Here is a 46,530-nt window from a genome sequence, read left to right as displayed (position 1 = left end):
GTCGAAAGCCCGGGAAACCGCCGCCAGAAGCCGATCCCATACCCCCGCCTTGCGCCAGCGCACGAACCGGTTGTAACAGGTCGTGTAAGGCCCATAGCGTTCGGGAATGTCCGCCCAGGGGCTGCCGGTGCGAAACCGCCACAATATCCCGTTGATCACCCGGCGATCATCCACCCGAGGCACGCCACGGCTCTTGTTCGGCAGCAACGGCTCAATCACCGACCACTCGAAATCTGTCAGGTCAAAACGACGGCGCATATCCAAGGCTCCTTTCCCGAACCTTGAATCAATCACTTGCCGTCCACGCAAGCCAGTTTATGAGTTTACGGCCTAGAAACTTTTGCTTAGTTGCGCAGGCGTGACCGGTTTGCAACAAGCCACGATCGCCCTCATGCGGCTGTGCTTGGCTCCTGTCCGCCCGGTGTAGAGCGGCGTTTCACCGCATCGCCAGCCAGGCGGTGTAGCCGGCATAGAGCGCGAGCAGCAGCGCCCCTTCGATCCGCGAGAGCCGCCAGCCGCTGCGCAATTGCACGATCAGCAGCGCCGTCACCCCCAGCATCACCCAGACATCGATGCGCGCAATCTCGGCCGGCACCGTGATCGGGTGGATCAGCGCCGTAAGACCAAGGATGCCGCACAGGTTGTAGATGTTCGAGCCCACCACATTGCCCAGCGCCACGTCCTCGTGCTTGCGCAGCACCGCGACCACGCAGGCGATCAGCTCGGGCAGGCTGGTGCCCACCGCCACCACGGTGAGCCCGATCACGGCTTCCGACACCCCGGCCGCGCTCGCCAGCACCACCGCGCCCTCGACCAGCAGCCGCGCGCCATAGATCGCCCCTGCCAGCCCGGCGATGATCATGCCGCCAAGCACCAGCGGGCCGGTATCGGGCGGCACCGGGCGATCCTCGACCTCGTGGGCATGGCGCTCGGCCTCGGCATCGTGCGCGGCACTTTCCGAGCGGTAGGCCCACCAGATATAGCCGACGAGGCAGGCCGTGAGCACCAGCCCCGCAGGCCATGCGATGGTGCCCAGCAGCACCGCCCCGGTGCACAGCAGCGCGCTGCCGCCCATCGCCAGCGAATCGCGCTGGAACGAGGCAGGGTTGACCGCCAGCGGCAGAATCAGCGCCGAAATCCCGAGGATCAACAGGATATTGGCGATGTTCGATCCCACGACATTGCCGAGCGCAATCCCCGGCGCGCCGGCGAGCGCGGCCTGCACGCTGGTGGCAAGTTCGGGGGTCGAGGTGCCGAAGCCGACAATGGTGAGCCCGGCGAGCAGCGGCGATATGCCAAGCCGCGCCGCCATCCCCACCGCGCCGCGCACCAGCAATTCGCCGCCCAGCGCCAGCAGGACCAGGCCGCCGAGGACGAGCAGGATCGAATGGGTCACGCGCAACAAACCTTTTTTGCGGCAGCTTGCGCCTCTCTATCGAAGGTCGCCCGGCAAAAGAAGGGCGCTTGGCTGGGGCGCCCCGGCCAAGCCCCAAGCGCAAGGGGCGGGAGGATCGCTCCTCCCGCCCCCCGTGCGTCTCGGCTGAAGACCCTGGGATCAGGCCGAATAATACATGTCGAACTCGACCGGGCAGGGGGTGGTCTCGGTGCGGATCACCTCCTCCCACTTCAGTTCCATGTAGGCCTCGATCTGGTCCTTGGTGAAGACATCGCCCTTCAAGAGGAACTCGTGATCGGCCGCGAGGCTGTCGAGCGCTTCGCGCAAGGAGCCGCACACGGTCGGCACTTCGGCCAGCTCGGCCGGGGGCAGATCGTAGAGGTTCTTGTCCATCGCCTCGCCGGGGTGGATCTTGTTCTCGATCCCATCAAGCCCCGCCATCAGCAGCGCCGCATAGGCAAGGTAGGGGTTGGCAAGCGCATCGGGGAAGCGGAACTCGACCCGCTTGGCCTTCTCGCCCGCGCCATAGGGGATGCGGCACGAGGCCGAACGGTTGCGCGCCGAATAGGCCAGCAGCACCGGCGCCTCGAAGCCCGGCACCAGCCGCTTGTAGCTGTTGGTGGTGGGGTTGGTGAAGGCATTCAATGCCTTGGCGTGCTTGATCACCCCGCCGATGTAGTAGAGGCACATTTCCGACAGGCCGGCATATTCATTGCCGGCAAACATCGGCTTGCCATCCTTCCAGATCGACATGTGGGTGTGCATGCCCGAGCCGTTGTCGTTCTTGATCGGCTTGGGCATGAAGGTCGCGGTCTTGCCATAGGCATGGGCGACCTGGTGCACCACATACTTGTAGATCTGCATCCGGTCGGCGGTCTGCACCAGGGTGCCGAAGGTCAGGCCCAGCTCGTGCTGTGCGGCGGCAACTTCGTGGTGGTGCTTGTCGCAGGGCAGGCCCATCTCGAGCATGGTCGCCACCATCTCGGCGCGGATATCGACCGCGCTATCGACCGGCGCCACCGGGAAATAGCCGCCCTTGGCGCGCGGACGGTGGCCGAGGTTGCCGCCCTCATATTCCTTGCCGGTGTTGGTCGGCAGCTCGACATCGTCGATGGCAAAGCCCGAGCCGGCATAGCCATCGTGGAAGCGCACATCGTCGAACATGAAGAATTCGGCCTCAGGGCCGACATAGACAGTATCGCCGATCCCGGTGGATTTGAGATAGGCCTCGGCGCGTTTGGCGGTCGAGCGCGGATCGCGCCCATACCAGTCCCCGGTCGAAGGCTCGACGATGTCGCAGTTGATGATCAGCATCGGGGTGGCGCTGAAAGGATCGACCCAGGTTTCGTAAAGGTCGGGCTTGAGGATCATGTCGCTCTCGTTGATCGCCTTCCACCCGGCGATCGAGGAGCCATCGAACATCAACCCGTCCTCAAGCGCATCCTCGTCCATCACCCCGGCGCACATGGTCAGGTGCTGCCACTTGCCCTTGGGATCGGTGAAGCGCAGATCGACCCATTCGATTTCCTCGTCCTTGATCTTCTTAAGGACGTCCTTTGCTTTCGACATTTTGCTTTTGCCTCCAAGGTTGTCATGGCCGGCCCGCTCCAGCAGCGGGCAGGAGAGGGTGGGTGATCAGATGGCGTCGTCGTTGGTCTCGCCGGTGCGGATGCGCAGCGCGCTTTCGATCGCGGTGACGAAGATCTTGCCATCGCCGATCCGTCCGGTCTTCGCGGCGGCGGCGATCGCCTCGACCACGCGCTCGGCCTGGTCATCGGAAACCACCACCTCAAGCTTCACCTTGGGCAGGAAATCGACGACATATTCGGCCCCGCGGTAAAGCTCGGTATGGCCCTTCTGGCGGCCGAACCCCTTGGCCTCGGTGACGGTGATGCCCGAGACGCCGATCTCGTGCAGCGCCTCCTTCACCTCGTCGAGCTTGAAGGGTTTGATGATCGCCTCGATCTTTTTCACTGTGTCCCCATCTGCGCCTGGCGGGAATGCTGGCCCGACACCCTACAAGAACCGTGCCAAGCCCTTGGCCGGAGCGGTGAACGATCCTTGCCGCAGAGCAAGTGCCGACAGGGATTGTCTTTCGCCCGCGCAGCCCGGTTAGCAAGATTATGGTGCGCCGCGCAATGGTGCACAGCATCTGAGCGGGCTCTGCCCAAATTTTGGGCAGACGCGCGCCTCACAGCACAAGGCCCGCGGTCTCGGGCAGGCCGCACATCAGGTTGAGGTTCTGGATCGCCGCGCCGCTGGCGCCCTTGCCGAGATTGTCGAGCACGGCGACCAGCCGCGCCTGGGCGCCATCGGGGGCGGCAAAGACGTGAAGGTGAAGCCCGTCCCAGGGGGCAGACGATTTGCTCAGCAGCAGTTCGGCGGGCGCCGGGCCGAGCGGGGCGAGGCGCACCACCGGGCTTTGCGCATAGGCTGCAGCCAAGGCGGCGTGTAGCGCGGCCGGATCGGGCCGGCCCGGTATCGCCGCCAGCGCCAGCGGCACCTCCACCACCATGCCGCGATGGGCCGGGATCACCGCGGGAGAAAAGACCGGGGGGCGGGCAAGGCCGGCATGGGCCTGCATCTCGGGCAGGTGCTTGTGCGCAAGGCCAAGGCCATAGGCGCGAAAGGCAATGTCAGACTCGGCCTCGAAGCGCGCGATCAGCGCCGTGCCCCCGCCTGAATAGCCGCTCACCGCATGAACCGTGAATGGCCAGTCGGCCGGGATGAGGCCGGCGCGCACCAGCGGCGCGACGAGCGCGAGAAAGCCGGTGGGATAGCACCCGGGATTGCTCACAAATCGGGCATTGGCGATCGCATCGCGTCCCACCAGCTCGGCAAAGCCATAGACCCACCCCGGCGCCACCCGGTGCGCGGATGAGGCATCGATGATCCGGGTGGCCGCGCCCTCCGCCAGCCGCACCGCCTCCTTGGCCGCCTCGTCGGGCAGGCACAGGATGGCGATGTCGGCGGCGTGGAGCGCCGCGCGCCGGGCCGCCCCGTCCTTGCGCCGGGCCTCATCGAGGAGGATGAGCTCGAATTCGCCGCGCCCTTCGAGCCGCGCGCGGATCTCGAGGCCCGTGGTGCCCGCCGCCCCGTCGATGAACACCCGGTGCATCGCGCTCAGCCCTCGGGGGGCGCGTCGGGGGCGGGAGCGCCCTCGGCTGGGGCGAGATCGGCCGCGGGGCACCAGCCCGCCGGTCCCTGCGGCCCGGGGCAGCCCCACACCCATTCGCCCGCGATATCGAGAAGCTCGAAGCGGCTGCCCGGGGCGAGCGTCGCAAAAACCTCGGCATCGGCGCGCGGAGCAAGGCGCAGGCCCGTGCCCGCCGGGCCGAGGGTGCGGATATGGGGGATGACGTAATGGGCCGCGAGGTGCGTTCCGGCGAGCGCGATATGGGCAAGATCGCCGCGCAGCGGCAGCGCGCCGGGGGCCGGGCGCTCGACCGGCCCGGCAAGGCCGATCACGCCTTCGGGCACGGCATATTCGGCTGGATTGCGCCCTGCGCGGCTCATTGCTTTTCCGTCGACCTGTCCTTGCGCCGGCGCCCACTCCCCCGCGGCGGCGTGGCAGGCCCGTTAGCGGCAAGCGCGGCGCGGGGCAAGCGCGCCGCAGCGCCGCGCTCGGCCGCCCCCCGCTCAGCCACCATAGCGCGCGCGGATGGCGTGCCAGGCCGCGCGCAGCCCCAGCCCGCGCCCGCCGCGCGGTCGGCCGGGACGGGGGAAGGGGTTCCAGGCGAAGGTGTCGAAATGCACCCAGTCGATCCCCTCGCCGACAAAGCGGTCGAGGAACAGTCCGGCCACGCTCGCCCCGGCATAGGGGTGGCTCGAGGAATTGGACATGTCGGCCACGTCCGAGGAGAGATATTCGCGATAGGCCTCGGGCAGGGGCAGGCGCCAGGCGGGATCATCGGCGGCCTTGCCCGCGGCAAGAAAGGCCTCGGCGGTCTCGTCCCGCCGGGCGAACAGCGCCGGCAGATCGGGCCCCAGCGCCACCCGCGCCGCGCCGGTGAGGGTGGCAAAATCGACGATGAGATCGGGCCCCTCTTCCGAGGCGCGGGTCAGCGCGTCGCCGAGGATCAGCCGCCCCTCGGCATCGGTGTTGTCGATCTCGACCGTCAGCCCCTTGCGGCTCTTGAGGATATCGCCGGGCCTGAAGGCGCCCCCGGAAATGGCATTTTCGACCGCCGGAACAAGGAGGTGCAGGCGCACCTTCAGCCCCGCGCCCATCACCAGCCCGGCGAGCGCCAGGGCATGGGCCGCGCCGCCCATGTCCTTCTTCATCAGCCGCATGCCCGAGGCCGGCTTGATGTCGAGCCCGCCCGAATCAAAGCACACCCCCTTGCCCACGATTGCCAGCACCGGATCGGCAGGATTGCCCCAGCAAAGGTGCATCAGCCGCGGGGCATGGTGGCGCGCTGCGGCGCGGCCCACGGCGTGAACCATCGGATATTCCTGCTCGAGCCGCTCGCCGCGCACCACCGCAAGCTCGGCCTTGTGCGCGCGGGCGAGCTTGTCGCACTCGGCCTCGAGCGCGGCCGGGCCCAGTTCCTCGGCCGGGGTGTTGACGAGATCGCGCAAGCGACATTCGGCCTCGGCCTCGGCGAGGATCGCGCCGATCTGCCCGACCTGCCCGGTCAAAAGCACGCGCTCCCCGGCTGCCTTGTCTTCGCTCTTGTAGCGGGAAAAGCGGTATTGCCCCGTCACCCAGCCGAACATCGCTGCGCCCGGTTCGGCATTGGCGAGGCGATAGCTGCCCTCGGGAAGTTCCTCGGCCAGCCGGGCGAGGCACCAGCTGGTGAGGCTCGCGCGGTTGGCAACGCCGCCCACCGCAAACCAGCCGTCGCCATCGGGCAGGATCGCCACCTCGGTGGGCCTGCCCTCGAACTTCTGCGCGGCAAGGCTGGCGCGCTGGGCGGGAGCAAGGCCCTTGGCAAAGGCCTCGCATTCTTCCTTGGTCACAAGGTGGATGGCGATCGCATCCTCGCCGCGATCGGGCCGGATCAGGCTGTTGGCTTCGTTCATGCCTGCTCCATAAGCCTTAGGCCAGGCTTGTCACCAGCCGATTCGCGGCGCTGCTTAGTGGGGGAGGGGCATGGGCGTTCAACAAATGTTCCACGTGAAACATTGGCAGCAGCGGCTTGGCGGCCTGCGGGCAGCGGGGCTGGCAGCAACCGCCCTCATCGCAGCGGGCGTGCTTTCTGCCTGTTCCGCGCCCGAGGAGATCGCCCGCAAGGCCGGGGTGGCCGCCACCCCTGCCGCGGCGGCGCAGGGCCAAAAGGCGCCCGCCATCGCCCCGGCCCCGGCCAAGGCAGAGGTGTTTGCCGACAACGCCGAGGACGCCGAAAACAAGGGCCGCATGCGCGAATTTTCCTACCAATGGCCCGCCGCGGTCTCGGCCATCCCGGCGCTCGCCGCGCGGCTTGCGCAGGAGCGTGACAGCGCGCTGGCAGAGCAGCAGCAGAACTGGGCCGATCTCCTGTCAGAAGCCGACAACGAGGAGTGCGCCGCCTGCTATAGCCTTTCCTTTTCAAAGGAATGGAAGGTGGTGGCCGATCTGCCGCGGTTCCTTTCGCTGTCGGCGGAAATCTATCTTTTCACTGGCGGGGCGCATGGCAATTCGGGCTTTGATGCGCTGGTGTGGGATCGCGAGGCGCAGGCAGCGCTGGAGCCTGAAGCCCTGTTCCTCTCCCCGGCCGCGTTGCAGGAGGCGCTGGGGCCGCGCTGGTGCCGCGCGCTTGCGGCCGAACGCAAGAGGCGGCTCGGCGCCGATTATGGCGATGATGGCTTCTTCCCCTGCCCGCCGATCGCCGATCTTTCCGTGCTGCTCGGCTCCTCCGATGGCAAGGCCTTCAACCGCATCGGCCTTATCGCTGCGCCCTATGTCGCCGGCTCCTACGCCGAAGGTCCCTATGAGGTGACGCTGCCGGTGACCGATGCGGTGGTTAAGGCGGTCAAGCCCCAATATCGCAGCGCCTTTGCCCGCGGCGCATAGCTTTTTGGCCGCGGCATCGCTATGTAACGGCGATGCACGAATATCAGATCGTTGAAGGCAATGAGACCGTCTATCGTGACGGGACCATCAAGCTCCACGGGCCGGAAGGCTTTGCCGGGATGCGCAAGGCCGGGCGGCTGGCGGCCGAGATCCTCGATGCCTGCGCCGAGCTGGTCAAGCCCGGGGTGACCACCGGGGCGATCGACGCTGCGATCCGATCGATGATCCTCGATGCCGGGGCAGTGCCCGCGACGATGGGCTACCGCGGCTATGCCCATTCGAGCTGCATCTCGATCAACCATGTGATCTGTCACGGGATCCCGGGCGACAAGGTGCTCAAGGATGGGGATATCCTCAATATCGACGTGACCCCGCTGGTCGATGGCTGGCACGGCGATTCCTCGCGCATGTTCTATGCCGGCGAACCCCCGCTCAAGGCCCGGCGGCTGGTCGAGGTGACCTATGAGTGCCTGATGCTGGGGATCGCTGCGGCCAGGCCCGGGGCGCGGCTCGGCGATATCGGCGCGGCGATCGAGGCCCATGCGGCCAAGCACCGCTACAGCGTGGTGCACGAGTTCTGCGGGCACGGGCTGGGGCGGCTGTTCCACGATGCGCCCGAGGTGATCCACGCCGCCAAGGCGGGGACGGGCCCGGAACTGAAGCCAGGCATGTTCTTCACCATCGAGCCGATGATCAACCTCGGCAAGCCCTGGGCCAAGGTGCTGTCCGACGGCTGGACCGCGGTGACGCGCGACAAGAGCCTTTCGGCCCAGTTCGAGCATTCGATCGGGATCACCGAGGATGGCTGCGAGATCTTCACCAAGAGCCCGATGGGCCGGGATTGCCCGCCCTACCTCTAGCCCCGCGCCGCGCCGCGCGGCCTAGAGGAACCACAGGGCGAGCACCCCCACCATCACCGCCACTACGCCGAGCGAAAAGCCGAGCATGATGAGCGTCGGGCGCGTCACGCGCCCGTGCAGCGCCCAGTCATATCCTGCCGCAGCCATCACGGTGATCGGCACCTGCATTGCGATCGCCACCGGATCGGGCAGGCCTGCCACCTGCACCAGCCGGGCATAGGCCGGGGTCATCAGCGCGAGCGTGGCGATCAGCATGGCCTGGCGGTGGGCGGCAAGCTCGCGCCGGCGGGCATGGCGCAGGCCGGCAAGATAGAGCGGCACGAAGGTGACAAAGGCGGCAAGGTTGACCACCGTCACTTCCGGGCGGCCAAGCCCGGCGCCGATGCGCCAGGAAATCGCCGTGCCGCTCACCAGCATCGCGCCCACCAGCGCGAGGCTGGCGCGCCCGGAGGCGCGGTGGGCGGAAAGGCGAAAGCGCGCGGCAAGAAAGCTCTGGCTGGCGAGCAGGGTGAGCCAGGCGATCATGCTGGCGGCGTGGATCACCACGATCGGCGTGTAGCGCAGGCGCACTTCGGGATGGACGATGGCCTTGAGCGCAAAGGCAAGGAGCGCGAAGGCAAGGAGCGCCAGCGCGATCCGGCCCATGAGGAGGTGGCCGCGGGTGTGGCTTTCGGGCGCGCGCATCAGCCCTCCCGTACCGCGCGGATCGCCGCGCCCGCGGCAAAGGGGGCAAGCGCGACGAGCAGGAGGCTGATCGCCCCGACAAAGCCGAGGCTTGCCGCATCCTGCCGGGCGAGCGCGCCGGCGCCGAAAATCAGGATGGGGAGCGCGAGCGGGATGAGCAGCAGGCCCGAAAGCGCGGCGCCGGCGCGCAAGCTTGCGGTGAGCGCGGCGATGATGAGCCCGATCGCCGCCAGCCCCGGGGTGCCCGCGGCAAGGCCGAGGATGAGGAGATCGAAGGCCGGCCCTTCAAGCTTCAGCAGCGCCGCGGCGGGAAAGGTGGCGAGCATCAGCGGCGGGCCGAAGCTCAGCCAATGGGCAAGAAGGCGCACCGCCATCATCGCCTCCTCGCTCACGCCGCGCAGGCGCAGCTGATCGAACACCCCGAGCGCGATGTCGCGCGCCACCAGCTTGTCGAGCGGCAGCACCGCGGCGAGCAGCGCGGCGATCCACAAGACCCCGCCGCCGGTGCGGGCGAGCAGACCCGCATCCGGCCCGACCGCGAAGGGATAGAGCATGGCCACCGCGATGAAGAAGATCACCGGAAGCGCCGCGCCGCTTGCCGTGAAGGGGAAGAACTGGGCAAGGTCACGGCGCAGGAGGGCGGCGATCATGCCTGCTCCTCTTGCGGAGCAGGGGCGAAGTCCTCGATGGCAAAGCTCGTCATCCCCGGCACATCGAGCGGCTGGTGCGAGGCGATGAGCGCGATCCCGCCGCCTTGGCAATGGGCCTGCACCAGCTCGCTGACCAGCGCCCGGCTCGCGGCATCGAGGCCCGAAAGCGGCTCGTCGAGCAGCCAGATCGGCGCCCTCTGGCCGAGCAGGCGGGCGAGCGCGGCGCGCTTGTGCTGGCCGGTCGAAAGATAGCGCACCGGCACCTCGGCCAGCGCCGCGAGCCGCAGGCGCGCCATGATTGCGCCTGCATCCTCCACCCGGTCGAGCGCGAACCAGAAGGCGAGCGCGCGTGCCAACGGCAGTTCGGGATCAAGCCCGCTGCGCTCGGCCAGCAAACCCGCAGCGCCGGCGCGCGTGACGCTCCCGGCAAAGGGGCTGGCAAGCCCGGCCAAGGTGCGCAGCAGCGTGGTCTTGCCCGCCCCGTTGGCGCCGGTGACGTGGCAGGCCGCGCCGCCTTCGAGCCGGAAGGACAGGCCCCGGAACAACAGCCGCGCGCCGCGGCGGCAGGCGAGGCCTTCGGCGGCGAGCAGCGGGGCATGGTCTCGGGACGCTTGCATTGCGGCGGAGCGTTAGGGAAAAGGCAAGGGCCAAACAAGCCGTGCCGCTTGCCGGCGGCCCTGCGGCGCTGGCCGGTGCGGCGTTTGCCCTTGCGGAGTTGAATCATGCCCGTTCCCGAACTTGCCCCTGATGAGGTGGCCCAGCTGCTTGCCGAGCACCCTCAATGGACGCTCACGCGCGAAGGCAAGGCGATCACGCGCAGCTTCCAGTTTGCCGATTTTTCCGAGGCCTGGGGCTTCATGAGCCGGGTGGCCCTGCTTGCAGAGGCGCAGGATCACCACCCCGAATGGTTCAATGTCTATGCCAAGGTCGAGGTGACGCTCACCACCCATGATGCCGGCCCCAGCGGCGGGCTGTCGCAGCGCGATGTGCGGCTTGCCCGCGCGATCGACGCGCTGGTGTGATGCGCGCGCTCGCGGCCCTTGCCGCGCTGGTGCTGGCCGCGCTCGCCCCGGCGGCGGGGGAGGAGGCCGCGCCCCCGCAAGGGCGCATCTGGAAGGGCACGCTGGGCACGCAGGCGATCACCGCCTGCTTTGGCGAGGAATATACCCGCGACGGGCTCTATTACAGCGATGAGGCGCGCGTGCCGCTGCGCCTGGTGGCGCGCGAGGAGAGCGATAGGCCGACCTTCACGGAAACGGCCGGGCGCGAGGATGAGACCGGCGCAGCATGGGAGCTGGAGCCGGGCGCGGGCGACACCCTCACCGGCACCTGGCGCAAGGGCGATAGGGCGGTGCCGATCCGCCTCACGGCGGTGCCGGTGAGGCTGCCCCCCTATGGTTCTGCGTGCGAGACGAGCGCCTTTCTCGATCCGCTGCTCGGCGGCGGCGTGGTGAGGTCAGAGCGGGCCGCGCTGGAAGGCACGGCCTATACCGCGCTCGCCTATCAGGGGCCGGAGCGCGCCGGGCTTGATGGCTATATCATCGCATCCTTCGAACTCGATCCCTTGCGGCCCGGCGATGCGGCGATCAACCGCGCGCTTGCCGCGGCCCTGCCTGATGGCACGGCGGCGGACGCGATGGGCCAATGCCTCGGCCAGTCGCTGCCCACCGGGATCAGCGGCTCCATCGAGGAGGCGCGGGTGCCGGTGCTGCTCACCGCGCGCTGGCTGACCGTGCGCCACGCGGGATCGGCCTACTGCGGCGGTGCCCACCCCAGCCACTTCAGCACGCTCACGGTGTTTGATCGTGGCAGCGGGCAGGAGGTCGATCCGGCCAGCTGGTTTTCGCCGGGCGTGCTGCTGTTCTATGAATGGGATCCCGAACCGGGCCAGCCGCTCCCGATTGCCGGCCTGTCGCAGGCACTGCTGCGCGCCGTGCTGGCCCGCTTTCCCGATCGGGAGGATAGGGCGGAGTGCCTTGCCATGGCGGGCGAGGGCATGGGCTGGCAGATCGGCCTTGCCCGCGAAGGCCCTCTGTTCGTCCCGCAGTTCCCGCATGTCGCCTTTGCCTGCACCGAGGAGATCATGCTCCCTTGGGTCGCAGCGCGCCCCTTCCTTTCGCCCGAGGGGCTGGCGGTGATGGCAAGCCTGCGCTGATCCGCACGCGCGAACGCGCGGCCGCAGGGTGGGCGCAAAAACCTACTGCCCGAGCGGCCTTACGCTGCTTCTGAGCTGCTTGCGCAGCCGCGCGGGCATCCAGCGCTTGGCAAAGGCCATACGCCTCGCGGTGGCGCCGACGAAATAATCGAGCTTGTCGCCGTGGACCGCCTCCCACACCGCCTCGGCGACGCGCTCGACCGGCGTGATCTCCAGCCCCGCCGCTTTCACCCGTTCGCGGATCGGCTCGTTCGATTTGCGGTTGCCGGTGCCGTTGAGAAGCGGGGTATCGATGAAGCCGGGGCAGACCGAGGCAACCTTGATCTTGTCCTCTGCCCATTCGGCATCGAGACTTTCGGAGACCGCGCGCACCCCGAACTTGGTGGCGCAATAGACGCTCATCCCCGCGCTCCCGGCAATCCCCGCGGCGCTGGCAAGGTTGATAAGGGCCGAGCCGGGCGCGCTCGCCTTGAGGTAGGGATAGGCCGCCTGCGCGCCATAGAGCACGCCCTTGAGATTGATGTCGAGGCAGCGGTCGATCTCGTCAGGATCAAGCTCGGCGAGCGAGCCGCCGGTGCCCACCCCGGCATTGTTGAGCAGCACATCGATCCGTCCGCCGGCGGCTGCGGCGAATTCAGCCAGCACCTTGTCCCAGGCGGCCCGGTCGCGCACGTCGAGCCGGCCGGCCCACTTGGCCTCGCCGGAAATCAGCGCGAGCGTTTCGGCCATCCCGGCCTCGTTGATATCGCCCACCCCGACAAACCAGCCGCGCGCGGCAAAATGGCGTGCGGTGGCCCGGCCGATGCCCGATCCCCCGCCGGTGATGAAGATGCTGCGCTGCGTCATTGCCGATGCCTCTCCCGATTGCACTTTGCCCGCCCGTCTAAAGCGGACTGACACGCTTGTCAGCAGCTAGAGCGCAGGGTTTGCGTAAAAGTGCCAGGTGAAGATCGCCATGCTCCCGCGCCGGGGCGACCAGGGTTCGGCCAGGGCGCGGGTGGCCTTTTCTGCCGGGCGTTCGGGCAGGTCGAGCAGGCGCCTCAGCCCTTCCTGCACCGCCAGGTCGCCCGCGGGCCAGATGTCGCGCCGGCCCTCGGCAAAGAGGAGGTAGATCTCGGCCGACCAGCGCCCGATGCCCTTGATCCGGGTGAGCAGCGCGATCGCTTCCTCGTCATCGGCGGGCAGGGCGTCGAAATCGATCGCACCTGCCGCCACCAATTCGCACAGTGAGCGGGCATAGGCCTGTTTCTGGCGCGAAAGGCCGCAAGCGCGCAAGGTTTCGAAATCGCGGGCGAGCAGGCAATGCGGGGTGAAATTGTCGCCCAGTTCCGCCTCGAGCTTCCGCCACATCGAGGCGGCGGCCGCGACCGAGACCTGCTGGCCGACAATGGTGCGCAGCAAGGTCTGGTATCCGCGTGGGCGGATGCGCGGTGCGGGATAGCCGATGCGGGCGATCGCTGCGGCAAGGCGCGGCTCGCGCGCGGCCAGCGCATCAAGGTCGGCCCGCAGGCATTCGGCGCTCAATCCCACTGCCAATTTCCTCATCTTGCCATAGGGCGGAGAGTAGCATAGCAGCCGGGCCGCATCCGCATAGCGCAAGTTCTTGCGCGCCAGCAGCTGAAGAGGAACCTGCATCAATGCCCAGACTGGTCGTCACCAACCGCGCCGGCACCACCAGCGAGATCGAGGTCGGCGATGGCCTTACCGTGATGGAGGCGATCCGCGACAATGGTTTTGACGAGCTCTTGGCACTGTGCGGCGGGTGCTGTTCGTGTGCCACCTGCCATGTCCATGTCGATCCGGCCTTCTTCGACAAGCTGCCCAAGATGAGCGAGGATGAGGACGATCTGCTCGAATCCTCCGATCACCGCACCGCCACCAGCCGCCTGTCGTGCCAGATCCCCTTCACCGCCGATCTCGATGGGCTGCACGTGACGATCGCGCCGGAAGATTGATCCGGTTTGCGCTCGGGGCCGGGCGGGCCTAGACTGGCGCGCATGAACATCACCCGACCTTTTGCCGACACCTTGGCGCTGATCGGCAACACGCCACTGGTGCGCCTTGCCGGGCCGAGCCAGGCCGCCGGCTGCGACATCTGGGGCAAGTGCGAATTTGCCAATCCCGGCGGTTCGGTAAAGGACCGCGCGGCCCTGTGGATCATCCGCGATGCCGAGGCGCGCGGGGAATTGAAGCCCGGCGGGATCGTGGTTGAAGGCACCGCCGGCAACACCGGGATCGGCCTTGCGCTGGTGGCCAATGCGCGCGGCTACAAGACAATCATCGTCATGCCCGACAACCAGTCCAAGGAGAAGATGGACACGCTCCGGGCGCTGGGGGCCGAGCTGGTGCTGGTGCCACCCACCAAGTTTGCCGATGCCGGGCACTTCGTTCACACCTCGCGCCGGATTGCGCAGGAAACCCCGGGCGCGGTGTGGGCCAACCAGTTCGACAACATCGCCAACCGCCGCGCCCATATCGAGGGCACCGCGCCTGAGATCTGGGAGCAGCTTCAAGGCCGGGTGGATGGCTTCACCTGCGCGGCGGGCACGGGCGGGACGATTGCGGGCGTGGGGCTTGGCCTTAAAGCCTTCGACGAGAATGTCCGCATCGCGCTCACCGATCCGCACGGCGCGGCGCTCTACAACTACTATGCCCACGGCGAACTCAAGGCCGAAGGCTCCTCGGTCGCCGAAGGGATCGGGCAGGGGCGCATCACCGCCAATCTCGAAGGCGCGCTGATCGACACCCAATATCGCATCAGCGACGAGGAGGGCCTCCATTGGGTGGGGCGGCTGCTGCGCGAGGAGGGGCTGTGCCTCGGCCTGTCCTCGGGCATCAATGTCGCCGGGGCGGTGATGCTGGGCCGCGAACTGGTGGCCGCGGGGCGGGCCAATCCGCAGGTCGTCACCATCCTGTGCGACAGCGGCTTTCGCTATCTTTCGACGCTCTACAACCCCGAATGGTTGGCAGCCAAGGGCCTGCCGGTGTTCGACTGGCTGGCGCCGGCGGGCGCGGGCGGCGCGGACGGGGCCGGGGCCGCGGCGGAGGCGGTGTGAGCGGCGGCTGGCTGTCCGATCGCCTGCGCGGCGTCAACCAGCGCAGCCTGTTCCATGCCCCACGCATGGCAGGGGCGGAGGAGAGCGCGGCGGAGAGCGCCGATGAGGCGGCAGGGCCAGCCGGCGCCCGCGCGGCCCGCCACGAAGCGATCCAGCGCCTGCAGGTGGGGCTCATCGGCATAGCCATCGTGGTGCTGGTGGTGGGGCTGGCCAGCATCATCGGCGGGCAGGCCGACAAGGTTGAACGGCTGGCCGTGCCCGAGGCGGCGCCGACCACCGAGCCGACCAGCGCCCCGGCGCAGGCCAACCCGCTGGCCGATGCGGGCGTGGTGCCCGACATCGCCGCCGAGCCCAAGGCCGCGCCAAGCGCCGCGCCGAGCGCGGCGCCGCGCGATCTGGCGGCGCCGGGCCAGCCGCGCGCGGCGGGCAATGGCGCTGCGCAGAACTAGGGCGCTGGCCGCCGCCCTGATCGCGCTCCTTGTCATCGGGTGCGCGCGCGCACCTGCCACCCCGCATGAGGGCGCAGAGCGCACGCGGCTGGGCCTGATGACCAGCCTGCCGCTCTATTGGCCGCTCGGCGCGGGGGTGGGCGAGATCGCCTCGGGCCGCGCCGCTCTGCCCTGGCAGCGCGCCGCGCTCGAGCAGGCCTATGAGCTCGCGCCGCTCGATACCCTTGCGCCCATCCCCGCCCTTGCCCCCGATGCGCCCGAAACCGATCCGCTGGCAGGGCTCACCCGGCTGGCGGTGATCCAGCCGCGCGGGCTGTCGCCAGCGGACAATGTCGCGCTCGATGGCTGGGTGCGGAAGGGCGGGCGGCTGCTGCTGGTGCTCGATCCGGCGCTCACCGGCGAATATGATCTGCCGCTGGGCGATCCGCGCCGTCCGGTTGATACCGCGCTGATCCCCCCGGTGGTGGCGCGCTGGGGCCTTGCCATCGCCTTTGACGAGAGCGAGCGGCCCGAGGTCCGCCGCGCCCGGCTGGGCGAGGCAGGCCTGCCGCTGGCGCTGGCCGGGCGCATCACCCTGGGCAAGGGGGCAAAGGGCTGCACCCTCACCGCCGCGGGCGCGGCGGCGCGCTGTCGGATCGGCAAGGGCCAGGTGACCCTCATCGCCGATGCCGCGCTGTTCGAGCACGCCGAACTCGCCGGAGAGGGCGGTGCGGCCCTGCGCGCGCTCGTCGCCGAGGCGCTCGCATGAGCGGCATGGGGAAATCGCGGGAACGCCGGGACTCGCCCGGGCGAAGCGCCGGGGAAATCGCGGGAAAGGCTGCGCAAGTGCCGGCCAAACCGGGTTTTTGGGCCATCATCGGGTGCCAAAGGTGCTCGGGAAGTGAGGGATGAAGTATAGATATATCAGTATGATAACGAAATATCCCCTATAATCCCGCGAAAATCCCTTCCATCCCCATCCCTTCCCGGATATTACCGGGGTCCATCAGACATGCCTGTATGTCGCGCGTCCGGCTGGTGGGGCCGGCGCACCGGTCGTGCTCGCGCGCGCGCCGGGCGAGGGAGGGCTGTGTCGGGCATCGCGCAGCGCCCAGCGAGGGGCGCTTCGCTACGGGGCGTGAGGGGATTGCAGGCCGGTGTCTGCTTTTGGAGGATACAACGGACAGGCCTATTCGCCCGCGGGCGAGAAGAACCGCTTTGTCCTGCCCTCCACCTTCCGCAAGGCGGTCAAGGAAAGCTCGGGCGGCAGCCGCATCCTGTGCCTTGCGGCCCATGGCCGCTATGATTGTCTGATCGGCTACGGCCTGTCGCACCTGCCCCAGCTCCAGGCCCAGCTCGACCGCGAGGAGGAGCGCGCCATCCGCCTCGGCGATGCGAGCTTCGACCGCGATGCCCGCGCCGGCCAGTTGTTCAGCTACGAGACCCTTGGCTTCGACGAGAGCGGCCGCTTTGTCATGCCCGAGCATCTGCGCGAGCTCGGCAAGGTGGAGGATGGGCTGTTCTTCCAGGCCGCGGGCGATTTCTTCCTCGTCTGGGCGCCCGAGGAGCTGTTCCGCATGGGGCCTGAGTTCAAGAGCGCGCAGATCGCCTGCCGGCGGCTGATGGAGGCCGCGGCGCGCAAGGGGGGCGCGGCATGATCGGCCCCGATGCGCCCCATATCCCGGTGCTGCGCGATGAGGTGCTTGCCGCCATTGCCCCGCGCGAGGGGATGCTGATCGTCGATGCCACCTTCGGCGCCGGGGGCTACAGCGCCGCGCTGCTCGAGGCCGGGGCGCGCGTCCACGCCTTCGACCGCGATCCCGATGCGATCGCCGCCGGGCAGGCGCTCGCGGCGCGCCATGCCGGGCGCCTCACGCTCCATCAGGCGCGCTTTTCCGCGATGCATCAGGAGCTTGCCGCGATCGGGGTGCGCAGGGTCGATGCGGTGGTGATGGATATCGGGGTCTCCTCGATGCAGCTCGATCAGCCGGGCCGCGGCTTTGCCTTCATGCATGATGGCCCGCTCGACATGCGCATGAGCCAGGAGGGCCCGAGCGCGGCCGATTTCCTCAACACGGCCGAGGAAGAAGCGATCGCCGAGGTGCTCTATCGCTATGGCGAGGAGCGCCAGGCGCGCCGGGTGGCCCGCGCGATCGTGGCAGCGCGCCCGCTCGCCACCACCGGAGATCTGGCCCGGGTGGTGCGCCGCGCGCTCGGCCACCGCCCGCATGATCGCAAGGACCCGGCCACCCGCACCTTCCAGGCGGTGCGCATCCATGTGAACGACGAGCTTGGCGAGCTCGAGGCCGGCCTCGCCGCGGCCGAGGCGCTGCTCGCCCCCGGCGGGGTGCTGGCGGTGGTCAGCTTCCACAGCCTTGAAGACCGCATCGTCAAGCAGTTCCTGCGCGCGGCCAGCGGCGCCGGCCAGGTGCGCTCGCGCCACCTGCCCGGGGAAATCCCAGGGCCGCCGCCCACCTTCACGCAGGTTTCCCGCGCTATTCGCGCGAGCGAGGCCGAAATCGCCCGCAATCCGCGCGCCCGTTCGTCCACCTTGCGCCACGCGATCCGCACCGGCGCCCCGGCAAGGAGCTTCGCCGCATGTTGAGCCGCACGCAGGCCCGTTCGTGGGGATGGATGGCGGTGCTGGCGCTGTGCGCCGCGCTGGTGGTGGCCTTGAGCCTCAAGGTCCACGCGGTGCGCAGCGAGGTGCTGCTGGCCGAGCGCCAGCTCATTGCCCTGAAGCGCGAGACCATGCTGCTCGAGACCGAGTTTCAGACCCGCGCCAGCCAGGCCCAGCTGGCCGAGTGGAACAGTGTCGAGTTCGGCTATGTCGCGCCGCGCGCGCGCCAGTTCCTCGAGGCCGAGCGCCAGCTTGCGAGCTTCGGTCAGGGCCCGCTGCCCGGCGCGCCGCCGCCGCTGCGTCTGGCAAGTGCCGAAGGCGCAGGCGAGGGCACCGCTGCGCCCGGCGGGCCAGCGCCGATGCGCTCGCCGGTCTCGGGCGCGCCGGTCACGCTGGCCGCGGCCGAGACTGAGGCCGGCGCGGGCGCGGTCTTTGCCGAGGCCTTCGGGGCCTTCCTCATCGAGGCCTCGCCGATCCGCCCGGCCCGGGCCGAGCCGCCGCGCGCGGTCAGCCCGGCAGGAGCGGGCGAATGAGCCCCGTCGCGGCGTCTGCCCTCGCCGCTGCGCCCCTTGGTCTTGCCCCGCCGCTGCCCGCCCCGGCGCCGCGCGCGGCGCTGCCTGCCGGGCGTTCGCGCGCCGCGAGCCTGCGCGGCCAGCTGGTCGCCACCGCGCAGCTACGCCTGCTGTGGATCGGCGCGGGCTTCGTGCTCTTCGCGCTGATCGCGCTGCTGCGCATCGCGGTGCTGGGGGTGAACGGCCAGACCCCGCAGCACACCAGCCTTGCCGAGGCGCTGCTGCCGCCGCGCGGCGAGATCACCGATCGCAACGGCGTGCCGCTGGCGCGCGCCTTTCCGGCCTATGCCCTGTGGTTCGATCCCAAGGCCATGGGCGATGGCGGCGCGCCGCTGGTGCGTTCGCCCGCCGAGGTCGCCCGCGCGCTCAAGGCGATCTTCCCCGATATCGACGAGGCGCGCATGGCCCGGCGCCTCGCCTCGGGCAAGGCCGGCTATCTGCGCCGCCGCCTGCTGCCCGAGGAGGCCAACCGCGTCTTTGCCCTGGGCGAGGTGGCGCTGCAGATCCCGCGCGAGACCGATCGCTATTATCCGCAAGGTTCGCTTGCCGCCCATGTGCTGGGCTATGTCGCCGACAGCGCCGAGCGCCAGGGCGGGCAGCTGGGCATGGAGCAGGTGCTCGACAAGGAGCTGACCGATCCCCTGCGCCGCGCCGAGCCGGCGGTGCTCTCGCTCGATGTCCGGGTGCAGGGCGCGCTCGAGGACGAGCTCAAGCGCGGGATGCTCGCCACCAATGCCATTGGCGCGGCGGGCATCGTGCTCGATGTCGATACCGGGGAGGTGCTGGCGATGGCGAGCCTGCCCGATTTCGATCCCAACACCGCCGGGGCAGGGGGCGCGCGCAATGTCTTCAACCGCGCCACCAACGGGGTTTACGAACTGGGTTCGACGTTCAAGCCGCTCAGCATTGCTGCGGCGATCGATGCCGGGGTGGTGCGCGATCTCGGCCGCCAGTGGAACGCCGCGCCGGTGCCGGTGGGCAGCCGCACGATCACCGATTCGCACCCCTTGGGGCCAAGCCTCAATGTGCCCCAGGCACTGGTTCATTCCTCCAACACCGTCACCGCACGGATTGCCGATGCGCTGGGGCCGGAACGCTTGCGCCGCACCTATATTGATCTTGGCATGGATCGCCCGCCCTTCATCGAGCTTCAGGCCCGCGGCCAGCCGCTCTGGCCGCGCGGCGCGTGGAGCCGGGTGACCAACATGACGGTGGCCTATGGCCATGGGCTCAACGTCACCCCGCTGCACCTTGCCTGCGCCTATGCCGCGCTCGTCAATGGCGGGCTGTGGCGCCCGGCGACGCTGCTCAAGCGCGATCCGGCCAAGGTGCCGCGCGGGCGGAGGGTGTTCAAGGAATCGACCTCGCACCGGATGCGCCAGATGCTGCGGATGATCGCGCTCTATGGCACCGGGCGCAGCGCCAATGCGCCGGGCTACCGCGTCGGCGGCAAGACCGGCTCGGCCGACAAGAACGAGAACGGGGTCTATCACACCAACCGCATCGTCTCCTCCTTTGCCGCCGCCTTCCCGATGGATGCGCCGCGCTATGTGGTGGTGGTGATGATGGACGAGCCCAAGGGCACCATCGCCAGCAGCTTCCAGCGCACCGCCGCCTACACCGCTGCGCCGGTGGTGGGCCGGCTGGTGCCGCGCATCGGCCCGATGCTGGGGGTGCAGCCCGACGAGCGCCGCGATGTCGATATCTCCGATCTGCGCTACCTGGTGGAGGGGCATTGATGCGGCTGGCCGAGCTTGTGCGCCGCGCGGGGGCGGAAGCGGCGCTGGCCGCTGCCGGGCCGGCGCTCGAGAAGGAGGTGACTGGCTTTGCCATCGATCACCGCAAGGTCGCCCCGGGCACGGTGTTCGGCGCCTTTGCCGGCGCGAAGGTCAATGGCGAGGACTTCATCCCCGCCGCCATCGCCGCCGGGGCGATCGCGGTGGTGGCGCGCCCCGAGGCGCGTGTGGAAGGCGCACTCCATATCGCCGATGCGCTGCCGCGCCGCGCCTTTGCGCGGCTCGCCACCCCCTTCTTCGCGCCCTATCCGGCCACGCTCGTCGCGGTCACCGGCACCAATGGCAAGACCTCCTGTGTCGAGATGACGCGGCAGATCTGGCGCATGGCGGGCGAGCGTGCGGCGAGCATCGGCACGCTCGGCGTGACCACGCCCGATGGCAGCGTGGCGACGGGGCTGACCACCCCCGATATCGTCACCTTCCTGGCCAATCTCGCCGGGCTGGCGCGCGAGGGGGTGACGCACGTTGCCTATGAGGCCTCTAGCCACGGACTTGACCAGTATCGCAGCGAGGGCCCGGCGCTTGCTGCGGCGGCCTTCACCAATTTCAGCCGCGACCACCTTGATTACCACAGCACGATGGAGGCCTATTTCGCCGCCAAGATGCGCCTCTTTGCCGAGGTGCTGGCGCCGGGGTGCCCGGCGGTGATCCACGATGCGGCGGATGGCTCGCAGTGGACCGCGCGCGCCTGCGCTCTGGCCGAGGCGCGCGGGCTCGAGGTGCTGCGCGTGGGCGCGGGCGGGGAGTTCCTGCGCCTCATCGGGCGCGAGCCGGGCCAGCTTGGGCAAGAGCTGGTGATCGATCATGCCGGACAGCAGCGCCGCGTCACCCTGCCGCTGATCGGTGCCTATCAGGCCGCCAATGCGCTGGTGGCGGCGGGCCTTGCGCTGGCGACGGGCGTTGCCGCGCCAACGGTGTTCGATGCCCTCTCCCGGCTCCAGCCGGTGCGCGGGCGGCTCGAGCGCGCGGCGCTCAACCCCGCCGGGGCGCCGGCCTATGTCGATTATGCCCACACCCCCGATGCGCTCGCCGCCGCGATCAGCGCGCTGCGCCCCCATGTGGCGCCGGGCGGGCGGCTGATCGTGGTGTTCGGCGCGGGCGGGGACCGCGATGCGGGAAAGCGCGGCGAGATGGGCGCTATTGCCGCGCGCATGGCCGATGCGGCGATCGTCACCGACGACAATCCCCGGGGCGAGGATCCGGCCGCCATCCGCGCCGCGATTCTCGCCGGGGCGGGAGGCAAGGCGCGCGAGATCGGCGATCGGCGCGCCGCGATTGCCGCCGCGATTGGGGAAGCCGGGCCGCGCGATATTGTGCTGATCGCCGGCAAGGGCCACGAGCAGGGACAAATCTTCGGGTCGGGAGAAAACATGCGGATCGAACCCTTCGATGATGTCGAGGTGGCGCGCCAATGCGCCGGGGGGCAGCAGGCATGACGAGCGCTGCCCTGCACCCCATGCTGCACCAATGGCCGGTGCTGCCGCGCGACCGGCTGGGCCTGGCGCTGTGGCGCTCGGACGAGATCGCCGCGGCCACCGGCGGCAGCGCCAGCCACGCCTTCGAGGCCGCCGGCGTCGAAATGGATTCGCGCGATGTGAAGCCGGGCGATGTCTTCATTGCCTTGAAGGGCGAGGCGATGGACGGGCACCGCTTCCTCGCCGATGCCTTTGCCCGCGGCGCTATTGCCGCGATCGTCGATCGGCCGATCGATCGCCCCCACGTGCTGGTGGCAGACACCCGCGCCGCGCTGATCGCGCTTGCCCATGCCGCGCGCGAGCGTGCCCACGAGGCGGTGCGCATCGGCATCACCGGCTCGGTCGGCAAGACCGGGGTGAAGGAGGCGATCTTCGCCTGTCTCGACCGCGCCAGCCGCGGCGCCGCGCACCGCTCGGTGAGGAGCTACAACAACCATGTCGGCGTGCCCTTGAGCCTCGCGCGCATGCCCGCGCGCAGCCGTTTCGGCGTGTTCGAGATGGGCATGAACCACGCCGGCGAGATCGCCCCGCTGGCCGCCCATGTGCGCCCGCACGTGGCGCTGATCACCACCATTGCCCCTGCCCATATCGAGAACCTCGGCAGCCTCGAGGCGATTGCCGATGAAAAGGCGCAGATCTTCACCGGGCTGGTGCCGGGCGGGGTGGCGATCATCCCGGAAGACAGCGAATGGGCCGAACGCCTCAAGGCCCATGCCCGCTCTTGCGGCGCGCAGATCGTCACCTTCGGGCGCGCGGCGAGCGCCGATGTCCGCCTGCTCGATGCGATTCCCGCCAGCAGCGGCGGCGCGCTCGTCACCGCCGATCTCGGCGATCGGCGGGTGTGCTACACCATCGCCGAGCCGGGCGAGCACTGGATCGTCAATTCGCTGGGCGTGCTCGCGGCGGTGCGCGCGGCCGGGGGCGATCTGGGCGCGGCGGGCCTCGCGCTTGCCGAAATGGGCGGGCTCAAGGGCCGCGGCGCGCGCCACCGCATCCCGGCGCGCAGCGGCAGCGCGCTCCTCATCGATGAAAGCTACAACGCCAACCCCGCCTCGATGCGCGCAACCTTGAAGGCTTTGAGCCAGACCCCGGCACGGCGCCGCATCGCCGTGCTTGGCAGCATGAAGGAGCTGGGCGACTTTGCCGATGCCTTCCACCGCCAGCTGGCCGCCCCGCTCGCCGAGGCGGGGGTGGATCACGCGATCCTGGTGGGGGCCGAGATGGCCGCGCTCGCCGAGGAACTGGGGAAAGCCTCGCCAGCCGAGCTTGGCAAGCCGCTGTCCTTCGCGCATTGCCATGGGCCTGCCGAAGCCATCGCCGCGCTCACGGCCTATGGCCTCGCGGAGGGGGATGCGGTGCTGGTCAAGGGATCGAATTGGGTGGGCCTCGGCAGGCTGGTGTCACATTTTACCGATAACGCGCCCGAAGCGCCCTCGGCCGGCGGCTGAGGCGCCCCACGCGGCGCGTCAAGGGACGATTGCATGCTTTATCTGCTTGCCGAATGGCTGGGCTTCGAGGGCATCCTCAACCTGGTGCGCTACCAGACCTTCCGCGCCGGGGCGAGCCTGATGACCGCGCTCCTCATCGGCCTTGTCATCGGCCCGCGCTTCATCAACCTGTTGCGGGTGCGGCAGGGCAAAGGCCAGCCGATCCGGCTCGATGGGCCGCAATCGCACCTTGCCAAGCGCGGCACGCCGACCATGGGCGGCTTGATGATCCTCACCGCGCTCAGCCTCTCGCTGCTGTTGTGGATGGATCTCGAAAGCCCCTTCGTCTGGGCCTGCCTGGCGGTGACCATCGGCTTTGGCGTGATCGGTTTTCTCGATGATTATGACAAGGTCGCCAAGAACAGCCATGTCGGGGTGCCGGCCAAGCTGCGCCTGGCGGCCGAATTCGCGGTGGCCGGCCTCGCCAGCTGGCTGATCGTCAGTCAGATCAACACCAATCTCTACCTTCCCTTCACCATGGGCTGGAGCATTCCGCTCGGTCCGGCCTATTATGTCTTTGCCGCCTTCGTGATCGTGGGGGCGGGCAATGCCGTCAACCTCACCGACGGGCTGGATGGCCTGGCGATCATGCCGGTGATCATCGCCGCGGGCACCTTTGCGATCATCGCCTACCTTGTCGGGCGGGCCGATTTTTCCGCCTATCTCGGCATCCCCCACGTGCCGAGGGCGGGGGAGCTGGCGATCTTCTGCGCCGCGATCATGGGGGCGGGGCTGGCCTTCCTGTGGTTCAACGCCCCGCCCGCAGCGGTGTTCATGGGCGATACCGGCAGCCTCGCGCTTGGTGGGGCGCTGGGGGCGATCGCTGTCGCCTCGCACCATGAACTGGTGCTGGGGATAGTCGGCGGGCTGTTCGTGCTCGAGGCGGTGAGCGTGATGGTGCAGGTGTTCTGGTTCAAGCGCACCGGCAGGAGGGTGTTCCGCATGGCCCCGATCCACCATCATTTCGAACAGCTTGGCTGGAGCGAGAGCAAGGTGGTGATCCGCTTCTGGATCATCGCCATCGTGCTCGCGCTCATTGGCCTTTCCACCTTGAAGCTGCGCTAGGGGAGGGGCGGGCCGCGTGATCACCTCCCCCGCCTTTGCCGGTCAGCGGTTTGCGGTGCTCGGCCTTGCCCGCTCGGGCGCGGCCGCGGCCGAGGCGCTGCTTGCCAGCGGGGCCGAGGTGATCGCCTGGGATCGCCAGCCCCATGCCCGTGCCCCCTTCGAGGGGCGTTGCCGCCTGATCGACCCGCTGGAGCTTGATCTGACCGGCTTTGCCGGGGTGGTGGTCTCGCCCGGCGTGCCGCTCAACACCCATCCGATCGGCCCGCACACCTGGCAATATGGCCTGCCCGTGATCGGCGATATCGAGCTTTTCGCCCGCGCCCGCTCGCACCTGCCGCCGCACCGCGTGGTGGGGATCACCGGCACCAATGGCAAATCCACCACCACCGCGCTGGTGCACCACATTCTTGTGAGCGCCGGGGTGCCCGCGGTGCTCGGCGGCAATATCGGTGAGCCGATCATGGCCCAGGCCCCGCTTGCGCAAGGCGGGGTCTATGTGCTCGAATTGTCGAGCTTCCAGATCGATCTCACCTTCAGCCTCGATTGCGATATCGCCGCGCTCACCAACATCACCCCCGATCACCTCGATCGCTACGCCGGCTTTGCCGCCTATGCCGCGGCCAAGGAGCGCCTGTTCACCATGCAGCAGCAGGGCACGGCGGTGATCTGCGATGAGGACGCGCCCACCCGCGCCATCGCCGATCGGCTGGCGGCGGCGGGACGGCCGCTGATCCGGGTCAAGACCGGCGATCTTGCCGCTGCCGGGCTGGCCGAAGGGCGCACGGCTGCGCTCGCCGGGCCGCACAATGCCCAGAATGCCGCCGTTGCCAGCGCCATCTGCCGCCAGCTTGGCCTCAGCGAAGCGGCGATCGCCGCGGGGCTTGCCAGCTATCGCGGGCTGCCGCACCGGATGGAGCGGGTGTGCGAGGCGCGCGGGGTCATCTATATCAATGACAGCAAGGCCACCAACACCGCCTCGGCCGCCCCGGCGCTGGCTGCCTTCCCACCCGATCCGGCGATCAACGGCGGGGCCCCCCGCATCCACTGGATCGTCGGCGGCCTGCCCAAGGAGGAAGGGCTTGGCGCCTGCGGCGATCATCTGGCCAATATCGCCGCCGCCTACACCGTGGGCGAGGCCGGGCCGATGTTTGCCGATCATCTCGAAGCCGCGGGTGTCCGGGTCGAGCGCTGCGAGCTTATCAGCGAGGCGGTGCGCCGGGCCGAGGCGGCGGCGCGCCCGGGCGAGGTGGTGCTGCTCAGCCCCGCCTGCGCCTCTTACGACCAGTTCCGCGACTATGAGAAGCGCGGGCAGCATTTCCGCCAGATGGTCGGCGCGCTCACCGGCTGCGCCACCGACGAGGGCGGGCGGAGCATCCTGCCATGAGCGGGCAGGCCTATCGAGTGGCGCGGCGCGGTCCCGGCGCCTATCTGCCCCCGGTGGCGGTGCAGCGCGGCTGGCGCGAGGGCCTGCGTATCTGGTGGCGCGAGATCGACAAGGTGCTGCTCGCGCTGGTGCTGGTGCTGATGGCGATCGGCTTTGTCGCCGTGGCCGCGGCCTCGCCCGCCGGGGCCGAGCAGAACTCGAGCGCCGCGGTGCCGCTCGCGCCCTTTTACTATCTCCAGCGCCATCTCGTCTTCCAGCTCTTGGGCCTTGTCGTGATGATCGGGGTGAGCCTTTCGGGCGCCGATGCCGCGCGGCGCCTTGCCATCCTGGTGGGCGCGGGGATGCTGGGGCTGATGGTGCTGGTGCCCTTCATCGGCGAGGAGAAGAACGGTGCGCGGCGCTGGATCAACCTTGGCTTCTCGCTCCAGCCTTCGGAGTTTTTAAAGCCCGGCTTCGTGGTCACCTCAGCCTGGGTGCTCAGTTGGCGGCTGCGCGATCCGGGCCTGCCGGTGATCGGGATCGTCACCGCCCTGCTGGTGCTCATCGTCGGCCTGCTGATGCTCCAGCCCAATCTTGGCGATGCGATCCTGTTTGCCGGGATCTGGCTGGTGATGGTGCTGCTCGCCGGCCTGCCGTGGCAGCGCCTCGCGCTCATCGGCGGGGCGGGGCTGGCCGGCATGGTGCTCGCCTACCTGTTCTATGACAATGCCCGCAACCGCATCGAGAGCTTCTTCGGCGGGGGCACGGCCTTCGACCAGGTCGATCTGGCGCGCCGCACGCTCACCGCCGGCGGCTGGACGGGCAGCGGGCTGTGGCTGGGGGTGCGCAAGATGAGCCTGCCCGAGGCCCACACCGACTACATCTTCTCGGTGATCGGCGAGGAGTTCGGCCTTGTTGCCTGCGCCTTTGTCGTGCTGGTGTTCAGCGCGCTGGTGCTGCGGGTGCTGATCCGGTTGACCAATGAGGACAATCTCTTTGCCCTCCTCGCCGGGGCGGGGCTGGTCACCCAGCTGGGCGGGCAGGCCTTCATCAACATGCTCGTCAACCTCCAGCTTTTCCCTTCCAAGGGGATGACGCTGCCGCTGATTTCCTATGGCGGCTCATCGACAGTGGCGGTGTGCTTCACGCTTGGGCTATTGCTGGCGATCACCCGGCGCAACCCCTTCCTCGCGCGTGAGGGCGGGGGCCTGCGCGCGCTGTTGGAACGCAAGGAAGTGAGCGCATGACCGCCGACACCCATTCGCACCGCCCGAGCGGGGCCTCGCGCCATTTCGTGCTGGCCGCGGGCGGCACCGGGGGGCATCTCATCCCCGCCTTTGCCCTTGCCGCCGAACTCCATGCCCGCGGCCACCACGTCGCGCTCGTCACCGATGCGCGCGGCGCGGCGATCCCGGGCAAGCCCGATTACCTCACCGCCCATGTCCTGCCCGCCGGGCGCTTCGGCAGGAACCCGCTCGGCTGGATCGGCGGGCTGCGCGCGGTGCTCGAAGGCCGGGCGATGGCGCTGCGCCTGTTTGACAGCTTTGCCCCTTCCGCGGTGGTGGGCTTTGGCGGCTATCCGGCGCTGCCGGCGCTGCTCGCGGCCACCGCGGCGGGCCTGCCCAGCATCATCCACGAACAGAACGCCGTGCTCGGCCGGGTCAACCGCCTGCTCGCCCGCCGGGTCGATGCCATCGCCACCTCCTATGCCAGCGTCGATCGCTTGCGCCCGCGCCACGCGGCCAAGGTGCATCTCACCGGCAACCCGGTGCGCGCCGAGGTGCTGGCGCTGCGCGAGCAGGACTATCCCGCCTTCACCAGCGAAGGCCTGCTGCGCATCCTCGTGACCGGCGGCTCGCAAGGGGCGCGGGTGCTGTCCGAGGTGGTGCCCGATGGCCTGGCCATGCTGCCCCCGGCGCTGCGCCAGCGCCTGCAGGTTACCCAGCAGTGCCGGCCCGAGGATCTCGAGGCGGTGCGCGCCCGCTATGCCGCGCATGACATCCCGGCCGAGCTTGGCACCTATTTCGAGGACATGCACGAGCGCCTTGCCGATGCGCACCTGTTCATCGGCCGCGCCGGCGCATCAACCATTGCCGAGCTTGCCGTGGTGGGCCGCCCGGCGATCCTCATCCCCCTGCCGATTGCCACCGACGATCACCAGGCCGCCAACACCCGCGAGATGGTGAAGGCCGGGGGCGCGCGGATGATCCGCCAGGAGGCCTTCACCCCCAAGGAACTGGCCAAGCAAATCCAGGCCATGGCAATGAACCCGCAAAGCCTTGCCAATGCCGCGCACTGCGCCTTCAATTGCGGGCGCCCCGATGCCACGCGCGATCTCGCCGATCTGGTCGAGAGCATGAGCGGGATTGACCTTATGGACGTGATCCGGGTGGGCGAGGCCGCGCCCCGCCATGCGCAGGCCGCCGGGCGCGCCCAGCCCGCCACCCGCAAGGCCGCGCGCGCGCGCGCCGATCAGGACAGGGTGGGCGCATGAAGGGCGTCGGCACCGATATCGGCATCATCCACTTCGTCGGCATCGGCGGGATCGGCATGTCGGGCATTGCCGAGGTGATGCACAATCTGGGCTACGAGGTGCAGGGCAGCGACATTGCCGAGGGGCCGAGCGTCGAGCGGCTGCGCGCGCGCGGCATCAAGGTCCATATCGGCCATGCTGCCGCCAATGTCGCCGGGGCGGCGGTGGTGGTGATCTCCTCGGCGGTGCGGCGCTCCAACCCCGAGGTGGTCGCCGCGCTCGAGGCGCGCCTGCCGGTGGTGCGCCGCGCCGAGATGCTGGCCGAGCTGATGCGGCTCAAATCCACGATCGCGGTGGCCGGCACCCACGGCAAGACCACCACCACCAGCATGATCGCCAGCCTGCTCGATGCCGGGGGGATCGATCCCACCGTGATCAATGGCGGGATCATCGAGCAATATGGCTCGAACGCGCGGCTGGGCGATTCCGACTGGATGGTGGTCGAGGCCGATGAGAGCGACGGCTCCTTCCTCAGGCTCGATGGCACCATCGCGGTGGTCACCAATATCGATCCCGAACACCTCGATCACTACGGCGATTTCGAGGGGGTGAAGCGCGCCTTTGTCGAGTTCATCCACAATGTCCCCTTCTATGGCGCGGCGGTGCTGTGCATCGATCACCCCGAGGTGCAGGCGGTGATCGGCCAGGTGCGTGATCGCAAGGTCGTCACCTACGGATTCTCGCTCCAGGCCGATGTCTGCGGGGTCAATGTCCGCGCCGAGGACGGGGGCAACCGCTTCGACGTGATCGTGCGCCAGCGCGGGCCGCAGGACAGCGCGCGCGACCGCCGGATCGAGGGGGTCTATCTGCCCATGCCGGGGCGCCACAATGTCCAGAACGCGCTCGCCGCGATCGCCGTGGGAATCGAGATGGGCTGCAGCGACGAGGTGATCCGCACCGGCTTTGCCCGCTTCGGCGGGGTGCGGCGGCGCTTCACCCGGGTGGGTACGATCGCGCTTCCCGGCGGCAGCGCCGCGGTGATCGACGATTATGCCCACCACCCGGTGGAGATCCGCGCGGTGCTGGCCGCGGCGCGCGAGGCGGTGGGGGCCTCGGGCGGGCGGGTGATCGCGGTGGCCCAGCCGCACCGCTTCACCCGGCTGCGCGATCTGATGGACGCCTTCCAGTCGTGCTTCGACGATGCCGACATCGCCTATATCGCCCCGGTCTATCCGGCGGGTGAGGAGCCGATCGAAGGAATTGACCATGCCGCGCTGGTGGCGGGGATGAAGGCCCGCGGCCACCGCGCCGCGCGCGAGATCGCCGGGCCCGAGGCGCTGGCCGAGGCGCTGGCGGGCGAACTTGCGCCCGGCGACATGGTGGTGTGCCTCGGTGCGGGCGACATCACCCGCTGGGCCGCGGGGCTTGCCCCGGCGATCGCGGCGCGCCAGCAGGGGGTGGCGGCATGACCCAGCCGGGTGACAGCTTCATCTGGGATGATGGCGCCGCGCCCACCTGCGCGGTGGAAGGCGCTGTTGCCGCGCCCGTGCCGCTCGAGGGTATCCGCGGCAAGCTCACCTGCAAGGCGCCGCTCGCACCCTATACCTGGTTCAAGACCGGCGGGCCGGCCGACTGGCTGTTCGAGCCGGCCGATTTGGACGATCTCAAGGCCTTTCTCGAGCGGCTCGGCGGGGAGATCCCGGTGATGGCGCTGGGGCTTGGCTCCAACCTCATCGTGCGCGATGGCGGGGTGCCGGGCGTGGTGGTGCGGCTCGGCAAGGCCTTTGCCGGGGTGGAGGAGACCGGCGATTGTGAACTCACCTGCGGCGGCGGGGCGAGCGGGATCCTCGTCGCCTCTACCGCGCGCGACAAGGGCATTGCGGGCCTCGAGTTCCTGCGCGGCATCCCCGGCACAGTGGGGGGCTTCGTGCGGATGAACGGCGGGGCCTATGGCCGCGAGGTCGCCGATGTGCTTGTCGATTGCGCGGTGATCCTGCACGATGGCAGCTTCATCACCCTGAGCGCGGCCGAGCTTGATTACGGCTATCGCCATTCCGCCCTGCCGGAGGGCGCGATCGTGGTCTCGGCGCGGTTTCGCGGCCATCCGGGCGATCCCGCGGCGATCGGCGCGGAGATGGAGCGCATCGCCGCCGCGCGCGAAGCCTCGCAGCCGCTGCGCACCAAGACTGGGGGATCGACCTTCAAGAACCCGCCCGGGCACAAGGCCTGGGAACTGGTTGACCGCGCGGGCTGCCGCGGTCTCAGGCTCGGCGGCGCGCAGGTTTCGGAAAAGCACACCAATTTCCTCATCAACACCGGCACCGCCACCAGCGCCGATATCGAGGGGCTGGGCGAGCTGGTGCGCGACAAGGTCTATGCCGCCACCGGCATCAGCCTTGAATGGGAAATCCAGCGGGTGGGCCGGCCATGATCCTTGAGCGGCCCTTGCATGTGGCGGTGCTGATGGGCGGCTGGGCGAGCGAGCGCGAGGTCTCGCTCACCAGCGGCGCGGGCGTGGCCGAGGCGCTCGAAAGCCGCGGCCACCAGGTGACGCGGATCGACATGGGCCGCGATGTCGCCCTGCGGCTCCACGCGGCGCGGCCCGATGTGGTCTTCAACGCGCTCCACGGCGTTCCCGGCGAGGATGGCAGCGTGCAGGGGATGCTCGATCTCATGGGCCTGCCCTATACCCATTCGGGCCTTGCCACCTCGGTTATCGCGATCGACAAGCAGCTCACCAAGCAGGCGCTGGTGCCCCACGGCATCCCCATGCCGGGCGGGCGGATCGTCACGCGCGAGGAGCTGTTCAAGGGCGATCCCCTGCCGCGCCCCTATGTCTTGAAGCCAGTGAACGAAGGCTCCTCGGTGGGCGTTGCCATCATCACCGATGACAGCGATGTCGGTAGCCCCATCGACCCGCAGGCCAGGGGCCCGTGGCAGGAATTTGCCCAATTGCTCGCCGAACCCTTCATCAAGGGCCGCGAACTCACCGCCGCGGTGCTCGATGGTCCCGATGGCCCGCGCGCGCTGGGGGTGACCGAGCTGGTGGTGGCAGATGGCTTTTATGATTACGAGAACAAGTACACCGCCGGGCGCACCGAGCACATCTTCCCCGCGCGCCTGCCGCCCGAGATCGCCGCGCTGTGCCAGCACTATGCGGTCAAGGCCCACCAGGTGCTCGGCTGCCGCGGCACCAGCCGCACGGATTTGCGCTGGGACGAGGAGGCAGGGGCGGAAGGCCTGTTCGTGCTCGAGACCAACACCCAGCCGGGCATGACGCCCTTGAGCCTGGTGCCCGAACAGGCGGCGGGCTGCGGCATATCCTATGCCGACCTCGTCGAGATGCTGGTGGCCGAGGCGCTGCGGGTGCATGGGCAGCGGCAGGCACAGGGAGGCAGGCATGGCCCAGCAGATCCGGCGTAGTGCGGCCACCGGGGTGCGCCGCGCCGCCCGGGCGCAGGGCCGGGCGGCGAGCGCCCGGCGCGCCCGCGGCCAGGCCTTGGGGCTGATCGACCGGGCGCTGGGGCTCATGCCCTTCACCGAGGCGCAGTGGAGCCGCATCTGGCTGGCCATGATCATCGGCGGGGCGGTGGGGATTGCCTTTGTCATCGCCAATCTTGCCGGCCTGCCGGCGCTGGCCGAGGCGCAGGTGGCGCGGATCGCCGCCGATGCGGGCTTCGTGGTGCGCCACGTGCGTGTCACCGGCACACAGCGCATGGACGAGCAGGAGGTCTATGCCCGCGCGCTTGCCAGCCGCGACCTGGCCATGCCCGCGGTCGATATCCACGCCTTGCGCGCCGAGCTGCGCACCCTGCCGTGGGTCAAGGACGCGCGGGTCTCGCTCCAGCTCCCGCACACGCTGGTGATCGACATCGTCGAGCGCACCCCCCACGCCGTGCTCGCGCGGCCTGATCGGCTGATGCTGATCGATGCCAGCGGGATTGAGCTGGAACCCGTCAGCCCCGAGAAGGCCAAGGGGATGCTGCGTCTCTCCGGCCCCGGCGCGGCGCGCCAGGCGCGCCAGCTCGATCTGCTGCTGGCCGCCGCGCCCGCGCTCCAGCCCCAGGTCGCCGCGGCCGAATGGGTCGGCAACCGCCGCTGGAACCTGGTGTTCAAGACCGGGCAGGTGCTCGCCCTGCCCGAGGGCGATGAGGAAGCGGCGAGCGCGTTCGTCAAGTTCGCCCGGCTCGACGGGCAGAACCGGCTGATCGGGGGCAAGGTGCTCTCCTTCGACATGCGCACGCCCCCGCGCCTCTACATGCGCCTGCCCGAGGCGCTCGCCGCGCCCGAGCCGGCCGGTGAAGGCAAGGGGGAGAGCACCTGATGGCCTCGCGCAGCGCCCCTCCGCGCCGCCTGGCGCGCACCTATGCCGCGATCAATATCGGCTCGTTCCGCATCTCGGCGATGATCATGGGCGAGACCGAGAACGGCGAGCTCGAGGTGCTCGGCAGCGGCCACCGCGCCAGCGCCGGGATCAGGCGCGGCTATGTCACCGATATGGCCGCAGCCAGCTTTGCCATCCGCGATGCGCTCGAACGCGCCGAGAAGGCCGCGGGCACCACCGTGCGCAGCGTCTGGATCGCCTGCGCCGGGGCGGGGCTGACCAGCCAGGTCGCCTCGGTTGATATCGAGATCGGCGGGCGGCGGATCGAGGAGGAGGATGTCGAGCATCTGCTGCTGCTGGCGCGCGAGGCGATCGAGCCCGATGGGCGCACCGTGCTCCACGCCCAGCCGGCGCATTACACGCTCGATGGCGCCCATGGGGTGGCCAATCCGCGCGGGCTCCATGCCGAGCGGCTCGGGGTCGATATCCACGTGGTGCTGGCCGATGGCGCGCCGCTGAGGAACCTCACCGAGGCGGTGCAAAGCGCCCATCTCGAGGTCGAAGGCGTGATCGCCGCGCCGCTCGCCGCGGGCCATGCCTGCCTTTCACCCGAGGAGCGCGAGCTCGGGGTGGCGCTGGTCGAGATCGGGGCCGAAGTCACCAATGTCGCGGTGTTCGCCGGGGGGATGCTGGTGGGGCTCAAGGCGGTGCCGATGGGCTCGGCGAGCATCACCGATGCGATCGCGGGCAGCTTCGGCATCCGCCGCAGCCAGGCCGAGCGCTTGAAATGCGTTGCCGGCTCGGCGATCGCCTCGCGCTCGGATCACAGCGAGCTGGTGCCGGTCAACGGCCCGGAGGAGGCGATCGATGGCGCGCCCGCAGGGCCGCTGGCGCGCGGGGCCGATGACAAGAACCGGATCGTGCGCGCTGAACTGGTGGCGGTGGTGATGCAGCAGCTCGGCATCCTCACCAGCGAGATCGGCAAGACGCTCAAGGCGATGGGCTTTTCCGGCCCGCGCGCGGGGCAGGTGGTGATCACCGGGGGCGGGGCGGAACTGGCGGGCATGCCCGAATTCATGCAGGCCGCGCTGGGCCAGCCGGTGCGGCTCGAGCGCCCGCCGCAGCTTCCCGGACTCCCCGAGGCGCATCTTGCCCCGGGCTTTGCCACGCTCGTGGGCTTGTGCCTCTACGCCGCCGAGGACCCGGTCGATATCCGCGCGCTCGCCGCGCCGCGCGCCGGGGCCTACCGCGCCCTCTCGCGCGAGCGCGGGGTGATGGCACTGGTCACGCGCCTGTGGCGGGCGATGCGGGAGCAGTTCTAGCCGTGCCCCGGCCCCACTTGCCGTAGGGTCGGTGCGGGCTTACGGGTCAGCGCGTGCTGTGGATAAGGGTGTCGATACTATAAACCATGCAAGACAAATGTGTCACAGCGCGAGGACAGTGGTGAAAATTGTTGCAACGCCCCTGCCGCGCGCCTGGAGGATAGACTGATGAGCATCAATATCGGACCTGCGGCCAGCGACGATCTGCGCCCGCGCATCACCGTGATCGGCATCGGCGGGGCCGGCGGCAACGCCATTGCCAACATGATCGAGGCCGGGATCGAGGGGGTCGATTTCATCGTCGCCAACACCGATGCCCAGGCGCTCAGCCAGTCCCCGGCGGAACGGCGCATCCAGCTTGGCCCGGCGATCACCGGGGGGCTGGGCGCCGGGGCGCGGCCCGAGGTCGGCAAGGCCGCGGCCGAGGAGACCGTGGCCGAGATCGAAAAGGCGCTCGAAGGGGTCAACATGTGCTTCATCGCCGCCGGGATGGGGGGCGGCACCGGCACCGGCGCGGCCCCGGTGATCGCCGAGGCCGCGCGGCGCATGGGGGTGCTGACCGTGGGCGTCGTCACCAAGCCCTTCCTGTTCGAGGGCACCCGGCGGATGCGCGCGGCCGAGGCGGGGATTGCCGAGCTGCAGCAGCACGTCGATACGCTGATCGTCATTCCCAACCAGAACCTGTTCCTCGTCGCCAAGGCCGAGACCACCTTCAAGGAGGCCTTCCAGCTGGCCGACGAGGTGCTCCAGCAGGGGGTGCGCTCGATCACCGATCTCATGGTGATGCCGGGCCTCATCAACCTTGACTTTGCCGACGTGCGCTCGGTGATGAGCGAGATGGGTAAGGCGATGATGGGCACCGGCGAGGCCGAGGGCGAGAACCGCGCGCTCGAGGCTGCCGAACAGGCGATCTCCAACCCGCTGCTCGACGGGGTGAGCATGGCCGGGGCCAAGGGGGTGATCATCTCGATCATCGGCGGCGAGGACATGCGCCTGCTCGAGGTGGACGAGGCCGCCAACCACATCCGCGAGTTGGTGGACGAGGATGCCAACATCATCTGGGGCAGCGCCTTCAACCCCGACCTTAAGGGCAAGATCCGCGTCTCGGTGGTCGCCACCGGGATCGATCAGGGGGCCAGCGGCGCCGTGCCCCGGCCGCAGCCGACCGCGCTTTCCGCCCCGCGCGCGCCCAAGCGCCCGGTGCTCGAACTGTCCGAGGATGCGGGGCTTGCCGAGGCGCCCGCGCCCGCTGCCGACCCCGCGCCGGTGGCCGCGCCTCCGCTCGCGGCTGCCGGAGCGCGCGGCGGCTTCGATCCTGCCCCGCCGGCTGCGCCCGCAAGCGCGCCTGAGTTTGACGCGGAGGAGCCGCTCGACCTTGGCGACCCGCTCGACCTTGGCGAGGAGATCGAGGACGAGGAGGATGCAGGGTCCCAGCCGCGCCCCTTCAGCCTCAGCGCGATGCAGCCCGGGGAAGATTATGGCGAGGAATATGAGGACGATGTCGATGGCATCGTCGATCCGCTCGCCGGGCTGCGCGGGGTCGAGGACGAGGCCTATGGCTTCGATCCTGGCAGCGCCAGCGGGAGCACTGGGGCGGGCGGGCGCGGCAGCGCGGGCGGCGGCGATCTGCTCGATCTCGCCGATGCCGGCTATGATCCTTACGAGGAGGAGGCGCCGCCGGCTGCCGGCGAGGATGATCTTCTCGCCCGTGCCGACCAGCTTGGCGCCGCCGATCGTCCGGTCGCACCGCGGGGGATGCGCGAGCGGCGCCGGCCCGTGCTCGGCGGGGCGGCGGCGGAGGATCCCGGCGCCGGATCGACGCTGTTCCAGCGCATGGCCAACCTCTCGCGCAGCACCGCCCGCGCCGATGAGGACGAGGAGGATGATGGCGAGGATGGCCCGGCGCTCAGCATCCCGCGCTTTCTCGGGCGGCAGAACAACCAGTAGCGCGGCAATCCTGCCCGGCGCGCGTCCTGTCGCGCCGGCAGTGCCGCTCGCCGCGCCGGGCGCTGGCCTTGGCGCGGCGCTGCGCTAGATGAGCGGGCGATGACGACCCCCCGGTTTCCCGTTTGCGCAGTGGCCCCCGCGCTGGCTTTCACCCTGGCCCTTGCTGCCACGCCTGGCCAGGCGCGCGCGCAGGAGGTGGTGGCCCAGCCGGTGGTGCAGCCGCTGCCTTCGGCCGAGGTGCAGCGCCTCAACCGCGCGCTGGTGGCGCTGGCCAAGGCCCCGCGCGACCGCGAGGCGCTGATCGAGGCCGGGCAGGCGGCACTCGGGGTGGACGATCTCGAGGCGGCGATCGGCTTCTTCGGCCGTGCTGCCGAGGTCGATCCCGGCCATCCGGCGGTGGCGCAGGGGCTGGCCGGGGTCTATCTGCGCGCCGGCCGCGCGGCCGAGGCGCTCCGGCAATATGAACTGGCGCTTGCTGGCGGCGCGGCGGAGCGCGAGGTGCTGGCCGATCAGGCGCTCGCCTTCGATCTCGTCGGCGATCAGGCCGCGGCCCAGGCGGCCTATGCCCGCGCGCTGGCGCTCGATCCGGGGCACGACGAGGCGCGGCGCCGGCTGGCGGTGAGCCATGCGATCGCAGGCAACCGCGCGCGCTTCGAGGAGACGCTGTGCCCGCTGCTTGATCGGCGCGATGTCGCCGCGCAGCGGGCGCGGGCCTTCGGCCTTGCCATCCTCGGCGATCAGGCGCGCGCCGCGGCGATCGTCGAGCAGGTGATGCCGCGCGATCTGGCGCTGCGGCTGGTGCCTTACCTTGCCTATATGCCGCGGCTGACCAAAGGGCAGCAGGCGGCGGCGGCCAATCTCGGCATCTTTCCGCGCGCCGCCGATATCGGCAGGGAGGATCCGCGCCTTGCCCGCTTTGCCGAGGAGGAGCGCGCCGACAGCCGGCTGGCGCCCTCGGGCGCGCCGCTCGATGCAAGGGGTGCGGCGGCACCAACGCCTGCGGCTGCATCCCCGCCGCGCAGCACGGGCCGGACGCGGACCCCCGCGGCGACACCAGCACCAGCACCAGCACCAGCAGCACGATCCGCAGCCGCGCCGACGACACCAGCGCCCGCGCCAGCCTCGGCCTCGGCCTCGGCGCCTCAGGCAAGCTCGCGGGTGGTGGTGCTCGGCCCGGCGGGGGCACCCACAGAGGCCGCAGCGGCCACCGCGCTCCCAGCCGCCGCCCCGGCTGCGACTGCGCCAACCCCGGCGCTGGCGCTGGCCCAGGCCGCGCCCCCCCCGGCGCTGCCACCTGTGGCGCAGCCGGCCGCGCCGCCAGCCGCGCCCGTAACGCCCCCCGTGCCCACGCCCACGCCTGCGCCCGAGGCGCCGCCGCTGCGCGTGGCCGATGCCTTTGCCGATCTTGCCGGCGCGCCGCTCCCCGATGCGCGCGCCCCCGCCGGGGCGGTCGATCTGTCGCGCATCGCCATTCGCCGCGAGCCGCCGCCGGAAAAGCCCAAGCCCAAGGATCCGCCCAAGGAGCCGCCAAAGCCGCTCCACCCCAGCCGCGTCTGGGTGCAGGTGGCCACCGGCAAGGATGTGAAGGCGCTCGGCTTTGACTGGAAGCGCATTTCCCGCGCCGGCGGGCCGGCGCTCGCCCCGCTCAAGCCCCACACGGTGCGCTGGGGCGCTGCCAACCGCCTGCTCGCCGGCCCGATCGAGAGCCGCGACAAGGCCGAGGCGCTCGTGCGTACATTGAAGGGCAAGGGGCTTGACACCTTCCTCTATGTCAGCCCCGAAGGTGAGCAAATCCAGCCGCTTAAATAGCAAGGGTGCGCCGCGCCGGGCGATCTGTGCACAGGCTTTGCACAGCTCTGTCCGGTTCTCCCCAGCCGCTCGCAGGCTGCGCATTGCCAAGCATGGCGCCCCCGGTTCAAAGCGCGTCAGGGCTGGCGGCAAAGCGTCATCCCGCCCGCGAAAGAGAGCCGATGAGAGTGCGCGCCATGGACTATGCCGCCGAGGACGATGCCGCCCCCGTCGAAAGGCTGCTCAGCCTGTTTGCGGCGCGCGGCTGGCCCTGCGAGCTGGTCAGCGAGGACGAGATGAGCGGCGAGATCCAGGGCAGCTGGGCCAATTACCAGCTGCGCGCGATCTGGCGGGCCGAGGACCGGGTGCTGCAGTTCCTGTGCCTGCCCGACATCCGCGTCACCGAGGAGCGGCGCGCGGCGGCCTATGAGCTGCTCTGCCTCGTCAACGAACAGATGTGGCTCGGCCATTTCGACATCTGGTCGAACGGCGATGTGCTGCTCTACCGCCACGGGGCGCTGCTGGGCGAGGACGGGCAGCTCAGCCTCGAGATGGCGCAGGCGCTGGTCGAATGCGCGATCGACGAATGTGACCGCTTCTACCCCGCCTTCCAGTTCGTGCTGTGGGGCGGCAAGAGCCCGCGCGCCGCGCTCGAGGCGGCGATGGTCGATGCGGCGGGCGAGGCCTGAGGCACCAGGAGCTTCGATCATGGCGGGCGGGCTGCTGATCATCGGCTGCGGCAACATGGGCGGGGCGATGCTCGCCGGGTGGCTTGCCGCGGGCGCGGATCCGGCTGAATTCGCGGTGCTCGATCCGGCGCTGGCCGAGGTGCCCGCCGGGGTGGCGCTCCACCGCCGGCCCGAGGATGTGCCCGGCACCCACGCCGCGGTGCTGCTCGGGTTCAAGCCGCAGCAACTTGCGGGCCTCGCGCCGGCGCTGGCGCCGCTCACCGCGGGGCGCCGCCTGTTCTCGCTGCTCGCCGGAATCACCCTTGCCCAGCTTGCCGCAGCCCTTCCCGCCTCGGCGGCGCAGGTCAGGGTGATGCCCAACCTTGCTGCGCGCATCAACAAGTCGCCGGTGATCCTTGCCGAGCGTGGCCTCGGCGCGCAGGGGCGCGCGGAGGTCTTTGCCCTGTTCGACCGGCTCGGCAGCGCGCTGTGGCTCGAGGACGAGGCGCAGTTCGATCTCGTCACCGCGCTGGCCGGCTCGGGGCCTGGCTTCGTCTATCGCTTCATCGATGCGCTCGCCGGGGCAGCGGTCGATCTCGGGCTTGAAGCGCCGCTCGCCGCGCGCCTCGCGCTGGCGACGGTCGAGGGCGCCGCCGCGCTCGCCGCCGCGGCCGATGCCAGCCCGGCGGTGCTGGCCGATCGGGTCGCCAGCCCGGGAGGGATGACCCGCGCCGGGCTCGACGTGCTCGATAAGGGCGATGCGCTGCGCCGCCTGCTCACCGAAACGTTGCGCGCCACCAGCGCGCGCGGCGCCGCCCTCTCGCGCGGTGATTAAGATTAACAGCGGTTAATCTGAACGAATTGCGCCGATTGCAAGCCGGTTTCGCTTGAAATGTGCAGTGCGAGGCCTGATATTGGCGCCATCAAGAGCGCGGGGCCGTTCCCGTGCTTGGACATCTCGAACCAAGGGTTTTGCAATGGCTGACTGGAACGACACCTCGCGCAATGCGCAGCGACTGGGCGCGGTCCCCCGCGCGGGGGGCGATGTTGCCGGTCGGGTCACTTTCGATGCGGGCCTGCGGCGGCACATGCTGTCGATCTACAATTACATGGCCTCGGGCGTGCTGCTGACCGGCATCGTCGCGCTGCTGTTCGTCAACTCGCCGATCTTCGCACTCGCCTTCACCGCCACGCCCACCGCGGCGGGCACGGTGGTGCAGCCGACCGTGCTGGGCTGGCTGATCACGCTCTCGCCGCTGGCGGTGATGCTGTTCTGGTGGTTTGGCGCCGCGCGCGCCAGCCTCGGGGCGCTGCAGGCGGCCTTCTGGGCCTTCGCGGTGCTCTTCGGCCTGTCGCTCTCGACCATCTTCGTCACCTACACCGGGACCTCGATCGCCACCGCCTTCTTCGCCACCGCGGCGGCCTTTGCCGGCCTGTCGCTGTGGGGCTACACCACCAAGAAGGACATTTCGGGCTGGGGCAGCTTCCTCATCATGGGCCTCGTCGGCCTCATCGTCGCAAGCCTGCTCAACCTGTTCTTCCAGTCAGGCCCGCTGGCGCTGGTGACGAGCATCATCGGCGTGCTGATCTTCGCCGGGCTCACCGCCTATGACACCCAGCGGCTCAAGAACGAGTATGTCCTCGTCCGCGGCACCGAGCTGGCGGGCCGGGCGGTGATCTTCGGGGCGCTGAACCTCTACCTCGATTTCATCAACCTGTTCCTCTATCTGCTGCGCTTCCTCGGCAACCGCGAGTAAGCGCGCCGCGCCGGCACGGTCGGTGCGCAGGTGTTGAAATGTCAGGTGCCCGGGGGGCCATGCGCCTTCCCGGGCATTTGCTTTGCCCGGGCAAGCGGCTATGGGCCGCGTCAGCCTTGCGCAAGGCGCGCCAGTGCATGGGGATCCTTGCGCACGAGGCGCGCCGATGATGCGGCAGGAGAGGGAAGTTGATGAGCGTGTTTGCGCAGAGGTTTTCGTCGGAACCGCGGCGCCTCCGGCGGCGCCGGCTTGCCGCCGTGGCGGCGCTGGCGCTGGGCGCCGCTCTTGCCGGGGCCTGCACCAAGAAGGCGCCGCCCCCGGTGGTCGCCGCCCCGCCGCCGCCCCCTCCAGTGGCGGTCGAGCCGGTGCCCTATCGCCCGCTGCCCCCCGGCGGCGCGCAATATGTGATGGACATTCCCCCGCGCGGGCCCGATGGGCGGCGGATCACGGTCAATTCCAATCTCAGCGATGACCAGCTGGTGTGGAACCTGCGCTCGGCCTGGAACGTGGCGGCGCTCAATTGCCTGGCGAGCGAATATGAGCCGATCCTCGAGGGCTACCGCGCCTTCCTCACCCGCCACCAGCGCGCGCTCAAGGCGGTCAATGACCGGATCGAGCGCAAGTTCATGAGCGCGCACCGCACCCGCCGCGATGCCATCGTCGCGCGCGATGGCTACACCACGCAGGTCTACAATTTCTTCGCCCAGCCGCCGGCGCGCGCCGGGTTCTGCCGCGCCGCGCTCGACATGGCGAATCGCGCGCTCGCTGCCCCGCCGGCCGATCCGCTTAGCTTTGCCCGGGCCAATTTCGAGGGGCTGCTGGTGCCCTTCGAGGAGTTCTTCACCGCCTATGAGGCCTATCAGCAGGCCTCGGCCGAATGGGATGCCAAGTGGGGCGCGCTCTATGGCCCCTCGCAGCCCGGCTGGGTGGCGGTGCAGGAGGCGCGCCTCAATGGCATCAAGGTGCCCGAGGTGGCGGTGCGCACCGTGATCGATCCCGAAACCGGGGCGGCGGTGCCGGTGATCCCGGTCAATGAAGGGGTAATCTCGCAGCCGGTGGTCGAGCCGATCGCCACCCCGCCGCCGCCCCAGCCGGGCCAGTAGCCGGGTCGCCGGCACAGGCGCGGGCGGCGCGGCGCCAGCGGCATGCAAAATCGCCGTTGCAAGGGCGCGCGCTTGCCGCTAAGGCGCGCCCTCGCCCGGCCCCGATGGGGGCGAAGCGGGCACAGACAAACTGGGAACGGGGCCGTAGCTCAGCTGGGAGAGCGCGTCGTTCGCAATGACGAGGTCAGGGGTTCGATCCCCCTCGGCTCCACCAGTTTCGCAAGATTCGGGAATGTCCACCCAGCTTCACGGCCCCGAATTGCCCCGTCGCTTGCGCTCCCTTGCGTCCCTTGATGCTGCGCCGGTTGCGGAGCGCATTGCTCTGCCTTGGTGGACACCGCTTGCCGTCAGCCGCGCCTGACGCTATTGAACCCACGCGTTTCGGTAACGGGAATGCGGTGCAAATCCGCAGCTGTCCCTGCAACTGTAAGCGGCGAGCATGGCGCGTGCGCACCCGCCACGGGTGCAGCCACTGGGGACCTTCGGGGCCCTGGGAAGGTGAGCGTTCCATGTGCCGACCCGCAAGCCAGGAGACCGACCGGGGCGTGTCGCTCTATGCCGGGTTCAGGGGTTGGCCAGGCGCGGAGGAACACCCTTTCGTTGTGAGCGACACCGCCGGGCCGTGGGGAATATCCCCCCGCGCGCCCATGATGTTGCTTGTGACGGGAGGAATCCGTGAAACATTTCGCATTGTGGACAAGCGTTGCTGCGGCGGCGCTGGGTTGGGCTGCGCCTGCGTGGGCCGAGGAGGCGGCGGACAAGGAAGTCGCGCGCGAGGGCGAAGCGGCCAACGCGGCCGAGGCTGAGGATATTCTGGTTTCAGCGAGCCGCCTTGATGCCCTGCCGCTCGCCCGCTTCACCGGCTCGGCCCTCGTCATCACTGCCGATCAGCTCGAAGACCGCCAGACCCGCGACATTGCCGATATCCTGCGCGATGTGCCGGGCGTGGCCGTGGCGGGCGTACCGGGGCAGACCCAGATCCGCCTGCGCGGTTCGGAAGCCAACCACGTGCTGGTGCTGGTTGACGGGATCGAAGTCTCCGATCCCTTCGCGGGTGAGTTCGACATCGGCACGCTGCAGGCCGAGCCGGGCGCGCGGCTCGAAGTGCTGCGGGGGCCGCAATCGGCGCTCTATGGCCCCGATGCGATCGGCGGGGTGGTCGCCTATCACAGCGCCAGCGGGCGCGCTCTGCCCGGCCTTGCCGCAAGGCTCGAGGGCGGAACGCAGGGCACCATCAACGGCGCGCTGCGCTACGGCGCCTTTGGCGACAATTGGGACGCGGCGCTCTCTGCCGTCCTCGTCAGCACCGATGGCCAGCCCAACGCCCGCGGCGGCCAGCGCGACATTGGCCGCGACAGCTACACGCTTGCGGGCAAGGGCAGCGTGAAGCTCGGCGAGACCGTCACCCTGCGCGCGGCGGGGCGCTTCATCCGCACCGAGGGGCAATTCAACGACCAGGACTTCAACCCCGCCAGCCCCAGCTTCGGCCTCGTGATCGACAGCCCCGGCACGCGTTTCACCAACGAGGGCGTCTATGCCCTCCTCGGCCTCAGGGCCGAGGCGCTGGGCGGGCGCTGGACGCATGACCTGTCCGCGCAGATCGCCGATGTCACGCGCGACACCTTCACGCCCCTCGGGCGTGCCAGCGGCAGCGAGGGGGATCGCTTCAAGGCCTCCTATGTCAGCGCGCTGGCTCTGGCGGACGCGCACAACCTCACCCTCGCCGCCGATTACGAGGTCGAGGGCTTCCGCAACACCACGCCGGGCGGCTTTGCCTTCACCGGGCGGCGCGAAATCGAGCAGGTGGGGCTGGTGGGCGAATATCGTTATGCCGACGAGAAAATCGATTTCTCCGCGGCGATCCGCCATGATTTCAACGACCTGTTCAAGGATGCCACCACTTTCCGCGTCGGCGCCGGATACCGCCTCACTGGCACCACCCGGCTGCGCGCTGCGGCCGGATCGGGGGTGAAGAACCCCGGCTTCTTCGAGCTTTACGGCTTTGTCGATGGCCGCTTCATCGGCAATCCCGCGCTGCGCCCGGAAAAATCGACCGGCTGGGAAGTGGGGATCGACCAGCAACTTGGCGAGAGCGCGAGCCTCGCGCTCACCTGGTTCGACAGCACGCTTGAGGGCGAGATCTTCACCACCTTTCCCCCGCCCGATTTCACCGCCACCCCGGCCAATCGCACCACCGAAAGCCGCCAGCGCGGGATCGAGCTGGCGCTCGCGGCGCGCCTCGGGGCGGGCTGGAGCCTCGATGGCGCCTACACCTATCTCGATGCCGAGGAAAACGGGGTCGAGGAAGTGCGCCGGCCCCGGCACATCGCCAGCGCCGCGCTGACCTGGCAGGCCCCCGGCGATGCGGTTTCGGCCACCTTGGTGGTGCGCCACAATGGCGAAACCCCCGATGTCGCCTTCATCGATCCGAGCTTCGTGCCGGTGCGGGTGCGGCTCGATGACTATACCCTCGTCAATCTCAACGCGCGGGCAAGGCTGGCGCAAAATATCGACGCTTTTGCCCGGATCGAGAACCTGCTGGGCGAGGACTATGAGCAGGTCTTCAGCTTCGTCTCCCCCGGCCGCAGCGCGGTTGTGGGCGTGGAAGCGCGCTTCTGATGCGGGGGCAGACCATGAGCATGATCGACAAGGCCCTTGGCCCCGCGGCGCTCCCGGCGGTCCTTGCCGCCACCACGCTGAGCGGCACGCTGGTGCTCTCCTGCATGATGCCCTTTGCCGCGATCGCCGCGCTGTGCGCGCTGGCCCTGCCGCCGCGCTGGGCGCTGGCGAGCATCGCCGCCTGCTGGCTTGGCAATCAGGCGCTCGGCTTTGGCCTCATGGGCTTTCCCTGGGACGGGCCGACCCTCGCCGCCGGGTTTTCGCTCCTCGGCGCAAGCCTTGTGGCCCATGCCGCCGCGCGCGCCGTGGCGGGGCGCAGCGCGAACCCGCTGAGCGCCTTCCTCGCCGCCTTTGCCGCCTATGAAGGAGTGCTGTTTGCCTATGCCCTGGGGTTTGGCGATCCGGCGCTGTTTGCCCCCGGGATCGTCGCGCTCGTCGGCCTCAACGAGGCGCTGTGGTTTGCCGGGCTGTGGCTCGGCTGGCAGGTGCTCGCGCGCCTTGCGTGCCACGCCTTGCGGCACCAGGTCGAATGAGCGCGCGGCCGCGGATCGTCTCGCTCCTGCCCAGCGCCACCGAGATCGCCGTGGCGCTGGGTCTGGGCGATTGCCTCGTCGGGCGTTCGCACGAATGCGATTTTCCGCCCGAGGTCAGCGCCCTGCCGGTGTGCACCGCGACCAAGCTCGAGCAAGGCCTCGGCTCGCGCGCGATCGAGGAGCGGGTGAAGGCGATCGTCGAGAAGGGCCTGTCGGTCTATGATGTCGATGCCGCGCTGCTCAAGGCCCTGCGCCCCGACGTGATCCTCACCCAGGCGCAATGCGCGGTCTGCGCGGTCACCCCGGCCGATCTTGCCGAGGCGCTCGCCAGCTGGGTGGGAACCCCGCCGCGGCTGGTCTCGCTCGCGCCCGATGATCTTGTCGATGTGCGCGGCGATTTTGCCCGCGTGGCCGAGGCCGCCGGCGCGCCCGAGCGCGCCGCGGCGGCGCTGCAGCGCTTCGAGGCCGGGCTTGCCGCCCTGCCGCCCGCCCCGGCTGCGCGCCCGCGGCTCCTTGCGATCGAATGGCTCGATCCGCTGATGGTGGCGGGCAATTGGGTGCCCGAACTCATCAGCGCCGCCGGGGGCGAGCCGCTGCTCGCCCGGCCTGGGGTCCATTCGCACAGCATCGACTTTGCGGCGCTGGCCGCGGCCGATCCCGATATCATCGCGCTGATGCCCTGCGGCTATCAGCTCGGCCAGACCCTGCCCGAGGCGCGCGCGCTGCTCGCGACGCCGCAATGGCAGGCGCTGCGGGCGGTGCGCGAGGGCCGCGTGTTTGCGGTCGATGGCCACCACTTGTTCAACCGCCCCGGCCCGCGGCTGGTGGAAAGCGCGGCGGTGCTTGCCTGGCTCATCCACAGCCCCGAGGCGGTGCCGGCGCCGCTTTCCGGCTTCATCGCGCGGGTCTAGGCGGCCAATCTCATCGCATTCCCAATCCCCTCGCATTCTGCGCGCGAATTGCGTAAGCGCGCGGCCATGCATTTTCTCGATCAGGCCAAGATCTATGTGCGTTCGGGCGCGGGCGGCCCCGGGGCGGTCAGCTTCCGGCGTGAGAAATATATCGAATTCGGCGGGCCCGATGGCGGCGATGGCGGGCGCGGCGGGGATATCGTGTTCGAGGCCGTGGCCGGGCTCAACACCCTCATCGATTTCCGTTACACCCAGCATTTCAAGGCCGCGCGCGGCGGGCACGGCATGGGCAAGGACCGCACCGGCGCGAGCGCCAAGCCGCTGGTGATCAAGGTGCCGGTGGGAACGCAGATCCTCTCCGAAGACAAAGAGGAGGTGCTCGCCGATTTCACCGAGGTGGGCCAGCGCGTCGTCTTTCTCGAAGGTGGCATGGGCGGGCGCGGCAATGCCAGCTACAAGAGCGCCACCAACCGCGCCCCGCGCCAGCACCAGCCGGGCATGCCGGGCCAGGAAGCCTGGGTGTGGCTGCGCCTCAAGCTGCTTGCCGATGTCGGCCTCGTCGGCCTGCCCAATGCCGGCAAATCCACCTTCATCAACGCGGTTTCCAACGCGCGCGCCAAGGTGGGGGACTATGCCTTCACCACGCTGGTGCCCAAGCTCGGGGTGGTGCGCCACCGCGGGCGCGAATTCGTGCTCGCCGACATTCCCGGCCTCATCGCGGGCGCGGCCGAAGGGGCGGGGATCGGCGATCGCTTCCTCGGCCATATCGAGCGTTGCCGGGTGCTCATCCACCTCATCGACATCACCGGCACCGGTGATGCCGATCCCGCCGAGGCGCTGCGCATCGTCACGCAGGAACTGGCGGCCTATGGCGCGGGCCTGGCTGACAAGCCGCGCCTCGTGGCGCTGAGCAAGTGCGACCTTGCCGATGCCGAACTCGTCGCGGCCTATCGCGCCGAGTTGCTGGCGGCAGGCGCTGAGGAGGTCTTTGCCGTCTCGGGCGCGACGCGCGCGGGGATGGACGAATTGCTCGATGCGGTGCTCGCCTATCTGCCCGATCGCGCCCCCGCCGCAACCGAGGCGGGCGCGGGTGCGGATGAGGGCGAGGGCGATGCGCCGCAATGGTCGCCGCTCTAAGGGGTGATCGGGGTGCAGGGTCTGGCTGACATTCCCGCCGCGCGGCGAATCGTGGTCAAGATCGGCTCGGCGCTGCTGGTGGGCGGCGGGGCGCCGCGCAGCCACTGGCTTGCCCGGCTTGCCGGCGATCTCGCGCGCCTGCGCCAGGGCGGCGCGCAGGTGATCGTGGTCAGTTCCGGGGCGATCGCGCTGGGGGCGGCGCGGCTCTCGCTGCCCAAGGGCGGGCGCGGCAGCCTCGCCGATGCCCAGGCCGCCGCCGCGGTCGGCCAGATCGCGCTTGCTGACCTTTGGAGCCGCGCGCTTGGCGGCGAGGGGATCATGGCCGCGCAGATGCTGCTCACGCTCG

46 protein-coding genes, 1 tRNA gene and 1 riboswitch (1 of these 48 cut by a window edge) are annotated in these 46,530 nt (G+C 69.8%); of the genes, 35 read left to right on the top strand and 12 right to left on the bottom strand.

The annotated features are described in order from the left end of the window. From G524_RS16560 to G524_RS0106055, 7 genes are all read right to left on the bottom strand, one after another. Positions 1-258: IS5 family transposase (locus tag G524_RS16560; protein WP_036857661.1), on the bottom strand; the 258-nt coding region annotated here is incomplete at its 3' end. A 178-nt stretch (positions 259-436) separates the two neighbouring features. Then, positions 437-1,396 carry a calcium/sodium antiporter gene (locus G524_RS0106080; protein WP_051220939.1) on the bottom strand — a complete coding sequence of 320 codons (960 nt, stop codon included), beginning with the start codon at positions 1,394-1,396 and terminating at the stop codon, positions 437-439. Positions 1,397-1,555: 159 nt separating this feature from the next. Then, positions 1,556-2,965 (bottom strand): type I glutamate--ammonia ligase, encoded by a 1,410-nt coding sequence (gene glnA, locus G524_RS0106075; protein WP_027442913.1) that lies wholly within the window; start codon positions 2,963-2,965, stop codon positions 1,556-1,558. Between the two features lie 66 nt (positions 2,966-3,031). After that, entirely contained in the window at positions 3,032-3,370 is a 339-nt protein-coding gene (locus G524_RS0106070) for a P-II family nitrogen regulator (protein WP_027442912.1), read from the bottom strand. A 217-nt stretch (positions 3,371-3,587) separates the two neighbouring features. Continuing rightward, positions 3,588-4,514 carry an N-acetyl-gamma-glutamyl-phosphate reductase gene (gene argC / locus G524_RS0106065; protein WP_084625068.1) on the bottom strand — a complete coding sequence of 309 codons (927 nt, stop codon included), beginning with the start codon at positions 4,512-4,514 and terminating at the stop codon, positions 3,588-3,590. A gap of 5 nt (positions 4,515-4,519) precedes the next feature. Further along, the gene (locus tag G524_RS15145; RefSeq protein WP_051220938.1) at positions 4,520-4,912 is read right to left on the bottom strand and encodes a hypothetical protein; all 393 of its coding nucleotides are present in this window, start codon (positions 4,910-4,912) and stop codon (positions 4,520-4,522) included. Positions 4,913-5,035: 123 nt separating this feature from the next. Then, on the bottom strand, positions 5,036-6,421 hold the full coding sequence (locus G524_RS0106055; protein WP_027442910.1) for a leucyl aminopeptidase family protein: 1,386 nt from the start codon (positions 6,419-6,421) through the stop codon (positions 5,036-5,038). Between the two features lie 85 nt (positions 6,422-6,506). Between G524_RS0106055 and G524_RS15140 the strand changes: the two genes are divergently transcribed. Beyond that, positions 6,507-7,391 carry a PdaC/SigV domain-containing protein gene (locus G524_RS15140; protein ID WP_051220937.1) on the top strand — a complete coding sequence of 295 codons (885 nt, stop codon included), beginning with the start codon at positions 6,507-6,509 and terminating at the stop codon, positions 7,389-7,391. Between the two features lie 32 nt (positions 7,392-7,423). Beyond that, a complete protein-coding gene (map, locus tag G524_RS0106045; protein WP_027442909.1) occupies positions 7,424-8,251 on the top strand; it encodes a type I methionyl aminopeptidase in 828 nt (275 codons plus the stop codon). Between the two features lie 21 nt (positions 8,252-8,272). On the opposite strand, the gene G524_RS0106040 is transcribed toward map, so the two are convergent. The 3 genes from G524_RS0106040 to ccmA are packed head-to-tail and all read right to left on the bottom strand — an operon-like array spanning position 8,273 to position 10,202. Further along, a complete protein-coding gene (locus tag G524_RS0106040; RefSeq protein ID WP_027442908.1) occupies positions 8,273-8,935 on the bottom strand; it encodes a hypothetical protein in 663 nt (220 codons plus the stop codon). Further along, entirely contained in the window at positions 8,935-9,585 is a 651-nt protein-coding gene (locus G524_RS0106035; RefSeq protein ID WP_027442907.1) for a heme exporter protein CcmB, read from the bottom strand. Before G524_RS0106035 ends, G524_RS0106040 begins: the two co-directional genes overlap by 1 nt. Next, the gene (gene ccmA, locus G524_RS0106030) at positions 9,582-10,202 is read right to left on the bottom strand and encodes a heme ABC exporter ATP-binding protein CcmA (protein WP_027442906.1); all 621 of its coding nucleotides are present in this window, start codon (positions 10,200-10,202) and stop codon (positions 9,582-9,584) included. Before ccmA ends, G524_RS0106035 begins: the two co-directional genes overlap by 4 nt. A 105-nt stretch (positions 10,203-10,307) precedes the next feature. Between ccmA and G524_RS0106025 the strand changes: the two genes are divergently transcribed. Together G524_RS0106025 and G524_RS0106020 are read left to right on the top strand one after the other, a co-directional pair. Beyond that, the gene (locus G524_RS0106025; RefSeq protein WP_027442905.1) at positions 10,308-10,607 is read left to right on the top strand and encodes a 4a-hydroxytetrahydrobiopterin dehydratase; all 300 of its coding nucleotides are present in this window, start codon (positions 10,308-10,310) and stop codon (positions 10,605-10,607) included. Further along, complete coding sequence (locus tag G524_RS0106020; protein ID WP_027442904.1) at positions 10,607-11,740, top strand: hypothetical protein; 1,134 nt, start codon at positions 10,607-10,609, stop codon at positions 11,738-11,740. Before G524_RS0106025 ends, G524_RS0106020 begins: the two co-directional genes overlap by 1 nt. 42 nt (positions 11,741-11,782) lie before the next feature. Here G524_RS0106020 and G524_RS0106015 read toward each other — a convergent pair whose 3' ends face one another. Next, positions 11,783-12,586 carry an SDR family oxidoreductase gene (locus G524_RS0106015; RefSeq protein WP_027442903.1) on the bottom strand — a complete coding sequence of 268 codons (804 nt, stop codon included), beginning with the start codon at positions 12,584-12,586 and terminating at the stop codon, positions 11,783-11,785. A gap of 66 nt (positions 12,587-12,652) precedes the next feature. Next, a complete protein-coding gene (locus G524_RS0106010; RefSeq protein WP_027442902.1) occupies positions 12,653-13,270 on the bottom strand; it encodes a DNA-3-methyladenine glycosylase family protein in 618 nt (205 codons plus the stop codon). A 107-nt stretch (positions 13,271-13,377) separates the two neighbouring features. Here G524_RS0106010 and G524_RS0106005 point away from each other — a divergent pair, with 107 nt between their 5' ends. The 31 genes from G524_RS0106005 to proB form a co-directional block, all read left to right on the top strand. Then, a complete protein-coding gene (locus G524_RS0106005; protein WP_027442901.1) occupies positions 13,378-13,695 on the top strand; it encodes a 2Fe-2S iron-sulfur cluster-binding protein in 318 nt (105 codons plus the stop codon). A gap of 42 nt (positions 13,696-13,737) precedes the next feature. Further along, positions 13,738-14,796, top strand: coding sequence for a cysteine synthase A (locus G524_RS15135; RefSeq protein WP_051220936.1), 1,059 nt, complete (start codon positions 13,738-13,740; stop codon positions 14,794-14,796). Next, positions 14,793-15,245 carry a hypothetical protein gene (locus G524_RS0105995; protein ID WP_027442900.1) on the top strand — a complete coding sequence of 151 codons (453 nt, stop codon included), beginning with the start codon at positions 14,793-14,795 and terminating at the stop codon, positions 15,243-15,245. The genes G524_RS15135 and G524_RS0105995 overlap by 4 nt, the downstream gene beginning before the upstream one ends. Before the next feature lie 97 nt (positions 15,246-15,342). Then, positions 15,343-15,993 (top strand): GldG family protein, encoded by a 651-nt coding sequence (locus G524_RS0105990; RefSeq protein ID WP_245561306.1) that lies wholly within the window; start codon positions 15,343-15,345, stop codon positions 15,991-15,993. A 388-nt stretch (positions 15,994-16,381) separates the two neighbouring features. Further along, entirely contained in the window at positions 16,382-16,882 is a 501-nt protein-coding gene (locus G524_RS0105985) for a division/cell wall cluster transcriptional repressor MraZ (RefSeq protein ID WP_027442898.1), read from the top strand. Continuing rightward, entirely contained in the window at positions 16,879-17,829 is a 951-nt protein-coding gene (rsmH, locus tag G524_RS0105980; protein WP_027442897.1) for a 16S rRNA (cytosine(1402)-N(4))-methyltransferase RsmH, read from the top strand. The genes G524_RS0105985 and rsmH overlap by 4 nt, the downstream gene beginning before the upstream one ends. Continuing rightward, on the top strand, positions 17,823-18,377 hold the full coding sequence (locus tag G524_RS0105975) for a hypothetical protein (protein WP_027442896.1): 555 nt from the start codon (positions 17,823-17,825) through the stop codon (positions 18,375-18,377). The genes rsmH and G524_RS0105975 overlap by 7 nt, the downstream gene beginning before the upstream one ends. Then, positions 18,374-20,155 carry a peptidoglycan D,D-transpeptidase FtsI family protein gene (locus G524_RS0105970; RefSeq protein ID WP_084625066.1) on the top strand — a complete coding sequence of 594 codons (1,782 nt, stop codon included), beginning with the start codon at positions 18,374-18,376 and terminating at the stop codon, positions 20,153-20,155. Before G524_RS0105975 ends, G524_RS0105970 begins: the two co-directional genes overlap by 4 nt. Beyond that, positions 20,155-21,648, top strand: coding sequence for a UDP-N-acetylmuramoyl-L-alanyl-D-glutamate--2,6-diaminopimelate ligase (locus G524_RS0105965; protein ID WP_027442894.1), 1,494 nt, complete (start codon positions 20,155-20,157; stop codon positions 21,646-21,648). The genes G524_RS0105970 and G524_RS0105965 overlap by 1 nt, the downstream gene beginning before the upstream one ends. After that, positions 21,645-23,135, top strand: a complete 1,491-nt coding sequence (locus tag G524_RS0105960; RefSeq protein WP_027442893.1) for a UDP-N-acetylmuramoyl-tripeptide--D-alanyl-D-alanine ligase — start codon at positions 21,645-21,647, stop codon at positions 23,133-23,135. Before G524_RS0105965 ends, G524_RS0105960 begins: the two co-directional genes overlap by 4 nt. Positions 23,136-23,168: 33 nt before the next feature. Next, entirely contained in the window at positions 23,169-24,239 is a 1,071-nt protein-coding gene (mraY, locus tag G524_RS0105955; protein WP_027442892.1) for a phospho-N-acetylmuramoyl-pentapeptide-transferase, read from the top strand. A 16-nt stretch (positions 24,240-24,255) separates the two neighbouring features. Further along, on the top strand, positions 24,256-25,623 hold the full coding sequence (murD, locus tag G524_RS0105950; RefSeq protein WP_027442891.1) for a UDP-N-acetylmuramoyl-L-alanine--D-glutamate ligase: 1,368 nt from the start codon (positions 24,256-24,258) through the stop codon (positions 25,621-25,623). Then, positions 25,620-26,849, top strand: coding sequence for an FtsW/RodA/SpoVE family cell cycle protein (locus G524_RS0105945; RefSeq protein WP_027442890.1), 1,230 nt, complete (start codon positions 25,620-25,622; stop codon positions 26,847-26,849). Before murD ends, G524_RS0105945 begins: the two co-directional genes overlap by 4 nt. Next, a complete protein-coding gene (gene murG / locus G524_RS0105940) occupies positions 26,846-28,096 on the top strand; it encodes an undecaprenyldiphospho-muramoylpentapeptide beta-N-acetylglucosaminyltransferase (protein WP_051220935.1) in 1,251 nt (416 codons plus the stop codon). Before G524_RS0105945 ends, murG begins: the two co-directional genes overlap by 4 nt. Further along, positions 28,093-29,544: a UDP-N-acetylmuramate--L-alanine ligase gene (murC, locus tag G524_RS0105935; RefSeq protein ID WP_027442888.1), complete on the top strand. Its 1,452-nt coding sequence runs from the start codon at positions 28,093-28,095 to the stop codon at positions 29,542-29,544. Before murG ends, murC begins: the two co-directional genes overlap by 4 nt. After that, positions 29,541-30,506: a UDP-N-acetylmuramate dehydrogenase gene (gene murB, locus G524_RS0105930; RefSeq protein WP_245561305.1), complete on the top strand. Its 966-nt coding sequence runs from the start codon at positions 29,541-29,543 to the stop codon at positions 30,504-30,506. The genes murC and murB overlap by 4 nt, the downstream gene beginning before the upstream one ends. Next, positions 30,503-31,498 (top strand): D-alanine--D-alanine ligase, encoded by a 996-nt coding sequence (locus G524_RS0105925; protein ID WP_036857500.1) that lies wholly within the window; start codon positions 30,503-30,505, stop codon positions 31,496-31,498. Before murB ends, G524_RS0105925 begins: the two co-directional genes overlap by 4 nt. Next, positions 31,476-32,399: a cell division protein FtsQ/DivIB gene (locus tag G524_RS0105920; RefSeq protein WP_027442885.1), complete on the top strand. Its 924-nt coding sequence runs from the start codon at positions 31,476-31,478 to the stop codon at positions 32,397-32,399. Before G524_RS0105925 ends, G524_RS0105920 begins: the two co-directional genes overlap by 23 nt. Further along, positions 32,399-33,721 carry a cell division protein FtsA gene (gene ftsA / locus G524_RS0105915; protein ID WP_027442884.1) on the top strand — a complete coding sequence of 441 codons (1,323 nt, stop codon included), beginning with the start codon at positions 32,399-32,401 and terminating at the stop codon, positions 33,719-33,721. The genes G524_RS0105920 and ftsA overlap by 1 nt, the downstream gene beginning before the upstream one ends. Before the next feature lie 168 nt (positions 33,722-33,889). Further along, the gene (gene ftsZ / locus G524_RS0105910; protein ID WP_027442883.1) at positions 33,890-35,668 is read left to right on the top strand and encodes a cell division protein FtsZ; all 1,779 of its coding nucleotides are present in this window, start codon (positions 33,890-33,892) and stop codon (positions 35,666-35,668) included. Positions 35,669-35,767: 99 nt separating this feature from the next. After that, positions 35,768-37,477: a tetratricopeptide repeat protein gene (locus tag G524_RS17190; RefSeq protein WP_027442882.1), complete on the top strand. Its 1,710-nt coding sequence runs from the start codon at positions 35,768-35,770 to the stop codon at positions 37,475-37,477. A 161-nt stretch (positions 37,478-37,638) separates the two neighbouring features. Beyond that, complete coding sequence (locus tag G524_RS0105900) at positions 37,639-38,145, top strand: type III secretion system chaperone family protein (protein ID WP_027442881.1); 507 nt, start codon at positions 37,639-37,641, stop codon at positions 38,143-38,145. A 19-nt stretch (positions 38,146-38,164) separates the two neighbouring features. Next, positions 38,165-38,959 (top strand): pyrroline-5-carboxylate reductase family protein, encoded by a 795-nt coding sequence (locus G524_RS0105895; protein WP_036857499.1) that lies wholly within the window; start codon positions 38,165-38,167, stop codon positions 38,957-38,959. Between the two features lie 142 nt (positions 38,960-39,101). Continuing rightward, positions 39,102-39,881 (top strand): Bax inhibitor-1/YccA family protein, encoded by a 780-nt coding sequence (locus G524_RS0105890; protein ID WP_027442879.1) that lies wholly within the window; start codon positions 39,102-39,104, stop codon positions 39,879-39,881. A gap of 191 nt (positions 39,882-40,072) precedes the next feature. Beyond that, a complete protein-coding gene (locus G524_RS15130) occupies positions 40,073-40,984 on the top strand; it encodes a hypothetical protein (RefSeq protein ID WP_245561304.1) in 912 nt (303 codons plus the stop codon). A gap of 138 nt (positions 40,985-41,122) precedes the next feature. Further along, positions 41,123-41,198 (top strand) — tRNA-Ala (locus tag G524_RS0105880). Positions 41,199-41,349: 151 nt separating this feature from the next. Further along, a riboswitch (cobalamin riboswitch) is annotated at positions 41,350-41,541 on the top strand. Between the two features lie 118 nt (positions 41,542-41,659). After that, a complete protein-coding gene (locus G524_RS0105875) occupies positions 41,660-43,603 on the top strand; it encodes a TonB-dependent receptor plug domain-containing protein (RefSeq protein WP_027442878.1) in 1,944 nt (647 codons plus the stop codon). Beyond that, the gene (locus G524_RS15125) at positions 43,603-44,136 is read left to right on the top strand and encodes a hypothetical protein (RefSeq protein WP_156894021.1); all 534 of its coding nucleotides are present in this window, start codon (positions 43,603-43,605) and stop codon (positions 44,134-44,136) included. Before G524_RS0105875 ends, G524_RS15125 begins: the two co-directional genes overlap by 1 nt. Further along, a complete protein-coding gene (locus tag G524_RS15120) occupies positions 44,133-45,047 on the top strand; it encodes an ABC transporter substrate-binding protein (protein ID WP_051220932.1) in 915 nt (304 codons plus the stop codon). Before G524_RS15125 ends, G524_RS15120 begins: the two co-directional genes overlap by 4 nt. A 66-nt stretch (positions 45,048-45,113) precedes the next feature. After that, positions 45,114-46,184, top strand: coding sequence for a GTPase ObgE (gene obgE / locus G524_RS0105860; RefSeq protein WP_027442877.1), 1,071 nt, complete (start codon positions 45,114-45,116; stop codon positions 46,182-46,184). A 12-nt stretch (positions 46,185-46,196) separates the two neighbouring features. Continuing rightward, a protein-coding gene (gene proB / locus G524_RS0105855; RefSeq protein ID WP_027442876.1) for a glutamate 5-kinase crosses the window boundary here: on the top strand, positions 46,197-46,530 show its 5' end (the start). The gene runs 782 nt beyond the window's last position; 334 of the gene's 1,116 nt are visible here — the first part of the coding sequence; its start codon is at positions 46,197-46,199; the stop codon falls past the right edge of the window.

The sequence above is a fragment of the Erythrobacter cryptus DSM 12079 genome (assembly GCF_000422985.1).
Lineage (GTDB): Bacteria > Pseudomonadota > Alphaproteobacteria > Sphingomonadales > Sphingomonadaceae > Erythrobacter > Erythrobacter cryptus.
Note: the sequence above shows the minus strand (reverse complement) of the source record. Positions and strands in the feature narration are given on the sequence as shown.

What these genes read in the sequence shown, in the direction of transcription:
- glnA (WP_027442913.1), bottom strand. Translation starts at nt 2,965, where the DNA reads ATGTCGAAAGCAAAGGACGTCCTTAAGAAGATCAAGGACGAGGAAATC.
- G524_RS15120 (WP_051220932.1), top strand. Translation starts at nt 44,133, where the DNA reads ATGAGCGCGCGGCCGCGGATCGTCTCGCTCCTGCCCAGCGCCACCGAG.
- murC (WP_027442888.1), top strand. Translation starts at nt 28,093, where the DNA reads ATGAAGGGCGTCGGCACCGATATCGGCATCATCCACTTCGTCGGCATC.
- G524_RS15145 (WP_051220938.1), bottom strand. Translation starts at nt 4,912, where the DNA reads ATGAGCCGCGCAGGGCGCAATCCAGCCGAATATGCCGTGCCCGAAGGC.
- G524_RS0105890 (WP_027442879.1), top strand. Translation starts at nt 39,102, where the DNA reads ATGGCTGACTGGAACGACACCTCGCGCAATGCGCAGCGACTGGGCGCG.
- ftsZ (WP_027442883.1), top strand. Translation starts at nt 33,890, where the DNA reads ATGAGCATCAATATCGGACCTGCGGCCAGCGACGATCTGCGCCCGCGC.
- G524_RS0105920 (WP_027442885.1), top strand. Translation starts at nt 31,476, where the DNA reads ATGGCCCAGCAGATCCGGCGTAGTGCGGCCACCGGGGTGCGCCGCGCC.
- ftsA (WP_027442884.1), top strand. Translation starts at nt 32,399, where the DNA reads ATGGCCTCGCGCAGCGCCCCTCCGCGCCGCCTGGCGCGCACCTATGCC.
- G524_RS0106015 (WP_027442903.1), bottom strand. Translation starts at nt 12,586, where the DNA reads ATGACGCAGCGCAGCATCTTCATCACCGGCGGGGGATCGGGCATCGGC.
- rsmH (WP_027442897.1), top strand. Translation starts at nt 16,879, where the DNA reads ATGATCGGCCCCGATGCGCCCCATATCCCGGTGCTGCGCGATGAGGTG.
- ccmA (WP_027442906.1), bottom strand. Translation starts at nt 10,202, where the DNA reads ATGCAAGCGTCCCGAGACCATGCCCCGCTGCTCGCCGCCGAAGGCCTC.
- G524_RS0105990 (WP_245561306.1), top strand. Translation starts at nt 15,343, where the DNA reads ATGACCAGCCTGCCGCTCTATTGGCCGCTCGGCGCGGGGGTGGGCGAG.
- G524_RS0105960 (WP_027442893.1), top strand. Translation starts at nt 21,645, where the DNA reads ATGACGAGCGCTGCCCTGCACCCCATGCTGCACCAATGGCCGGTGCTG.
- G524_RS0106005 (WP_027442901.1), top strand. Translation starts at nt 13,378, where the DNA reads ATGCCCAGACTGGTCGTCACCAACCGCGCCGGCACCACCAGCGAGATC.
- G524_RS17190 (WP_027442882.1), top strand. Translation starts at nt 35,768, where the DNA reads ATGACGACCCCCCGGTTTCCCGTTTGCGCAGTGGCCCCCGCGCTGGCT.
- G524_RS0105975 (WP_027442896.1), top strand. Translation starts at nt 17,823, where the DNA reads ATGTTGAGCCGCACGCAGGCCCGTTCGTGGGGATGGATGGCGGTGCTG.
- G524_RS15130 (WP_245561304.1), top strand. Translation starts at nt 40,073, where the DNA reads ATGAGCGTGTTTGCGCAGAGGTTTTCGTCGGAACCGCGGCGCCTCCGG.
- murB (WP_245561305.1), top strand. Translation starts at nt 29,541, where the DNA reads ATGACCCAGCCGGGTGACAGCTTCATCTGGGATGATGGCGCCGCGCCC.
- G524_RS0105925 (WP_036857500.1), top strand. Translation starts at nt 30,503, where the DNA reads ATGATCCTTGAGCGGCCCTTGCATGTGGCGGTGCTGATGGGCGGCTGG.
- argC (WP_084625068.1), bottom strand. Translation starts at nt 4,514, where the DNA reads ATGCACCGGGTGTTCATCGACGGGGCGGCGGGCACCACGGGCCTCGAG.
- G524_RS0106035 (WP_027442907.1), bottom strand. Translation starts at nt 9,585, where the DNA reads ATGATCGCCGCCCTCCTGCGCCGTGACCTTGCCCAGTTCTTCCCCTTC.
- murG (WP_051220935.1), top strand. Translation starts at nt 26,846, where the DNA reads ATGACCGCCGACACCCATTCGCACCGCCCGAGCGGGGCCTCGCGCCAT.
- G524_RS0106020 (WP_027442904.1), top strand. Translation starts at nt 10,607, where the DNA reads ATGCGCGCGCTCGCGGCCCTTGCCGCGCTGGTGCTGGCCGCGCTCGCC.
- G524_RS0105970 (WP_084625066.1), top strand. Translation starts at nt 18,374, where the DNA reads ATGAGCCCCGTCGCGGCGTCTGCCCTCGCCGCTGCGCCCCTTGGTCTT.
- G524_RS0106025 (WP_027442905.1), top strand. Translation starts at nt 10,308, where the DNA reads ATGCCCGTTCCCGAACTTGCCCCTGATGAGGTGGCCCAGCTGCTTGCC.
- G524_RS0105945 (WP_027442890.1), top strand. Translation starts at nt 25,620, where the DNA reads ATGAGCGGGCAGGCCTATCGAGTGGCGCGGCGCGGTCCCGGCGCCTAT.
- mraY (WP_027442892.1), top strand. Translation starts at nt 23,169, where the DNA reads ATGCTTTATCTGCTTGCCGAATGGCTGGGCTTCGAGGGCATCCTCAAC.
- G524_RS15140 (WP_051220937.1), top strand. Translation starts at nt 6,507, where the DNA reads ATGTTCCACGTGAAACATTGGCAGCAGCGGCTTGGCGGCCTGCGGGCA.
- G524_RS0106055 (WP_027442910.1), bottom strand. Translation starts at nt 6,421, where the DNA reads ATGAACGAAGCCAACAGCCTGATCCGGCCCGATCGCGGCGAGGATGCG.
- obgE (WP_027442877.1), top strand. Translation starts at nt 45,114, where the DNA reads ATGCATTTTCTCGATCAGGCCAAGATCTATGTGCGTTCGGGCGCGGGC.
- G524_RS0105900 (WP_027442881.1), top strand. Translation starts at nt 37,639, where the DNA reads ATGAGAGTGCGCGCCATGGACTATGCCGCCGAGGACGATGCCGCCCCC.
- G524_RS0105965 (WP_027442894.1), top strand. Translation starts at nt 20,155, where the DNA reads ATGCGGCTGGCCGAGCTTGTGCGCCGCGCGGGGGCGGAAGCGGCGCTG.
- G524_RS15125 (WP_156894021.1), top strand. Translation starts at nt 43,603, where the DNA reads ATGCGGGGGCAGACCATGAGCATGATCGACAAGGCCCTTGGCCCCGCG.
- G524_RS15135 (WP_051220936.1), top strand. Translation starts at nt 13,738, where the DNA reads ATGAACATCACCCGACCTTTTGCCGACACCTTGGCGCTGATCGGCAAC.
- G524_RS0105895 (WP_036857499.1), top strand. Translation starts at nt 38,165, where the DNA reads ATGGCGGGCGGGCTGCTGATCATCGGCTGCGGCAACATGGGCGGGGCG.
- G524_RS0106040 (WP_027442908.1), bottom strand. Translation starts at nt 8,935, where the DNA reads ATGCGCGCGCCCGAAAGCCACACCCGCGGCCACCTCCTCATGGGCCGG.
- map (WP_027442909.1), top strand. Translation starts at nt 7,424, where the DNA reads ATGCACGAATATCAGATCGTTGAAGGCAATGAGACCGTCTATCGTGAC.